Here is a 55,085-nt window from a genome sequence, read left to right as displayed (position 1 = left end):
AGGGACGAGGTGAGCGTGACGACGCCGCAGACCGGCTGGACCATCTCCGTGGACACGGCTCCCATGATGGTGCTGGCCCTGTACATCCGCGACGCCGCCGACCTCGGCCCGTGCGGCCACCCGCAGCTCGCGCCGCTGCTGCCCGGCGTCCGGTACGCCGACCCCCACCAGCTCACCGCTCACGCGGGCGGCGTCGAGGCCCTGCGGGAGGAGTGGGAGCTGTGGTGGCACGGGCTGTGTCTCGGCGGTGAGCACGCCGTCGAGCAGCTGACCCCGCCGTCGTTCGGCGAGTTCGCCGGCAGCCCGGCCCTGCGCCGCTACCTGCAGGCGCACTTCGGGTCGGGCCTGCTGTGGTCCCGCGAGCGGGTCGCCGAGTACCGGCAGGTCACCGACACCCGGGATGCCCTGCACCAGCACAGCATCCTGCGGCGGCTCGTCGAGGAGCGAGAGCTCGACGTGGATCGCTCCGCCCGGCCCTTCCGGCTGCAGATCATCGAGCTGCCGCTCGCCGAGAAGCGCGCGTGGTTCGTCGAGCCGGACCGGCTGCTGATCGGGCACACGCTGCTGACCGACGAGGCGGCGACCCGGGAATTCCTCGAACCGGTGCTGGAACTGCTGGTCTGACGCGGTCCTACGACTGCGCGACCGTGATCCGGACCCGCCGGTTCGACGCGCCCGCGGACGGCTGCCACGTGCCGTGGGCGCGCTCCCAGCGCTGCCCGTCGAACTCGACCGCCGTCACCTGGTGGGCCGACGCCGTCGCGACCGCCCACTGCGCCACCGCCCAACCGTCGGTCCCGGTCCCGTCGATGACGGCCGTCGCCCCCTCGGCGCTGACCTGACGCTGGCCGAACACCGCAGTCGCCGCCTCGATCACGCCGGCGGGGGTCGCGTTGCTGCTCGTCGGCCGGAGAGTGCAGGTGAGGGAGGCGGGGGACTGGCCGGTCAGGGCGCTCGCAAAGCTGCGGGCCACCGGCTCGTGCTGGGCGTACGCCTCGGGGTAGGCGGACAGCTGCACCCGCTGAGCGGCCTCGGTGATCGGCATCGACTGGTAGTCGGGGATGGCCACGAGGTGGTTGTAGAAGGCGTTGGTCGCGTACGCGGGGTCGAGGATCTGCTCGGCGGTGCCCCAGCCCTGCGAGGGCCGCTGCTGGAACAGGCCGATCGAGTCCATGTCCCCGTGCTCGATGTTCTGCAGCTTCGACTCCTGCAGCGCGGTCGCGATGGCGATGGACGCGGCGCGCGGCGGCAGGTTGCGTCGCACCGCGATCGCCGAGATCAGGGCGGCGTTGGCCGCCTGCTCCGGTTGCAGCCGGTAGGTCGAGGAGCCGTTGACGACCGTGCACTCCTCAGTGATCAGCGGGGTGTTGCGGGAGAGCGCGTTGGTCACGGCGACGACCGCCACGACGACGAGGACGACGGCGAGCAGCACGAGGACCGCGCCGCGCCACGCGGCGCGCTGCTTCGTGCGGCGCCCGCGGGCGGTCGAGCCGCGCCCGGTGCGGGTGGCCATGAGCCCCTCAGTTGGCGTGCAGGTCGGCGTTCAGCGTGACGGCGGCACCGCCGATGCGCGGCAGCGCCTGCACCTCGCCCGTGGCCGAGTGGCGGCGGAACAGCAGGCCCGGCACACCGGAGAGCTCGATGGCCTTGACGGCCCGGCCGTCGCCCTCCGCCGCCAGCCGCACGAGGGTGCCCGCGGTGATGTAGAGGCCGGCCTCGACGACGCAGTCGTCGCCGATGCTGATGCCGACGCCCGAGTTGGCGCCCAGCAGCACACGGTCGCCGATGCGCACCCGCTCCTTGCCGCCGCCCGAGAGGGTGCCCATGATCGAGGCGCCGCCGCCGACGTCGGAGTCGCGGCCCACGACGACGCCCGCGGAGATGCGGCCCTCGACCATCGCGTGGCCGAGCGTGCCGGCGTTGTAGTTCACGAAGCCCTCGTGCATCACGGTGGTGCCCTCGGCCAGGTGCGCGCCGAGCCGCACCCGGTCCGCGTCGGCGATCCGCACGCCGTGGGGAAGGACGTAGTCGACCATCCGGGGAAACTTGTCGACCCCGTGGACGGTGACCGGGCCGCGGCGCAGCAGCCGGGCACGGGTCAGCTCGAAGCCGTTGACGCTGCAGGGCCCGTAGTTGGTCCACACGACGTTGGCCAGCTTGCCGAAGATGCCGTCGAGGTTGGCCTGGTTCGGGGCGACCAGCCGGTGGGAGAGCAGGTGCAGCCGCAGGTAGGCGTCGGCGGTGTCGGCCGGCGGCTCCGTCAGATCCACGTCGGTGTGCACGACGACGCGGGTGGTGCCGCGGTCCGCGTCCGCCCCGTCGGCGGCGAGGGCCGCCAGGCCCGCAGTCTCGGCCTTCGGCTCCTGGTCGTTGCGCTCGCCGAGTGCCGGAGCCGGGTACCAGACGTCCAGGACGGTGCCGTCCTCGGTGACCGTGGCCAGGCCGTCACCGTGCGCCTGGCGCTCGGTGAGGGGGCTGTCGATGGATTCGCCGGGCACGGCGGACTCAGGGACGGAGGTCGGGGAGGTCATGGGTCCCAGTGTATCGGCCGGGCACGTCACCGGGCCGGGCATGACGGGCGTGTGCGCTTGAATGGAGAGATGAGCACACCTGCGCTGGACGCCGGACTCGACGTCGCCGAGCTTACCGCCCGCCTGATCGACATCGACAGCGTCTCCGGCAACGAGACACCGCTGGCCGACGCCGTCGAGGCCCTGCTGCGGCCGCTGTCCCACCTCGAGGTGGTGCGCGCCGGCGACGCGCTGATGGCCCGCACCCGCACCGGCGCCGACGAACGCGTCATCCTCGCGGGGCACCTGGACACCGTGCCGCTGCCGGCGACGCCCGGCGCCACCGGCACCGTGCCGTCGAGCCTGCGGGACGGCATGCTGCACGGCCGCGGTGCCACCGACATGAAGGGTGGCGTGGCCGTCCAGCTCGCGCTCGCCGCCGCGGTCACGGCACCCGTGCGCGACGTGACGTGGGTGTTCTACGACCACGAGGAGGTCGAGGCGTCCCTGAGCGGGCTCGGCCGGCTCGTCGAGCAGTACCGCGACTGGTTCGACGCGGACTTCGGCATCCTGCTCGAACCGACCAACGGCACCGTCGAGGGCGGCTGCAACGGCACCGCCCGGTTCGAGGTGCGCCTGCAGGGAACCGCGGCGCACTCGGCCCGCGCCTGGATGGGCCACAACGCCATCCACGACGCCGCGGAGGTGCTCACCCGGCTGCGGGACCACGAACCGGCCACCATCACCGTCGACGGCCTCGACTTCCGGGAGAGCCTGAACGCCGTGCGGATCGCCGGCGGCCGGGCGGGCAACGTCATCCCGGACGAGACGGTGATCGAGATCAACTACCGGTTCGCGCCGGACAAGTCCCTCGACGACGCCGAGGCGATCGTGCGCGACCTGCTGAGCGGGTTCGACGTCGTGCGCACCGACGGCGCCGCGGGCGCCCGGCCGGGGCTCGACCACCCGGCCGCGGCCAGCTTCGTCGCGATGGTCGGCGCGGAGCCGCTGCCGAAGTACGGCTGGACCGACGTCGCGCGGCTGAGCGCCCTCGGCATCCCGGCGATCAACTTCGGTCCCGGCGACGCGCTGCTGGCCCACACCGACGACGAGCGGGTGGACCCGGACGCGATCCGCGCGTGCCACGCCGTCCTGCACCGCTGGCTCACCGAGGGCTGAGCGCAGCGGTGCGCTGAGGCCAGCGGAGCGCTGAGCGCAAAGACCGCGTCAGTCAGTCCTGGACGGCCTTCGCCATCGTCACGCACCACGTGATCGCCCGCTGTTCGGCGTCGGTCAGCGTGCGGGACGCGCGGCGGGCGTCGGCGACGGTCCAGCTCGCGTTGAGCACGACGCGCACGAGGAACCAGTCGCGCACCCGGTCGTGATCCAGCCCGGTCGCGTCCGTGACGAGCTCGAGCCGCTCCCGGATCGCGGCGCGCGGTCCGCGGCGGTGCTGCTGCAGTTCCTGCCACCGGTTCCACACCAGCGGCGCCGGCTCCAGGTGCGGGTCGCCGACCATCGGCTTGGGGTCGATCGCGCGCCACCGGTCCGGCACGGTGCCGTCCGCCGCGTCGTCGAGGGCCAGGACGTTCTCCCAGTGCAGGTCCCCGTGCAGCAGGACGGGCCGACCCGGCGGGTCCGCCGTCAGGTCCCGGCCGAGCGAGAGGGCCTGGGACCGCAGGCTGCGGGGGAGCGGGATGTCGGGTCCGAGCGCCTCCAGGTCGTCCAGCCAGGCGCCGGCGACGTCGGTGAGCGCCGGGAAGGGCGGCCCGGCGGGCCGGTGCAGGCGCCGGTAGAGGTCCGCGAGCACGGTGCCGGCCTCCTCGACCGGCACCGTGGTCAGGTCGCGCACCCGGAGCCGTTCCAGGACGAGGGCACGGCGCCGCGGGTCCGCCCGGATGAGCCGAACGGCGCCGTCACCGTTCCAGCGGGTGAGGGCCTGCGCCTCGTGGAGGGACTCGTCGTCGCCGTCGAAGCTGACCTTCAGGACGGCGTCCCGGCCGTCCGGGGTGCGTACCGGCAGCACGAGGGAGCACCAGCCGTGCATCGCGTCGCCGTCGACGGTCAGGTCCCACTCGTCCAGCAGCGTGGCCGCCAGGCGCGGCAACCGGTCCAGCCACGAGCTCCACGCCGGGCCGAGCAGGCGGCGTTCGGCCAGGCCGTCGGGGACGACGACGGTGCCGTCGTGCGCCGGGGAGTGCTGCGTCATGCTGGCCATTCTCCTAGGCTGGCGACACACTCCCGCCCCCGCGGCGCGGCGTGACGACCAGTGCGCGGGCCCGACCAGGGGCGACGACCGGCGGAAGGGACCAGCGTGGACGATCCGCTCGAGCTCGACGACCTTGCCGCGCTGACCCTGGCCCGACAGTTCCCGGCCGACCCGCTCGAGGCGCCGGCCCTGCTCGAGGCCGTCGGGCCGGTGCAGACCCAGACCGCCCGCTCGGCGTTCCTCGGCCTGGCCGCCCGGTCCCCGCTCGTCACGCATGCGTCGCTGACGGCGGCGTACGAGGCGGGCGACGTCGTGCGCGGCAGCACGCTGCGGGGCACCGTCCACACGTCGACGCCGGCGCAGCACCGGGTGCTCGACGCGGTCACCCGCGTGGGGCAGCGCCGGTTCTGGGAGCGGACCCTGCGGCGTCCGGACGGGTCCGCGCTGCCGGACGGTGCCCTGGACGAGCTGTGGGCGGCGACGGAGACGTTCGCGGCCACCGCGTGGCGCACCCCCGACGAGCTGCACGACCACCTCGCGGCCTGGTTGGACCGGCACGGCGGCGACCCGTCTCGCGTCGCGGACCAGGCGGGACGCTACCTGTCCTTCGGCCACGGCGGCCTGCTGCGGCGGCCGCTCTCCGGCGGCTGGGACCGGCAGGGGGCGCCCGGCTACCGCGCCGCGACGGCCGTGACGGCCCGACCCCTGCCGTCCCAGCATCAGGCACTCGACGAGGCCGTACTCCTGCACCTACGGATCCACGGGCCGGCCACGCGCGAGGACATCGCCTGGTGGTCCGGGGTGACGCTCGGCGCCGTCGACGACGCCGTCGCGCGCGTGGGGGAGCTGCTCGGTGACGGGCTGACCGCGCGGCCCGGTCCGGGCGGGCGCCGGTACCTCGACATCGCCGGCGTGGCCGACGCGGCCGCGCACCCGCCCGCCGTCCGCCTGCTCCCGGAGTTCGACGCTCTCTTCTGCGGCTATGCGCCGCGCGGGAGGGACCGGTTCGTCACCGCCGAGCACCACGCGCTGCTGTGGAGCGCAGCGAACGGCCAGGTGCGTCCTCCGCTGCTCGTGGACGGCCGCATCACCGGCTGGTGGCGGCTGACCGGCAGCGGCCGTCGTCGCTCGCTGGCGGTGTCCTGGTTCGCGCGGACCCGCCGGCCGCGCGTCGGCGAGCTGGCCGAGGCCGTGGCCCGGGTGGAGTCAGCGCTCGACGTCACGGTCGACGCGGTGACCCGCACGCGGGTCTGAGCGGCACCGCTCGACCGGCTATCGTTCGAGGCGGTCTGGCGTCAGGCGGCAGGACCGGCGCTGCGGGCCTCGCGGACCGCGGTCAGGGCGTCCCGCAGCTGGGCGATCCAGTCGCCCTCGTGCTGGCCGACGAGGCGCACCGACCACGCGAGCGCGTCGGACCGCGAGCGGGCGACCCCGGCCTCGACGAGCGTGTCGAGCACCCGCCGCTCCGGCTGCCGCAACCGCGTCATCACCGGGACGGACAGATTCGTGAAGACCGTCCTCGTCTGCCCGCAGGAGGCGCCCCAGGCGACCTTGCGACCGAACCGCCGCTCGGCGTCGTCGGCGATGTGCATCCGCTGCGTCCGGGTGTCCTCGCGGAACCGTTCGATGCGCCCCGCCTCGGCCGACCGCGCCACCTGCTCGTCGTTCTCGTCATCCCCGGACGTCGAGGGCGATGCCAGCGGGAGGACGACGACGATCTCCTCGCGGTCCGCCGTCACCTCCGGCGAGCCCTCGTACCACTGGTCGGGCAGCCGTCCGAGCAGCCACCCCTCGATCTCGTTCATACGATGATTACACGCTTACACCCGGTGGGTGTCAATGGCTTTCTCCGGTGGGACGAGCGAGCAGATCGAACCCTCAGACCGCCGCGCCGTCGCCGGCCGCCACGCGGGTCGGAGCCGCCGCGCCACGCGTCCGGCCGGTCCGGTTCAGCCGCATCTCGAGCAGCTTCGCGACGCCGGAGAGGATGAGGCACATGCCGATGTACAGGACGGCGGCGACGATCGCGGCGGGGATGATCGGGGAGCCGAGCTGACCCTGGCTGCCCAGGTACTTCGCGTAGTACAGGATCTCGTTGTAGGTGACGATGAACCCGAGCGCGGTGTCCTTCATGACGACCACGAGCTGGGAGATGATCACCGGCAGCATCAGCCGCACCGCCTGGGGCAGCAGGATGGTGGACGTCACCTGGCTCTTGCGCAGACCGATCGCGTAGCCGGCCTCCACCTGGCCGCGGGGGATGGCCTGCATGCCCGCGCGGAAGACCTCGGCGAGCACCGAGCCGTTGTAGACGGTCAGGCCGCCCACCACCGCGATGTAGGGGGTCACGCCCTGGACGCCGATGCTCGGCAGCCCGTAATAGACGACGCCCATGAGCAGCAGCACGGGCACGGCCCGGAAGAGCTCGGTGATCCAGCCGACCGGGCGGCTGATCCACGCGCGGTCGGAGAGCCGCCCGATCGCCAGCACGAGGCCGAGGACGATGCTCAGCACCGACGCCGCGGCGAAGGCCTGCAGGGTGTTCAGCGCCGCCGAGAAGAACGCCGACTGCACCTGCGGGTAGGCGAAGGTGCGCCACAGGCGGGCGGAGAACTGTCCGGTCGCGGCGAACCGGTAGACGATGAAGGCGATGACGGCGATCGCGACGAGCAGGCCGACCACGCCGATGACGATGTTGCGGCGCCGGGCCCGCGGGCCGGGCACGTCGTAGAGGACGGAGGTCATCGGGCCAGGCTCCACTTCTTCTCGAACCGGCGCTGGATGCCGGCGAGGATGAGGACGAGGATGACGAAGCCGGCGATGATCCACAGCATCGAGGCCATGGCGGGCTCGCCGCGTTCGGAGAGGCTCGCGCGGATCGCTCCGGCCTCCGCGACGGAGAAGCCGGCGGCCACCGTCGTGTTCTTCAGCAGCGCGATGAAGACGTTCATCATGGGCGGCACGACGGCGCGGACGGCCTGCGGCATGATCACCTGCGTCATCGTCATCCCGAACGGCATGCCGATGGCGCGCGCCGCCTCCGCCTGGCCGATGGGCACGGTGTTGATGCCGGCCCGGATCGCCTCGGCCATGTAGGTGGCCGTGTAGAGCGAGAGGCCGATGACGGCGAGCACGAGATAGCTCTGGGCGCCCGGCAGGTCGAGCCGCGGATAACCGAAGGCGAAGAAGAACAGCACGAGCGTCAACGGGGTGTTGCGCACGGTGTTGACGTAGATGGTCCCCAGTGCCCGCAGCGGGGTGACGGGGGAGACCCGGGCTCCGGCGACGAGCATCCCGATCAGCAGGGAGAAGATCGCGGAGAAGAAGAAGAGGATCAGGGTGTTCTTGAAGCCCTCGACGAACAGGTCGAGGTTGTCGAACAGGGTGCTCACGTGACGGTCGCCCTTTCAGCGGACGGACGGAACGGCGTCGGACGGGCCGACGCGCCGGCGCGGACGGAAGGACCGCCCGCACCGGCGCGGGGCACCGAGCGCCGGGCACGGTCCCGGCAGCGCCGGGACCGTGCCGTGCGACTCAGTAGTTCTCGACGGCGGGCTGCTCGACCGTCTTGCCGGACTTGCCGAGCGTCGCGTCATAGATCTTCGTCCAGGTGCTCTTGCCGTTGGTGAACATCTGGTCGATGAAGGTGCGCAGCGCCTTGTCGCCCTTGGGCAGGCCCACACCGTACTTCTCGGTGGAGAACGGCTTGCCCACGGTCTTGAGGTTGTCCGGGTCCTGTGCGGCGTAGCCCAGCAGGATCGCCTCGTCGGTCGTGACCGCGTCGGCCTGGCCGTTCTTGAGGGCGTCGACGCACTCGGAGTAGGTGCTGAACTCCGTCGTCTTGACCTGCTTGTACTTGTCCTTGATGTTCTGGATCGGCGTCGATCCGGTCGCCGAGCAGGCGGTCTTGCCGTTCATGCCCTCGATACCGGAGATCGTGCTGTCCTTCTTCACCAGCAGGCCCTGCCCGGTGACGAAGTACGGGCCCGCGAAGTCGACCTGCTTCTTGCGCTTGTCGGTGATCGAGTAGGTGCCCACGTACAGGTTGACGTCACCGTTGGCCAGGGCGCTCTCGCGCTGGGCGGACGGGATGGCCTTGAACTCGATCTTGTCCGGGGAGATGCCCAGCGACGACGCCGTCCACCGGGCGATCTCGATGTCGAAACCGGAGCGCTCGCCGGTGATGGCATCCTTGAAACCGAGCTGGGGCTGATCCTCCTTGACGCCGATCACGACCTTGCCCGCGGACTTGATCTTGTCGTAGGTGGGGCTGCCGGTCAGCGCGACGTTGGACGCGACCGGGTAGGAGACGGCGGGGGACGCGGAGTCCCCGCCGGAGGCGCCGGGGCCGGAGCCGCCGCCGCAGGCGCTCAGCGCCAGTGCCGACGCGGCCATCGTGGCCAGCAGGGTTGCCTTGATTCGCATGGTTTTCCTTTCCTCATGGCGGCCGGTGCGGTCCGCCTGCCGGGCATGGCCCCGTGGGTGCCCGGGATGGTGAACGGTGATGATGGTGGTCTGCGGTGCGGTGCGTGTGGTTCTTGCGGGTCGAGCCGAGCTCAGTGGGACAGGATCTTGGAGAGGAAGTCCTGCGCCCGGGGACTCGTCGGATTGGTGAAGAACGTCTCCGGATCGGTGTCCTCGACGATCTCGCCGTCGGACATGAAGACGACCCGGTCACCGGCGGTGCGGGCGAAGCCCATCTCGTGAGTGACGACGATCATCGTCATGCCGGCCTTCGCCAGCTCGACCATCACGTCGAGCACCTCCTTGACCATCTCGGGGTCCAGCGCGGAGGTCGGCTCGTCGAACAGCATGACCTTCGGCTGCATGGCCAGGGCCCGGGCGATGGCGACGCGCTGCTGCTGGCCGCCGGAGAGCTGGGCGGGCAGCTTGTCCGCCTGGGCGCCCACGCCGACGCGCTCCAGCAGCCGGCGTGCCTCCGCCTCGGCCTCCGCCTTCTTCACGCCCTTGACCTTCATGGGGCCGAGGGTGACGTTCTCGAGGATCGTCTTGTGGGCGAAGAGGTTGAAGGACTGGAACACCATGCCGACGTCGGCCCGCAGCGCTGCGAGCTCCTTGCCCTCGGCCGGCAGCGGCTTGCCGTCGATCGCGATGGTGCCGGACTGGATGGTCTCGAGGCGGTTGATCGTGCGGCACAGGGTGGACTTGCCGGACCCCGACGGGCCGATCAGGATGACCACCTGACCTGCGGGGATGTCCAGGTCGATGTGCTTGAGGGCCTGGAAGTCGCCGAAGTACTTGTCGACGCCGGCGACGGAGACGAGCGGCGTCGAGGTACGCGCGCCCGGGTCGGAGGTAGCGGGCCCGGGGTGAGATGACATACCTCGAATGTAGCGGAACATGTGTGACCTGAGACGCACGAGCGCGTCGATCCTGTTGCAATCCGGTGAAATCGCGCGTACAGCGGCCCGCTCTCGCGGTGGCGAGGGCGCGGTGGCTAGCCTGAACGGATGAGTGCTGAGTCCGAGCCCACCGGAGCCGACGACCGCGCCGACGACCGCGCCGACGACCGCGCTGCCAGGCAGGCCCGTCCCCGTCCCCACCGCCGGGGACCGCTCGAGCTGCGCAACGAGCCGGAGCCGCACGGCACCGCCGACGCGCACCTGCTGCAGAGTGCGGACGACGACCGGTTCACCCACCAGGACCCGTGGCGGGTGCTGCGCATCCAGGGGGAGTTCGTCGAGGGGTTCGGGGCGCTCGCCGGGCTCGGGTCGGCCATCAGCATGTTCGGCTCGGCCCGGGTACGCCCCGAGAGCCACGAGTACGCGCTCGCCGAGAAGATCGCCTCGCGCCTGGCCCGCAGCGGCTTCGCCGTCATCACCGGCGGCGGCCCGGGCACCATGGAGGCGGCCAACAAGGGGGCCTGGGAGGGCGGGGGCCGGTCGGTGGGCCTCGGCATCGAGCTGCCGTTCGAGCAGGGCCTGAACGCGTGGGTCGACCTCGGCGTCAACTTCCGCTACTTCTTCGCGCGCAAGACGATGTTCGTCAAGTACGCCCGGGGCTTCGTCGTCCTGCCCGGCGGGTTCGGCACGCTCGACGAGCTGTTCGAGGCGCTCACCCTCGTGCAGACCCGCAAGGTGACCCGTTTCCCGGTGGTGCTCGTGGGCACCGCGTTCTGGGGACCGCTGTGGGAATGGGTGCGCACCACCCTCGTCACCGAGGGCATGATCGCCCCGGAGGACGTGGACCTGGTCAGCCTCGTCGACGACCCCGATGACGCGGTGGCCGCCGTCCTGCGGCACACGGACCCGCACGCGGACGGCGGCGCGGTCAGCGCGTGAGCGCGGACCGCGTAGCACGCATGGAACCCCCGGTCCCGGATCCGTCGACGATGGCCCCGCTGGACAGCGAACGCCGGGTGATCGAGGCGGCGGAGGCGCTGGCCGCGACACTGGACGACGGCGTGGTCCACACGGTGGCCGCGGCGGCGTTGGACGTCTCCGGCCGCATCCACGCGGGCGTCAACGTGTACCACTTCACCGGTGGGCCCTGTGCCGAGCTCGTCGTCCTCGGGGTCGCCGCGGCTGCCGGCGCCGGCCCGCTCACGACGATCGCCGCTTCCGGAGACGGGGGGAGGAGCCTGCTCGCCCCGTGCGGACGATGTCGTCAGGTGCTGCTCGATCTGCACCCGGACATCGTCGTCGCCCTCCCCGCCGAGGGCGGGCCGCGCGTGGCGCCCCTGCATGCCCTGCTGCCGCACGCCTACCGGCAACCCGAGGCCGACCCGCCCCGGCTGCTGCGCTTCCACTCCCGCTACCGCGACGCCGTCCTGGCCGGGCGGAAGACCACGACGGTGCGCTGGCGCGATCCCGTGGCCGTGGGGCCGGTCCATCTCGTCTTCGAGGACGAGGCGAAGCCGCAACCGCGCACGGGTGTCGTCACCCGGGTGCGCCGGGCGAGCCTGCCGGAACTGGCGAGACAGACCCCCGGCGATCTCGTCGCAGACCTGCGCCGCCACTATCCGGCACTACCGGACGACGCCGACGTCGACGTCGTCCACTTCGCCGTCGACCCGCCTGACGGGATACAGGCGTGACCGCCGCCGTGGACGTCGTCATCGCCGAGGAACGGCCCGACCCGGACGAGCTGCTCCGGCTCTACGCCGCCGTCGGGTGGACGGCCTATACCGCGGACCCGGCGACGCTCGTGGCCGCCGTCGCCGGATCCTCGTGCGTCCTCTCGGCGCGGGACCCCGACACGGGCGAGCTGATCGGCCTGGTCCGCACCGTCTCGGACGGCCACACGATCGTCTACGTGCAGGACCTGCTCGTGGCCCCCGACCACCAGCGCACCGGCGTCGGGGCAGCCCTGCTCGACGCCGTGCTCGACCGCAGCCGGCGCATCCGCCAGGTGGTCCTGACCACCGACGACGAACCGGGCCGGCGCGCCTTCTACGAGAGCCGCGGCTTCACGGAGGCCCACGAGGTGGCGCCCGCGCCGCTCCGCTCCTTCGTGCGGATCCGCCGGCCCGACGACGGCGCAGGGGCCGCCACGACCTGACGCCGCCGCCCGGCACAGCGGGGTCTGGCACCATGGGCAGGGTGACCCTGCTCCTCGTCGTCCTCGCCCTGCTGGTGCTCGGCGCCGTCGCGCTCGTCGCCGTCGGCCGGGTGCCCGGTGCGGCCGCTCGCCGCGGCGCCACGCTACTCGGCCTGGACGACCCCGAGGGGGAGACACTCGCGACCCCGGTGGCCACCGCACCGCCCGTCCTGCTGGACACCACGGTGCCCGACGAGCGGCTCGCCGAGCAGGTCGACGGGGTCCGTTTCGCCCTCGGGCTGCGCGGCTACCGGATGGACCAGGTCGACGAGGTGCTCGACGTGCTCCGCGACGCCCTCGTCGTGCGGGACCAGCGGATCGCCGACCTCGAGCGCACGCTCGCCGCCGGCGGACAGGACCGCGGCCGGGCGTGAGCACCTCCGAACGCGACCGTCCCCGACCCGCCGCTGAGGCAATGGCAGGCGAGGCAACGACAGTCGAGGCAATGACAGGCGAGGCAACGACCGTCCCCCGCGACGACTGGCCGCCTGCACCGGAGAGCACGCGATCCGCGCGTTCCAGCCCGGGACGCGTCACGGTGCTCGCGACGCGGGCGACCGTCGCCGTCGCCGGCCGGTGGCCCTGGTGGCTGCAGGTCGGCGTCGTCTACGTCCTGTCCCGGCTGGTGACCGCCGCCGTCTTCCTCGCCGTCGCCCGGCAGCAGGGGGAGAACCCGTGGGCCCCGGCCCAGCCGAGCTACGGGCAGTTCATCAACTTCTGGGACAGCGCCTGGTACCAGCGGATCTTCGACACGGGCTACCCGTCGACCATCCCGCGCAACGCCGACGGCACCGCGCAGGAGAACCCCTGGGCCTTCTACGCGCTGTTCCCGTTCCTGGTCCGCGGCCTGAGCTCGGTGACCGGACTGGGCTGGACGACGCTCGCCCCGGCGGTCGCCGTCATCGCCGGGCTCGGCGCCGTCCTGGTCGTCCACCGCCTGTTCCGGCTCGTGGCCGGCCCGAGGGACAGCCTCGCGGCCGTGACCCTGATCTGCCTCTTCCCGGTCTCGGCGGTCCTGCAGATCCCCTACGCCGAGTCGCTGCACCTGCTCCTGCTCGCCGCCGGCCTGTACCTGCTCGCCCGGCACCGCTACCTCGCGGCCGCACCCGTCGTACTCGCCATGGGCCTGACGCGGCCGGCCGGGCTGCCGTTCGCCCTGCTGGTGGCCGTGCATCTGCTGCTGCGATGGCGTTCTGCGGGCTTCCCGTGGGGTGAACGGGTGCGTGGCATCGTCCTGCTCGCGGTCGCGATCGTGGCCGGCTGGGCGTGGCCGGTGATCGCCTGGCTCGTGACGGGGGAGGCGGCCGCCTACACCGACACCGAGACGGTCTGGCGCGGCGGTGGCGGCCTCGTCCTCTTCGCTCCGTGGTTCGACACCGGGCAGTGGCTCTTCGGGCCGGTGTTCGGCCCCGTCGTCGTGGTGCTCGTCGGCCTCGCCGTCGTCCTCGCGCTGCTCAGTCGGCCCGTGCGCCGGCTCGGCACGGACCTGCAGGGCTGGTGCCTCGCGTACGCGGTGTACCTCGCCGCGGTCCTGCACCCGCAGACCAGCACGTTCCGGCTGCTGCTGCCGCTGTTCCCGCTCGCGCTCGCGGCCGTGTTCGTCTCCCGGTCGCGGGCCTACCGGATCACGCTCGCGGTCGGGTTCCTCGCGCTGCAGATCGTCTGGGTGGCCTGGCTGTGGCGGTTCGCCACCCTGCCGGGCGGCGGCGACTACCCGCCGTGACCAGCGACGGAGCGGACCGACGACGGCCGCTGCCGGAGAACGTGATTCGGACCACGGCGTCGATGCTGGAATAATGGAGCCAGTCAACCCGTGACGGCGCACACGCCCGCGGGACGTTGACCGCCCCGCCGGCTCGCGCCGGCTCATCCGAGGGAGAGGACAGTACCCGCATGGCGGCCATGAAACCGAGAACCGGTGACGGTCCGATGGAGGTTACCAAGGAAGGCCGCAGCTTGATCATGCGGGTTCCGCTGGAAGGCGGCGGCCGGCTCGTGGTGGAGCTGAACGCCGACGAGGCCTCGGCGCTGAAGGAATGCCTGGTCGGCGTCACCGAACAGGTCAGCTGACCCCTGTCGTCACCGCAGAGAACGCCCGGCGATCCTCGCCGGGCGTTCTGTGCGTCTGGGGCGACGGTGAAGCGGAGCCGTGCGCGACGGACGGCGTCAGCGGCGCACCGCGAGCAACAGCCCGTCGCCCGTGGGCAGCAGGGCCGTCTGCAGGCGCTCGTCCTCACGCAGGCTGCGCTCGATACGGCGCATCACCGTGGTGATCTCGTCCCGCGCGGCCGGGTTGGCCACCTTGTCGTGGTTCAGCGCATTGTTGACGATGAGCAGGCCCGCGGGCTTGAGCAGCCGGGTCGCCTGCTCGACGTAGGTCGGCGCGGAGGGCTTGTCCGCGTCGATGAACACGAGGTCGTACGCGCCGTCGGTCAGCCGCGGCAGCACCTGGGAGGCGCGGCCGGAGATGGTCCGGGTGCGGTTGGACGCGACGCCGGCGTCGGCGAAGGACTCGCGTGCGGCCTTGAGGTGGTCGACGTCGACGTCGATGGTGGTCAGCACCGCGGTGGACGGCAGGCCCGCGAGCAGGGCGACACCGGAGACGCCCGCACCCGTGCCGACCTCGACGACGGTCTGGGCCTTGGACGTGGCGGCGAGGACGGTCAGCGCGGCGGCGACACCGGTCGAGACCGCCGGCACCCCGAGCTCGTGCGATCGTTCGCGGGCCCGCAGGAGCACCTCGTCCTCGGTGGGCAGCTGTTCCGCGTAGGACCAGCTGGCCGACTTCTCCGCACTCATGCGCTCACTCTCTGGCCGTCCGCATCCCGCGCGGGCGCGCGGGTCCGCTTCAGCTTAGGGCATCGGCCGTGACGCCCCGGGGGCGGCCGCCGGGGACCCGATCATCGGGTGGATGCCCAGTCAACATCCAGCCTGATCCGGCACCATGGTGGGCGACAGCGGGGCGGTGGAGCGTCCCGGACGAGTGTGGAACGGGGTGCGCATCCATCATGACGACGTCGTCGGTGCCCGCGACCGGGACCCTCCTCGCGGCCCCGGCCGGCGATCAGCCCGGGACGGACGCGACGGCCGCCGTCGTGCCGGCGTGGGACGACCTCGTCCGTGAGCACAGCCCTCGGGTGTACCGCCTCGCCTACCGCCTGACCGGCAACCGGCAGGACGCGGAGGACCTCGTCCAGGAGACGTTCATCCGGGTGTTCCGCTCCCTCGCGACGTTTCAGCCCGGGTCGCTGACCGGCTGGATGCACCGCATCACCACCAACCTCTTCCTCGACTCCGCCCGACGTCGCTCGCGGACGCGGACGGAGACGCTCGGCGACGACGGCGCCGACCGGCTGCCGTCCTCCGAGCCCGGACCCGAGCGCAGCTTCGAGTTCAGCCACCTGGACCTGGACGTGCAGGCCGCGCTCGACCAGCTCAGCCCCTCGTTCCGCGCGGCCGTCGTGCTCAGCGACCTCGAGGGCTACTCCTATGACGAGGTCGCCGACGCCCTGGGACTGAAACTCGGCACCGTCCGCTCGCGCATCCACCGCGGCCGGGCGAAGCTGCGGGTGGCGCTCGCGCACCGGGATCCCGCCCGCCGCCAGCCGGCGCTCCCACCCATGCGTCTCTCCCGGATCGCCGGGGTCGGCTCGGCCTGATGAAGCTTCTGCGCACCCTCGTCCTGTTCGGGGCCCTCGCCGTCGTCGTCGTGGTGTCAGCGGCGTGGTATCTCGGCGGTCAGCGGGCACCGGGCGCCGCCGCCCGCGGAGCCGAGTCCGAGCTCACCGCCAACCTCTCCAACGGCGGCACCCGCAGCCTCAGCAGCGCCGACGTCGACGACCTGCGCGCCGCCGGCTGGACCTGTCCCGACCTGAACACGATGGGGTACTGGATCGAGGCGGCCGAGCTGACCCGGCGCGGCGGCTCCCCGGCGGTCGTCGCCGACCTGCGCAGCACCGCCCACGCGGTCACCGTCGTCGAACAGCACCCCGGACGGAGCGGCGCCGCGATGATCGACGGCGCGACCGGGCGGCCGATCTCGGCGAAGGCCTACCGGCAGGTCAGCCGGAACGGCACGATGCTGTGGGTGGCGCGGTCCGACGCCGCTCCGGCGTCGAACGTCGTCTTCCGGGTCGCGGACGCGGTCTACTCGGTGCGGTCGAACACGTCGACGACCGACGCCGTCAAGGTGGCCTCCGTGATCGCCGCGGCGGACAAGGCGCAGGTCGACCGCACCGCCCCGGTCGTCGACGGGAGCGTCCTGGACCGCGTGGTGCGGGGCCTCGGCCGGATGGCCGGCCAGCCGTGACTCGTCTCGCGCCGCGTCACCGCGCCGCGAACCGATAGGGTGTGAGCCGTGCTGGGTATCAATGGCTCCGAGTTCATCGTGCTCGCCGTCCTCGCCATCCTGCTGCTCGGTCCCGAACGGATCCCGGAGTACGCCTCCCAGCTGGCGCGGCTGACCCGGGAGGTCAAGCGCATCGCGACGGGCGCCCGGCAGCAGCTCAAGGACGAACTCGGCGACGACTTCGAGGACGTCGACTGGCGCAAGCTCGACCCCCGGCAGTACGACCCGCGGCGCATCGTCCGGGAGGCCCTGTTCGAGGACGAGCCGACGGGCACGGGCGGAACACCTCGTCCCGCCCCCGCTACGGCGGTGCAGACGGCGGTGCCGAGCGTCGCGACGACCCAGCCCGGCCTGGCCCCCGGCCAGCGTGCCCCCTGGGACATCGACGCCACCTGAGGCTCGTTGAGCCGGCCGGTTCTACCTCACGCTGAGGGGCAGGGGACGGCCCGGCAGGTGCCGTCCGCGGCCCCGCAGCTCGTCGGCGATCCGCCGCAGCTCGACCGCCGCCGGTGAGCCCGGCTCGGCCAGCGCGACGGGCGTGCCTGCGTCCCCGGCCCGGCGCAGCGCCGGATCCAGCGGCACCGTGCCCAGCAGGGGCACGGCGTCGTCACTGCCGTCCTCGGCCAGCGCGGCGCTGAGCCGCTCCGCCAGGGTGGCCCCGCCGCCGGTGCCGAAGAGGTCCAGCACGGTGCCGTCGGGCAGCGTCATCGGCCCCATGTTCTCGATCACGCCCGCCACCGTCTGCCCCGTCTGGCGGGCGAGCAGCCCCGCCCGCTCGGCCACGTCGGCGGCCGCCGACTGCGGGGTCGTGACCAGCAGCAGCTGCGCGGTCGGCAACAGCTGCGCGACCGAGATGGCCATGTCCCCGGTGCCGGGCGGCAGGTCCAGCAGCAGCACGTCCAGGTCGCCGAAGTACACGTCAGTGAGGAACTGCTCGAGCGCCCGGTGCAGCATCGGCCCCCGCCACGCGACCGCCTGGTTGCCCTCGACGAACATGCCGATCGAGATGATCTTCACGTCATGGGCGACGGGCGGCAGGATCATCTCGTCGACCCGGGTGGGGGAGCGGTGCACGCCCATCAGGGACGGCACCGAGAAGCCGTGCACGTCGGCGTCGATGATCCCGACGCGCAGCCCGTCCGCGGCCAGGGCGGCCGCCAGGTTGACGGTGATCGAGGACTTGCCGACCCCGCCCTTGCCGCTGGCCACCGCGTACACGCGCGTCAGGGAGGCGGCGTCGAACGGGTTCGCCCGGCCGCCGGAGCGCAGGTCGTCCTTGAGTCGTTGCCGCTGGTCCGGGCTCATCACGCCGGTCACGACCTCGACGGCGTCCACCCCCGGCAGCCCCCCGACCGCGCCCCGCACGTCGTCCTCGATGGTCGAACGCAGCGGGCATCCGGCGATGGTCAGCAGCACGCGCACGGTCAGCCGACCGGCCCGCAGGTCGATGTCCTCGACCATGCCGAGGTCGGTGATGGGGCGCCGAAGTTCGGGATCCTGCACCCGGCCGAGCGCCGCCCGCACGTCCCGCAGGACGTCGTCCGGGGAGGGGCTCACTTGCGTCCGACCGCCTTCTCGCGGGGGCGCCGCTGCTCGCTGCCGTGCTCGTCGTCCTCGGCCTGCAGGTCCTCGAGCAGGGACCGCAGCTCGGAGCGGATGAAGTCACGGGTGGCGACGTCACGCAGCGCGATGCGCACCGAGGCGAGTTCCCGGTTGAGGTACTCGGTGTCCGAGAGGTTGCGGGCCGCCTGCTGGCGGTCCTGTTCCAGGGCCACCCGGTCCCGGTCGTCCTGCCGGTTCTGCGCGAGCAGCAGCAGGGGCGCGGCGTACGAGGCCTGCAGGGACAGGATCAGGGTGAGCAGCGTGTAGTTCAGGCTCCGCGGGTCGAACTGCAGGGGCTCCGGGGCGAAGGTGTTCCAGCCGAGCCAGAGCACGACGAACACGGTCATGTACAGCAGGAACACGGGCGTGCCCATGAACCGGGCGAAGTTCTCCGTCCAGGATCCGAAGGCGTCCGGATTCGGGCTGAAGCGCGGCAGCAGACGCGCCCGGGCCTCCTGGGGGGTGTCCAGGCCCGAGCCCTTGAGGCGGTAGTTGTCAGCCAAGGCGGCCTCCGATCCGGGTCGAGCCGACCGTGGGTGCACGCGACGGGACCGGAGGGTCGTCGTGGCTGCGCCAGTCCTGCGGCAGCAGCGCATCGAGGACGTCGTCGACGGTGACGGCGCCGACCAGCCGGCCGGCGTCGTTGACCACGGGCAGCGAGTTGAGGTTGTAGCTGGCCAGCGTCCGGGAGACCTCGACGATCGAGGTGTGGTCCGTGACCGGCTCCAGGTTCTTGTCCACCAGGTTGCCCAGCGCCTCGGGCGGCGGGTAGCGCAGCAGCTGCTGGATGTGCACGACGCCGAGGAAGCGGCCCGTGGGGGTCTCCAGCGGCGGGCGCGTCACGAAGACGGCCGAGGCCAGCGCCGGGGAGATGTCCTCGCGGCGCACGTGGGCCAGCGCCTCCGCGACGGTGGCCTCGGGCGGCAGGATGACGGGGATCGGGGTCATCATCGACCCGGCGGTGCCCTCCTCGTACTGCAGGAGGCGGCGCACGTCCTCGGCGTCCTCGGGCTCCATCCGCTGGAGCAGCTCCTCCTTCTGCTCCTCGGGCAGCTCGGAGAGCAGGTCCGCGGCGTCGTCGGGCTCCATCTCGTTGAGCACGTTGGCGGCACGGTCGGTCTCCAGTGCCGAGAGGATCTGCACCTGGTCGTCGTCCGGCAGCTCCTGGAGCACGTCGGCGAGGCGCTCGTCCTGCAGTTCGGCGGCGATCTCGAGCATCCGCTTGTCGTTCATCTCGTGCATCATGTCCGCCAGGTCGGCGTCCTTGAGGTCCTCGTGCGCGGCGAGGAACTGGACCGCGCCCTGGGGCTCGCGCTGGTCCTCGAAGTACGCGTCGGACCAGTCGATCGTCAGGGCGGCCCCGCGCCGCAGCGGCCGGAGCCGGGAGGCGCTGTGCCCGCGGCGGACGAACATCTGCGAGCAGTACCAGTCGCCGTTGCGCTGGCGTTCGATGCTGATGTCCTCGATGGTGGCGACGCCGCTGCCGTCCGTGAGGGTGACCTTCCGGTCGAACAGCTCCGCGGCGATGCGGATCTCGGCGCCGCGCTGCTGGAACCGGCGGAAGTTGACCAGGCCGGTGATGAGGATCTGCCCGTTGTCGATGGACGTCACGCGGGTCATGGCGACGAACACGCGTTTCTTCGCGAGCACCTCGACGATGATGCCGACCACCTGCGGGGGGCGGTTGGCGCTGCGGTGCACGACGACGACGTCGCGCAGGCGTCCGAGACGCTCGCCGAGCGGCTCGAACACGTCCATGCCGAGCAGGCGCGCGACAAAGACCAGGGCAGGAGAATTCGTCACCCGTTCAGGGTACGTGAGCAAGCCTCACGGGCCCTGACCGGCCGCGTCGCCCCGCCGGTTGTGACGCGCGGTCCGGCCGGTTCGCAGCGAGGTCATGGCGATCGATCAGCAGATCGGGAGACAATGGCCGCATGTCCAACATGTTCAGTGGAGCGAATGCATCCCTCCGGAGCCGGACACTGCCCGACGGTGAGACCGTCGGACGCTACGGTTCCTACCTGGATGCCCAGAAGGCCGTCGACTACCTGGCCGATCACGACTTCCCGGTACAGCACGTGAGCATCGTCGGCAACGACCTCAAGAGCGTCGAGGTGGTCACGGGCAAGCTGAGCTACCCGCGCGTCGCGCTCTCCGGCGCCGCGAGCGGTGCCATGTTCGGCCTCTTCATCGGCTTCATCTTCTCCCTGTTCGGGGGCAACGGCGGGCTCGCCGCTCTCATCCCGTCCGTGCTCATCGGCGCGGTGTTCTGGATGATCATCGGCGTCATCAGCTACGCGATGCAGGGCGGCAAGCGGGACTTCTCCTCGACCAGCCAGGTCATCGCGTCCTCGTTCGACGTCGTGGTGGACCGGGAGGTCTCCGGGCAGGCCCGCAGCCAGCTGCAGAACCTGCAGGTGGGCCAGCTCCCGGAGCAGCGCCAGGGCCAGCAGTACGGGGGCCAGCAGTACGGGGGCCAGCAGCAGGGCGGCCAGCAGTTCGGCGGCCAGCAGCAGCGCCCGCCCTACGGTCCGCCGCAGTACGGGCCCCCGCAGGGCGGTCCTCAGGGCGGCCAGGGCCGGCCGCCGCAGGCCGCCCCGTACGGCCAGCGACCCCCGCAGGGCGCCCCGCAGGCCGGGCCGTGGGCACCGCCGCAGCCGGGTCAGCCGCCGGCCGGCCGTCCGGCTCCCGGCCAGCAGGGCGGCCCACAGCAGGGCGGCCCCCGTCAGCCGGGCCGGCCCCAGCAGGGTCAGTCTCCGCAGGGCGGCCCCTACACCGGTGCGGCGTACCAGCCCCAGGGCGGCCGCCCGCCGGCACGCGGCGACCAGCCGTTCGACGGGCAGCGTCAGGACGCCGTCCCCTCCCGCGACGCGGCCTCCGACGACGGACGGTCGACCCCGCGGGGCCAGTTCCCCGACCTGCCGGACGGCCGGCCCCAGTACGGCGTGCGCGTCGACGAGGGCCAGCGCCCGGCACCGGGTCGCGCCGCCGGCGCGTCGGCCACCGGGGCGACCGCCGCCGGTGGGCGTAGTGATCACCGTGACAACCCTCTGGAGGACCGCGTGAACGATTCCGAGAACACCCGCGCCGACGACAACGACGACGCACGCCTCGCCGAGCGGCCCGCGCCGCGCCCCGGTGCCGCCGCCGACGACGCCCGGCCCGCCGAGACGTCGTCGCGCCCGATCGACACCGAGACCGGTGCCGTCACCGAGGGCGAGTCGGAGGAGCCGGCCGTCAACAGCGACCCGCTGACCCGTGACCCGCTGACTCATGACCCGGAGCAGCGCGACCGCTGAGAGGCGTCAGCACCTCGCACACAGCACCGTGCCCCGGCCCGTCGACGACGGACCGGGGCACGGTGCTTTCCGGGCGAAGCCTCAGGCGCGGTCGCGGATGCCCGCCATCCAGGCCTCGACGTCGTCCGCGGTGCGCGGCAGCGCGGCGGAGAGGTTCTCGTTGCCGTCCGCGGTGATCAGCACGTCGTCCTCGATCCGGACGCCGATGCCGCGGTACTCCTCGGGCACGGCCAGGTCCTCGGCCTTGAAGTAGAGGCCGGGCTCGATGGTGAAGACCATGCCCTCGGTGATGACGCCGTCGAGGTAGAGCTCCCGCTTGGCCTGCGCGCAGTCGTGCACGTCCAGGCCCAGGTGGTGGCTCGTGCCGTGCGGCATCCAGCGGCGGTGGTGCTGGCCCTCGGGGCTGAGCGCGACCTCGACGCTGACGGGCAGCAGCCCCCACTCGTCGAGTTTCGCGGCGAGCACCTCCATCGCGGCGGCATGGACGTCGCGGAACCGGGTGCCGGGCCGGGCGACGGCGAACGCGGCGTCCGCGGCCTCGCGCACCGCCTCGTACACGCGGCGCTGCACCGCGGTGTAGGTGCCGTTGGTGGGCAGGGTGCGGGTGACGTCGGCGGTGTAGAGGGACTCGTCCTCGACGCCGGCGTCCAGGAGCAGCATCTCGCCGTCGCGCACGGTGCCGTTGTTGCGGATCCAGTGCAGCACGGTCGCGTTGTTGCCGCCGGCGGCGATCGTCTCGTAACCCAGGTCGTTGCCGTCCTGGCGGGCGCGCGCGAAGAACGCACCCTCGACGACGCGCTCCCCGCGGCGGTGGGCGACGGCGCGCGGCAGGGCCGCCACGACGTCCTCGAAGCCGCGCACGGTGGCGGCGACGGCATCGCGGAGCCGCTCGACCTCGTGGTCGTCCTTGACCAGTCGCAGCTCGGACAGGGCCTCGGTCAGCAGGCCGTCGAGGGCGTCCGCGTCGGGCAGGTCCACGCCGGTGTTGATGCGGGCGGTGTCGACGAGGGCGTCGACGTCCATGTCGACCTCCCGGACCAGCCGCACGCCGGTGCCGCCGATCGCGGTGACCCCGATGCCCTTGGTGATCGCGACCTCCAGGTCGGAGAGGTCCGCGGTGCGCAGGTCCAGCCGGGCGTTCAGGTCCGCCAGCGTCGGCCGGGGGCCGATCCAGAACTCGCCGTAGCGGGCGTTGGCGTAGAAGTCCTCGGTGTCGCGGCCGGCGAGCGGACGGAAGTACAGGGTGGCCTCGTGGTTGCCGCCGTCGTCGCCGGCGCCCTCCTCGACCGGCTCCATCACAAGGACGGCGTCGGGCTCGTGATCGACGCCGAGGCCCGTCAGGTGCGCGAAGGCGGAGTGCGGACGGAACCGGTAGTCGGTGTCGTTGGAGCGGACCTTCAGCGGGCCGGCGGGCAGCACGAGGCGCTCGCCGGGGAACTGGGCGGAGATCCGACGGCGACGCTGCGCCGCGAACGGGGCGACGGCGTCGCGCTCGGGCACGGTCGTGTCGGCGGGCGCCCACTGGCCGGCCATGAACTCCTTGAACGCGTGGGACTCGGGCCGCTGGGAGCGGTTGTTGACGCGGTCCTCGAGGGGCTGGGCCGCGCTCGCCGTTTCGGCGGTCGGGGCGTCGGCGGACACGGACGGGTCGGGCTGCTGCTGGGATTCCATCACCGTGCCATTGTCTCACCGGGGCAGGGCCCTCGAGCGGTTCCGTGAGGGGGCGGACACCGTCGGTGGCAGGATGGGTCGATGACCATCGACCTGCACACCCACTCGTCGCACTCGGACGGGACGGGGTCGCCCGCGATGGTCGCGGAGCAGGCCGCCGAGGTCGGGCTGACGGCGTTCGCCCTGACCGATCACGACACGACGGCGGGCTGGCAGGCCGGCGGGGACGCGGCCGTCGCGCGCGGCGTCGCCTTCGTGCCCGGCATGGAGATCACGTGCCAGACGTCCCAGCGGATCAGCGTGCACCTGCTCAGCTACCTGCACGACCCCGAGGACGCCGAGCTGCTCGCCACGGTCGAGGCCAGCCGCGCGTCACGGCTCACGCGGGCGGAGCGCATGGTCGACCTGCTCGCCGAGGACTACCCGATCGACTGGCCCACCGTGCAGCGCTTCGTCGCGCCGGGCTCGACGGTGGGACGCCCGCACATCGCGGACGCCCTCGTCGACGCCGGCGTCGTGCAGACCCGCTCGGAGGCGTTCGACCGGATGCTGCACCCCCGCGCCGGGTACTACGTCGGCCACCACGCGCCGGACCCGGCGGCCATGGTGGAGCTCGTGCGGCGGGCCGGCGGGGTACCGGTGTTCGCGCACCCGCTGGCGAGCGAGCGGGGCCGCGTGGTGGCCGAGGACGTCTTCGACGCGATGGTCGACGCCGGGCTGGCGGGCCTGGAGGTCGACCACCGGGACAACCCGTCGGTGAGCCGGCGGTGGCTGCGGGCGTACGCGGATCGGCACGGACTGCTCGTCACCGGATCCAGCGACTACCACGGGGACGGCAAGCCGAACCGGCTCGGCGAGCACACGACGGTCCCCGCGGTGCTCGCCGCGATCGAGGAGCAGGCGACGTCGGGCACGACCGTCCGGCGCCCGTGACCGTCGACCCGTCGGACGAGTCGCGATCGGCGTCAGGCCGGCGTGAGGTACTCGGCGGTCTCGCCGAAACGGCGGCGCATCGTCTCCACGGCCTGCGGGTTCTCGTCGACGCAGACGAAGCGGCGGTCCAGGGCCCGCGCGGCGGCCCCGAGGGTGCCGGAGCCGGCGAAGAAGTCGAGCACCCGGTCCCCGGGCGCGGACGACGCGGCGACCATCCGGCGCAGCAGGCCGACCGGCTTCTGGGTCGGGTAGCCGGTCTTCTCGCGGCCGGTGGGGGAGACGATGGTGTGCCACCAGACGTCGGTGGGCAGCTTGCCGCGCGCGACCTTCTCCGGCGTCACGAGGCCCGGAGCCATGTAGGGCTCCCGGTCCACCTCGGCGGCGTCGAACCAGTAGCGCTTCGGGTCCTTGACGTACACGAGGATCGTGTCGTGCTTGGCGGGCCAGCGCCGGGTGCTGCGGCCCCCGAAGTCGTAGGCCCAGATGATCTCGTTGAGGAAGCACTCGCGGCCGAACAGCGCGTCGAGCAGCACCTTCGCGTAGTGCACCTCGCGGTAGTCCAAGTGCAGGTAGAAGGTGCCGTCGTCGGTCAGCAGCCGCCACGCCTGCAGCAGGCGCGGCTCGAGGAACTCCCAGTAGTCGGAGAACGTGTCGGCGTAACTGCTCAGGTCGCCCTTGAGCGTCGCGTAGGACCCGCCACGGAAGCCGCGACGGTCACCCGCCCCCTCGAGGGAACGGGTGACCGTCAGCGTCTGGTGTGCTCGCAACCGGCCCGTGTTGAACGGCGGGTCGATGTAGATCATCCGGAACGAGGCGTCCGGCAGGGTCGGCAGGTATGCGGCGTTGTCCGCCTGCACGACGAGGTCACCGACCGGAGGCCAGGCCGGTGGCCGGGTGGTCACCTCAGTCGGCGGCGGGCGACGGCGAGGAGGACGGGGTGCCCTGCACGACCTCGCCGTTGCGGCGACGGGTGCGGTTGCGCCGACGCGGGGACCGGGTACGCTCGCCGGCCGGCTGCTCGCCGCCCTCGGAGGAACGCTCGGTGCGCTCGGGGGACCGCTCGGCCCGGTCGGCCGCCCGCGAGCCGCGCTCGCCGTCGCGCCCGGAGCTTGAGCCACCGGAGCGGGACCGACCACCGTCGCGCCCACCGGAGCGGGAACGACCACCGTCGCGGCCAGAACCACCGGGGCCACCGGAACGGCCGCGGTCGCCGCGGTCGGACGAGCTGTTGCGCTTGCCCGTCTCGCCGAGATCCTCGACCTCCTCGGCATCCAGGCCCGCGTGCGTGCGCTTGCTGCGCGGCAGGCGGCCCTTGGTGCCGGCGGGGATGTTCAGGTCGGTGTAGAGGTGCTCCGAGGAGGAATAGGTCTCGACCGGCTCGGGCACGTCCAGGCCGAGGGCCCGGTTGATCAGACCCCAGCGCGGCATGTCCTCCCAGTCGACGAACGTGACGGCGGTTCCCTTGTTGCCGGCGCGGCCGGTGCGGCCCACGCGGTGCAGGTAGGTCTTCTCGTCCTCGGGGCACTGGAGGTTGATCACGTGGGTCACGTCGGTGACGTCGATGCCACGGGCGGCGACGTCGGTGGCGACGAGGACGTCGACCTTGTCGTTGCGGAAGGCGCGCAGCGCCTGCTCGCGGGCGCCCTGACCGAGGTCGCCGTGGATCGCGCCGGCCGCGAAGCCGCGGTGCTGGAGCTCGTCGGAGAGCTTCGCGGCGGAGCGCTTGGTCTTCGTGAAGATGATCGTGCGGCCACGGCCCTCGGACTGGAGGATGCGGGCGACGACCTCGTCCTTGTCCAGAGAGTGCGCCCGGTAGATGACCTGGCGGATGTCGGCCTTGGTGACGCCCTCGTCGGGGTCGGCGGCGCGGATGTGGGTCGGCCGGCTCATGTAGCGGCGGGCCATCGCGACGACGGGGCCGGGCATGGTCGCGGAGAACAACAGGGTCTGCCGGACCTCGGGCAGCTCCGCCATGAGGCGCTCGACGTCGGGCAGGAAGCCGAGGTCCAGCATCTCGTCGGCCTCGTCGAGGACGGCGATCTTGACGTTCTTGAGCACGAGGTGGCGCTGCCGGAGCAGGTCGATGAGGCGGCCCGGGGTGCCGACGACGACGTCGACGCCCTTCTGCAGGGCCTCGATCTGCGGCTCGTAGGCGCGGCCGCCGTAGATGACGGTGACGCGGGCGTGCCGCTTCCTCGCCGCGGTGGTCAGGTCACCGGCCACCTGGACGGCGAGCTCGCGGGTCGGGACGACGACGAGGGCCTGCGGGGCGCCCGGGGCGGGCAGGTCCGCGTAGCCGGGGTCCTCGGGGCCGACGACTCGCTGAAGCACGGGGATGCCGAAGCCCAGCGTCTTGCCGGTACCGGTCTTGGCCTGGCCGATGATGTCGTGGCCGCCGAGGGCGACCGGAAGGGTCATCGCCTGGATGGGGAAGGGGTGGATGATCCCGGCGTCGGCGAGGGACTCGACGATGTCGGGGCGGACGGCGAAGTCCGCGAAGGTCTCGGGGCGCGCGCTGCGCGCTTCCTCGGTGCTGACGACGGTCTCCTCGGGGGCGAGGGACTCGGTTCCGGTGTCGTCCGTCAGGACGACGTCGTGCGCGTAGGTCTCGGTCACTTCGGTGGCGTTCCTTGATCTGTCCGCGGACGACTCGCCGGTCCTGGGCCGTGGTCGGCCCAGCGGCATGCGTCCGCACTCGTGGTGGAAGCCGATCGCGGGGGATTCGCCGGCGAACGGGTTCGCCGGTTGCCCTCACGGCCGTCGGCGGCGTACTGCCGCCGTGCGGGGCCGTGGTTCCGGGCGGTCTGTCTGCGGTACCGCGCCGGGCCGGACGGAGACCTGAGGTCACGAGGTCGACGGCGGTGGGCGGTACCGGTCGTGATGTGTGCTGACGACCGGGCATCCGTGAATACCCCGCTATTCTAGCGCGTCGGGCGGATTCCCGGTGCGACGCCGGTCACGGGCGGGGTGGCGGAACCGCCGGCGGGTGCGCTCAGGCCAGTTCGAAGGTGACGCTGCGGCGGGTGATGTCGGCCGCGGTGAGCCGGGCGCGGACGGTCGAACCCGTCGTCATCGTTCCGATGCAGCGGGCGCTGACGACCGGGTCGAGCACCTGGATGGTGCCGGCCGGCTGCTTACCGTTGCCGTTGCTCCCCGTCGGGGTCGCGTGGCCGTTGCCCTTCCCGTTGTTCCCCTTCGAGGAGCCGTTGCCGGTGCCGTCCTCGGTGCCGACCACGACGACGGCGTCGAACACCTGCCCGACGTGGGCGGCGAGCACCGCGGCCTCGACGGCGTCGAGGGCGGACCGGTCGAGCTCGCCGGCGCGCCGGTCCGAGTCCCGCATGAGCTCGGGCAGGTCCGGCAGCGCACGGCGGACGTCGTCGGGCACCGGGCGTCCCTCGACGATCGCGAGGCAGGTGGGCAGGACGAACCGGTCGACGAGGCGACGCAGGGGCGCGGTCGTGTGGGCGTAGGGCGCGGCGACGGCGGACTGCTCGGGGTCGGCGGGCGGGGCGCCGTCGAAGGCGGTGTACCCGGCACCGCGGAACAAGGAGGTCGCCGCGTGCAGGAGGGCGAGGTCGGCGGGACGGTCGGGGTGGAGGCTGCGCAGGAACTCGCCGTAGGTGTCCTCGGCCGGCCACGGGTGGCCCAGGGCCCGGGCCTGCTCGCGGTAGCGCTCGATCGAGCCGGGGTCCGGGGCGGGCATGGTCCGCAGGACGCCGAGCCCGCCGTCGAGCATGATGCGGGCCGCGCCCATGCCGGTGAGCAGGGAGATCTGGGCGTTGGCGTCCTCGATGGGGCGCGCCGGCCGGTTCTGCAGGGCGTAGCCGCCGTCCGAGCGGACGATCTGCTGCTCGGGCAGGTTGAGGCTGGCACCGCCGCGCAACCGCTCCTGCTCGACCCGGAGCAGGCCGACCTCCCGCAGCAGCACGAGCACGTCGTCGGCGGTGCCGTCGTCGAGCGCCCGCTGGACGGTGTCGTAGTCGAGACGGGCGCGGCTGCGCACGGACGCGCGGGTCAGCTCGGTGCGGGTGACGGAGCCGTCGGCGTCGAGGTGGTGGGTGAAGAGATAGGCGCCACGGATCCGGTCCGGGAGCAGGGAGGCGGCGTCCTCGCTGATGGCGGCCGGGTGCAGGGGGATGCGGCCGTCGGGCGCGTAGAGGGTCTGGCCGCGGCGGCGGGTGGCGTCGTCGAGTGCACCCCCGAGGGGGACGAAGGCCGGCAGGTCGGCGATCGCGTAACGCACGACGTAGCCGCCGGCGGCGCGCTCGATGTGCAGGGCCTGGTCGAGGTCGAGGCTGCCGGGCGGGTCGATCGTGATGAACGGGACGCCCGTGGCGTCGACGTTGGGCAGCCGGTAGTCCCGGATGACGGCGTCGGTCTCGGCGAGGACCTCGGGGGAGAACTCGGCGGGCACACCCGTGGCGTCACGCAGGGCCGCGAGGGATTCGCCCAGCTCCTGCTGGGCGTCCTCGGGGCGGATCCAGGGGATTCCGTGCGCCACGGCCGCGGCCTAGGTGAGGGCCGCGGTGGGGGTGACGGGGCGCGTCACAGGAGAGCGCCGAAGCCGACCCGGCGCTGCTCCTCGGTGCCGACCTCGACGTACGCGAGCACCGCGCTCGGGACGATGATCTGGCGTCCCTTCGTGTCGGCCAGCGACAGGACGGTGCCCTTGGCGAGGCTGTCCGCGACGGCGGCGGTCACCGCCTCGGCGGTCTGGTCGGACTCGAACACGATCTCCCGGCCCACATTCTGGATGCCGATCTTGATCTCCACGCCGGGGTCTCCTCACGCTCACGAACGGTGGTCGCCGCGCCCGGGCCGTGCTCCGATGACCGGTGCGCCCGGGCGGGCACATCGGAATCAGTCTAGGGGTGCGTCTCGTCGCCGGTCGGGTCGTCCGCTCTGCGCTGAAAGCCGCCGATGCCGCGCCAGGCCAGCCGGGAGATCAGGTCCACCGCGGTGGCCTGGTCGATGCCGCCGGTCTGCACCCAGTAGCGGGCGCTGACCTGGGCGAGGCCGGTGAGGGTGCGGCCGAGCATGACGGCCTGGTCCAGGGGCAGGTCGGTGTCCTCGACGATGACGCGGCCGACCGCGTCGGCGTACGCCCGCTGGAACTCCTCGAGGCGCGCGGCGACGGCGGTGTCGTTGAGCAGGTCCGACTCGAAGACCAGCCGGTGGGCCTGGTCGTCGCGGGCCACGAACTCGTAGTAGGCGGCGATGCTGTTGCGGACGCGCTCGCGGTTGGTCTCGGCGGTGGTGAGGGCGCGCTTGAGCTGGGTGGTGAGGCGGGCAAGATGCTCGTCGAGCAGGGCCAGGTAGAGCTCGTGCTTGCCGGGGAAGTGCTGGTAGAGCACGGGCTTGCTGACATGGGCGGAGACGGCGATCTCGTCCATCGCGGCGGCGTGGTAGCCGTTGGTGACGAAGACGTGGTGGGCCGCGGCGAGCAGCTGGCGGCGGCGTTCCTCGCGGGGAAGGCGGGCGCTGCGCCCGGAGGATGCGGGGGTGTTCGATGCCATGGGGTCCGCACGCTCCTCTCCCGTGACGACGGCCGACGGATCGGCGTCGTCGGGAGGTCGGCGCCGTTCGGGTCCGGTCAGCTTACCGCCGGGTAGCGTTCAGGCACACCTCGACGGCCGGGGCGTGGGCGCGCGTCAGGAGCGCGGTGACGGTTTCGGCGTCGTCAGGGGCGGAACGGGCAGCTCGGCCCGTCGACCGACGCGTCCAGGTCGACGAGGGCGGGCATCGCGGACGCCGTCGTCGGGGTGGCCGTGACGGGCTCGGCGTCGTCGGTGCCGGTGGCCTGCCGGGGCAGTTCCACGGGGTGCACGGCCGGCATGGAAGCGGCGGCCTCGGCGCGCTTGGCGGCGCGGGCGACCGGTTCGATGCCGTAGACGGCGCGGAGGCCCTCGATGTAGGTGTCCTGCTCGCCGCGGGCGGCCATCTCCTTGGCCCGCACCGTGGGCACGTGCAGGAGGGACTTGACCATGCGGCGCATCGCGAACTCGACCTCGTCGGCGGCGGCGGTGCAGCCGTGCTGGGCGCGCACGCGCTCGAGCTCGGTCTCGAGGACGGCCATGGTGTGTTGGCGGAGGGCGATGATGGCGCCGTCGACGTCGCGGGCAGCCTGCTTCGCGTGGAAGTCCTCGGCGGCGCGGGAGACGATGTCCATGGCCTGCAGGACCGGCAGGGTCGCCTCGCTCGGGGCGGCCATGCGCACCGATTCGAGGGTGATCAGCTCGACGCCCGGCAGGTCGGCGACCTCGGGCTCGAAGTCGCGGGACAGGGCCAGGTCGACGACGGTCACCTGGCGGCCGTCCGGCAGGGCGGAGGAGAGCTGCTCGGGGGTGACCCGACGGCGGGAGCCGCTGCAGCCGACGATGACGTCGGCGTCGGCGATGGCGTCGCGCAGGCCGGCGGCGTCGACGGCGGTGCCGCCGCGCTTGGCGACGAAGGCGGCGGCGCGGCCGGAGCCGGAGTAGACGCGGATGTCGGTGCAGTCGCGCTCGCGCAGGGAGGCGACGGTGGCACCCGCGTAGGCGCCGGTGCCGATGACGAGGGCGGTGGAGCCGGCGAGTGGGGCGCTGGCGATGTCGGCGGCCAGATCGAGGGCCACGGAGACGATGGAACGGCCGCGGGCGCCCAGGGTCGTCGAGGAGCCGACGTCCTTGCCGGTGCGGGCGGCGGTCTCGAAGAGGCGGATCAAGGAGCCGGTGGCGTGGTGGTGTGCCTGGGCCGACCCGAGGGCACGACGGGCCTGGCCGGCGATCTCGCGCTCGCCGATCACGGCGGAGTCGAGGCCGGCGACGACCGCGAAGAGATGCTCGGCCACGGTGCGCCCGCTGAGCATGCGGAAGGCGGCGCGGGCGGTGTCGGTGCCGACCTGAGCGTCCTGGGTGACCGACTCGACGACGGCGTTGCGCACGACGTCCAGGTCGGCCTCCTGGTCCACGTCGAGATAGAGCTCGAAGCGGTTGCAGGTGGCCAGGGAGACGATGCCGTGAATGTCGGGATCCTTGAGCAGTCGTTCCGGTAGGCCGACATGACCCTCGCTCAACCGAGCGATGGTCTCGAGATCCTGATCCGCGTGTGACGCGACCAATGAGAGAAGAGGCACAACCCCTCCATGGTAGCGGCTCGACCCTCGGACATGCGGCGGAGGTGATGGGAATGACATCGGTGGGAGCTGGCGAGTGCGGCAGAGGTCGGGGTGATGATGCGGTCGCGCGCGCGGACGCGGCGGAACGGTGGACGGGACGCGGCTGCGGGTTGGTGGACCACGTCGAACTCAGAACGGAGGTGACTCCGGCGTGGTGACCAGGTGGCGACCGGCCGGGGACGTCCAGACGAGGCGGTCGATACCCGAGCGCTCGAGTGAGACCTCCTCATCCGTACCCGACGGCGCCGATGCGACGTCGGCCGCCACCGTCCAGGCGGAATGGTGCTTGAGCACGTGGTGTCGCCGGCACAGGTGGACCAGGTTGTCGGGATCGCTCGGTCCGCCGTCCGCCCAGGCGACGACGTGATCGATGTCGCAGCCCTCGGCGGCTCGGCGGCACCCCGGGAAGCGGCAGGTCCTGTCCCGCACCGCCAGGGCACGGCGCACCCGGTCGGGGATCCGGTACAGCTGCCCATCCGTGAGGACGATCGGAATGACGCGCGGGTCGGCGCCCGGTGACACGGGTGGCGGTGACGTCGATGCGGCCGGCGCAGTCCGCGGGGCTGTGCCGCCCTGGTCCGTCGTCGAGTCGAAGGCCGCGAGCAGACCCGGGGCGGACGGCGGTCGGGAGGGCGGGGCAGGGCGTGGGATTGGAGGCGGACCAGAGGTCGGCGGCAGGCCGGGCGTCCGCAGAGAAGTCGAGGGCATCCCTTGGGCGGTCCATGGAGGGGCACCATTCGGTGGTTGCGAGTCGTCCGGGTGGTCCGGCTTCCCGGGTGGGGCCGGCCGACCTGCCCGTGTGGGTGGCGCGCTCGCCTCGGCGGTGACGCCCAGCAGGAAACAGCTCGCTGCGGCCGCGAGTTTGCGGGCGTCGGCGGCGCCGATCGGTCCGAACGCGCCGAGAGCGCCGGGTTCGTCACCGCCGAGCAGGGTGGCCGCCGGCATCGTGAGCAGCACGCGCGAAGCCGGCGCAGCGGCAGCGGGTGGCCCGGACCGACTCGCGCCAACGGGATCGGCGTCGGACAACAGGTCCGCCAGCACGTCGGCGCGCAGCTGGCCGAGCGTGGAGCCCGTCGAGGCTGACCCGCAGCCCCGGCCATCGCCGTCGCAGTCGCCGTCGCCAACGGTCGGCTGATCAACCGGCTGCTCAGGCCGATCGACCGAGTGCTGTGTCGCCGGTTCGGTCTGCTGCGCAGCGCGGGCCAGTGCGCTCAGTCGTGCATCGATGCCCACGGCGACGGCGGCCGGTAACAGTGCGGTCAGCCGGGCCATGCCGTCCCGGTCCGGAGCGATCCGCACGTACCGCTCCGCCAGCGCTGCCGCGTGCCTGTCGTGAAAGGACGTCGGGTGGCACCGTTCGCGCAGCCGCCGCGCCCGCGCTTTCAACGACTCCGGGCGGCACCCCGCCGCCGCGTGGCTCAGCAGGACCGTCTCCGTCGTCTCGATCGCGAGGTCGAGCGCCGCGAGCTGCTCGGGATCGGACGCGGCCGCACGAGCATCGGTGTACTCGGTGGCCTCGGCCGCGATGAGGCTCGCGGCGGTGCCGGTGATGACGCCTGCTCTCAGGGCGGCATCGGTGGCGGGAAGGTGATCGGCGAGCACGTCGGCCCGGCTCACCAGCCGGTACGCCGCGCTCTCACCCACGTGCAGGGCACCGGCGATCTCCGCCACCGCGCTGCGTTCCCCGACGGCGAGGCGCTCGGCACGCGACAGCCCGGGGCCGTCCTCGACGAGCGGGTGGGCGTCGACCCAGCGTTCGTGGTCGACGGCGGCGAGCGACATGGTGGCGCGAACGACCCGGTGCTTCGTCCAGGTCAGCCAGGATTCGAGCCGTCGCACGTCCTCCAGTGCGGCGACGGCGTCCTCGACGGTGTGGAGGCTCTGGGGCTCGCTCAGTGCGGCGACAGCGGAGAGGGCGGCGAAGGAGGCGACGGTTGGCCGATCGGCACAGGGTGAGTCGGCGTCAGCGGCGCCCCCTCGACGTGAGCGGGCAGCACCCATCGGGAGGGGCAGCAGCTCGCCCTGCGCCGGATCCCGTGGTGCTTCCATGACCCCACTACACCAGCCACCACCCACAGAACTCGCGGGAGTGGGCTCCCTGTGGAAAACCGGTATCGAGCGCGTGAGGGCACCCCGGTTCGCTCCTGGACCGGCCCGGCAGGCACAATCGAGAACCATGAGCACCGCAGCCGTTCCCGCCCTGCCCGCCGAGCACCCGCTGATGGACGGCCGGACCGCCCACAGCCCCCTGCTCCGGGCCCTGCGCGGTGAGCGGACCGGGTCCCGCGCCGTCTGGTTCATGCGCCAGGCCGGCCGCTCCCTGCCCGAGTACCGCACCGCGCGCGAGGGCATCGGCATGCTCGAGTCCTGCCTGCGCCCCGACCTCGCCTCCGAGATCACGCTGCAGCCGGTCCGCCGCCACCAGGTGGACGCCGCCATCTTCTTCTCCGACATCGTCGTGCCCCTGCGCCTGGCCGGCGTCGACGTCGACATCGTCCCCGGCCGTGGCCCGGTGCTCGGCTCCCCGGTGCGCACCCCCGACGACGTCGCCGCCCTCCCCTCGCTCGACGACGTCGACTTCACCGCCATCCGCGAGGCCGTCGCCCTGACCGTCTCCCAGCTCGGCACCACCCCCCTGATCGGTTTCGCCGGTGCCCCCTTCACCCTCGCCGCCTACATGGTCGAGGGCGGCCCCTCCCGCGACCACCTCGGCCCCCGTACCCTCATGCACGCCGACCCGGAGACCTGGCGCGCCCTGACCACCTGGGCCGCCGACCTCTCCGGCGCCTTCCTGCGCGCCCAGATCGAGGCCGGTGCCTCCGCCTGCCAGCTCTTCGACTCCTGGGCCGGCTCCCTGTCCGCCGCCGACTACGAGGCCCACGCCGCCCCCGCCTCCGCCCGCGCCTTCGGCCACGTCGCCGACCTGCCCGTGCCCCGCATCCACTTCGGCACCGGCACCAGCGAGCTCCTGCCCGCGATGCACGCCGCAGGGGCCACCGCCGTCGGCGTCGACTACCGCCTGCCGCTCGACGAGGCCTCCCGCCGGCTCGGCGGTGGCGTGCCCCTGCAGGGCAACATCGACCCCGCCCTGCTCGCCGCGCCCTGGGAGGTGCTCGAGGAGCACGTGCGCGACGTGTTGCGCCGCGGCGACTCCGCCCCCGGCCACGTCGTCAACCTCGGCCACGGCGTCCCCCCGGAGACCGACCCGACCGTCCTGACCCGGATCGTCGAGCTGGTTCACGAGGTGCCCCAGTGACGACGCCGACGGAGTCGGAGAAGGAGCCGGAGGAGGGCCAGAACGAGGTCGAGCGTGCCGACGTCGTCGTCATCGGCGCCGGTATCGCGGGCCTGATCGTCGCCGACCGCGCCGCCGCGGCCGGTCTGCACGTGCTCGTGCTCGACGCCGCCGACGTGCCCGGGGGGTGCGTGGCCCGGCACGAGGTGGGCGGTCTCGCGCTGGACGCCGGCGCCGAGTCCTACGCGACCCGCAGCACCGCCGTCGCCGACCTGGCCCGCGACCTGGGCCTGGGGGACGAACTCGTCACCCCGGATCCGGCCGGCGCCTGGGTCGCCCACCGGGACGGCACCTGGCCGCTGCCGCGGGCCGGCCTCCTCGGCATCCCCACCGACCTCGACGACCCCTCCCTGCACGCCGCGCTCGGCCCCGACGCCCTGGCCCGCGCCCGCCGCGACGCCACCGATCCCGTGCCCGCCGAGCTCACCCCGGGCGCCCCGACCCCGCCGAGCCTCGGCACCGTGGTCCGCACCCGGATGGGGGAGCAGGTCCTCGACCGGCTGGTCCGGCCCATCGTCTCCGGCGTGCACGCCGCCGATCCCGACGCCCTCGACGCCCAGGCCGTCGCCCCCGGACTGCTCGCCGCGCTCGAGGAGACCGGGTCGCTCGCCGCCGGCGTCGCGCGGCTGCGCAGCACCGCGAAGGCCGGCTCCGCGGTCGGTTCCGTGCGCGGCGGCATGCACCGTCTCGTCGACGCGCTCGCCGACCGCATCCAGGCCGCCGGCGGCACGATCCACACCGGCCGTGCCGTGACCGGGCTCCATCGCACCGACGACACGTGGCTCTTGACGACGGAGCAGGTGACGACGGAGCAGGTGACGACGGCGGACGGCCCGCACGGCCCGATCCTCGCCGACCACGTCGTCCTCGCCGCCGGAGCGGGCACGGCGGTCCCGCTGCTCACCGGCCTCTTCCCGTCGCTGGCGGACCTGCCGGCCCCCACTGGCGCGCCTGTCACCCTCGCGACCCTCGTCGTCCGCAGCACCGCCCTGGACACGCATCCCCGCGGCACCGGCGTGCTCGTCGGCGAGGACGTGCCCGGCGTCGAGGCCAAGGCCCTCACCCACGCCACCGCCAAGTGGGAGTGGCTCGCGGACGCCGCTGCTGAGACCGCCGGACCCGGCGTCCACGTCGTGCGGCTCTCCTACGGACGCCCCGGCGAGGACGCCTCCCGCTACGCCGACGACGCCCACGTACTCGAGACGGCCCGGCGTGACGCCGCGACCCTGCTCGGGGTGGAGCTCGGCGGGCCGGACAGCGAGGTGCTCGACGGCGACGTCGTGCGCTGGCCGGGCGCCCTGCCCGCCGCCGGTCCCGGCCACGCCGGCCGGGTCGCACGGATCCGGACGGCCGCGTCATCGGTGCGTCCCGCCGGCAACGGCAAGCACGACACCGGGCCGTCCGCCTTCGCCGTCGTCGGCGGGTGGCTCGCCGGCAACGGTCTCGCGGCGGTCGTCGCGGACAGCCGCGCCCAGGCCGCCCAACTTTTCGACAATATGTAGAAAAGCACGTCGGTCCGGTTAGCGTCAGCCGATCGATCGGGGCAGACTGGGAACCATGACCACTGCCCCCGACCTGCAGACCTCTGCGCCCGGCCTGTCCACGGGCGATCCGTACACGCTCTGGGCGGTCTTCGCCCGCACCGCGTCGCCGTCGCCGGCCGCCCCCGCAGGCGAGCTGGCCGCGCTGACCGGCACCCTTGCCGAGCAGGGCGTGACCGTGCGCGGCTTCTACGACGTCTCGGCGATGCGCGCCGACGCCGACGTGATGGTCTGGCTGCACGCCCAGCAGCCCGAGGACCTGCAGGAAGCCATCCGGACGCTGCGCCGGACCGAGACCCTGGCCGCGACCCGGCTCGTGTTCTCGTCGATGGGCGTGCACCGGGAGGCGGAGTTCTCCAAGGAGCACTCGCCGTCCTACTTCCGCGGCGTGCCCGCCGGGCAGTGGATGTGCGTCTACCCGTTCGTGCGCTCCTACGACTGGTACCTGCTCGACCCGGCCGAGCGCGGCACGATGCTCCGCGACCACGGCCTGGCCGGCCGCGAGTATCCGCAGGTCATCGCCAACACGGTGCAGTGCTTCGCGATGAACGACTGGGAGTGGATGCTCGGCCTTGAAGCGCCGGAGCTGACCGACCTCGTCGACCTGATGCGGCACCTGCGCAACACCGACGCGCGGCTGCACGTGCGCGAGGAGATCCCCTTCTACACCGGCCGCCGGATCGAACCCGCCGAGGTCGCGGGAGTCCTGCGATGACCAGCCCCGCGCTCGACGCCGAGCACGCTCCCGAGCAGCCGCCCGCCACCTACGACGCCGTCGTCCTCGCCTCCTTCGGCGGCCCCGAGGGGCAGGACGACGTCATCCCGTTCCTGCGCAACGTCACGCGCGGTCGCGGCATCCCCGACGAGCGGCTCGAGGAGGTCTCGCACCACTACCGGCACTTCGGCGGCGTGAGCCCGATCAACGCCCTCAACCGCGACCTGCACGCGGCCCTGACCGCGGAGCTCGCCGCCCGCGGCGTCAACCTGCCGTTGCTGTGGGGCAACCGCAACTGGGAGCCGTACATCGGCGACGTGCTCGAGCAGGCCCACGCCGACGGGCACCAGCGCCTGCTCGCGATCACCACGAGCGCCTACTCGAGCTACTCGTCCTGCCGGCAGTACCGCGAGGACTTCGGCAAGGCGCTGCTCGAGCGGAACCTCGTCGGCAAGCTGCGGGTCGACAAGATCCGCCAGTACTTCGACCACCCCGGCTTCATCGCCCCCTTCGTGGAGGGCGTCACCGAGGGCCTCGCCCAGGTGCGGGCCCAGCTCGCCGAGAGCGGCCGCGAGGGCCGGATCCACGTGCTGTTCTGCACCCACTCCATCCCCAGCTCCGACGCCGCCGCGTCCGGGCCGCGGGACCGCGAGTTCGAGGAGGGCGCGGCCTACGTCGCCCAGCACCTGGCGAACGCGCGGATCATCATGGAGCGGGCTGCCACCGGCGCGCCGGAGGGATCCGAGGACGTCGACTGGTCGCTCGTCTACCAGTCCCGGTCCGGGCCCCCGTCGGTGCCGTGGCTCGAGCCCGACGTCAACGACGCGCTCGTCGAGCTGCCCGCCCAGGGTGTGGCCGGCGTCCTGCTCGTGCCCCTCGGCTTCGTCAGCGACCACATGGAGGTCGTCTGGGACCTGGACACCGAGGCCCTCGAGACCTGCCGTGACCTCGGCCTGGCCGCGGTGCGCACCCCGACTCCCGGGACGCACGCCGCGTTCATCACGGGCATGGCCGACCTGATCGCCGAGCGGCTCGACGGCGGGCCTCGCCCGGCGGAGACCGAGCTGGGCCCCTGGTTCGACGTGTGCCGGCCGGACTGCTGCGCCAACCTGCGGCGCGCGGTGCCGACCGTCGCCGGGTCCGACGCGTGCGACCTCTCGGTCAACCCGGCGGGGCCGCCGGCCGACGCCGCCCCGGGTGCGGCCGCGGGAGGCGCCTCCCGTGGGTGAACCCCTCGTCTCCACGGGTGCCCGGCTCCGGCTGGGCACCCGCGGGAGTGACCTCGCGGTCACGCAGTCCGGCATGGTCGCCGACGCGCTCGCCGAGCTCGGCGGGTTCGACGTCGAGCTGGTGAGGGTCCGCACCGAGGGGGACGTCAACCGCGCGCCGCTCGCGCAGATCGGCGGCACTGGCGTCTTCGTCACGGCGCTGCGGGACGCCCTGTTGCGCTCGGACTGCGACGTCGCCGTGCACTCGCTCAAGGACCTGCCCTCCGCGCCCGCGGACGGCCTGACCATCGCCGCCGTGCCCACCCGCGCCGAGGTGCGGGACGTGCTGTGCGCCCGCGACGGCCTCACCCTGGACACCCTGCCGACGGGTGCCCGCGTCGGCACCGGGTCGCCCCGCCGGGCCGCCCAGCTGCGCGCCACCCGTCCGGACCTGACCGTCGTGGATCTGCGCGGCAACGTGCCCACGCGCCTGGGCAAGGTCACGAGCGGGGAGCTCGACGCCGTCGTGCTCGCCGGTGCCGGGCTGTCCCGGCTCGGCCTGCTCGACGCCGTCACCGACTACCTCGACCCGTCCGTGATGCTGCCCGCGCCCGGGCAGGGGGCGCTCGCCGTCGAGGTGCGCACCGAGGACCTGGTGCCCGGCGGCGAGCTCGCCGCCGCGATGGCCGCGCTCGACGACGTCACCGCCCGCGCCGCCGTCACCGCCGAGCGGGCCCTGCTCGCCCGGCTCGAGGCCGGCTGCTCCGCCCCCGTGGGCGCCTTCGCGCGGCACACGGACGGCGCGCTGCACCTCGACGCGGTGGTCGGCTCGCCCGACGGCACCCGCCTGCTGCGGCGCTCGGCCAGCACGAGGACGGCCGGACCGACCCTCGACGAGACCGGTGCCCTGACCGCCGAGGCCGTGACCGCGGCCCGCGACCTGGGCACCCGGCTCGCCGAGACGCTGCTCGACGCCGGCGCCGCGGACCTGATGCCCGCCGACGTCCCGGCGACGGCTGGGACCGCTGCCGCCGGCGTGGTCCGGGCCGCGACCGGCGAGGAGCGCATGGACTCCGACGGCGCGTGAGCCCCTACCCGTCGCCGACCTCCGACCGGCCCCTCGCGGGCCGGACGATCGCGCTGACCCGCGGCCCCGCCCGCGCCGGTGCCCTCGGCGCGGTGCTCCGCGAGGCGGGCGCCACGGTGCTCACCGTGCCGGTCGTCGACTTCGCGTGGCCGGCCGACCTCGGCCCGCTCGATGACGCCCTGACGGCCCTGCGCGACGGGCGGTTCGGCTGGCTCGCCGTCACGAGCGCCACGACCGTCACCGCCCTGACCCGCCGTGCCGCCGCCCTCGGCACCGGGCTGCCGATCCTGCTGGCCGTAGCCGGCGACCGGGTGCGGATCGCCGCCGTCGGTGCCGGAACCGCTGCCGCCCTCGAGCGCGCCGGCGTCGCCGTCGATCTGGTGCCGGCCACCGGTTCCGGGGCACAGGCCCTGCTCGAGGCCTGGCCGGACGCCTCGCCTGAGCAGACCCCGGTCCTGCTGCCCCACTCGGACCTGGCCGCCGGCGCCCTCGCGGACGGGCTCACCGCCCGCGGCTGGCCGGTGACCGCCGTGACCGCGTACCGCACCGTCGACCACCCGGCAGCGCCCGGCGAGGCGATCGAACCGGAGAACCGATGGTCGGAAGCCGCGGGAGAGCGGCTCACCGTCGCCGCCGCGCAGGAGCGCCGGCCCGACGCCGTCGTCGTCACCTCCCCGTCCACGCTGCGCCGGTGGCTCGCCGCCGGGGATCCCTGCCCGATCGTCGCCATCGGCCTCACGACGGCCGCCGCCGCGGCCGAGGCCGGCCGTCCCGCCGCCGCGACCGCGGCCACCGCCGACCCCGCCGCGGTCCGCGACGCCGTCGTGACCGCCGTGACCAGGCCCGTCGTGAGCAACCCGACCGGTTCGCCCAGCGCGAGATCGGCCGACCGCGACGCAGCCCCGCCGACACCCGAGAGAAGATGGAAAGCATGAGCTTCCCCCAGCACCGCCCCCGCCGCCTGCGCGCCACCCCCGCCCTGCGGCACCTGACCGCGGAGGTGCGCGTGCACCCCGCCGACCTGGTGCTGCCCATGTTCGTGCGCGAGGGACTGACCGAGCCGCAGCCGATCAGCGCGATGCCCGGCGTCATGCACCACAGCATCGACAGTCTCAAGGCCGCGGTGCACGAGGCCGCGGACGCCGGCGTCGGCGGCATCATGCTCTTCGGGGTGCCCACCACGCAGGACGCCGTCGGCAGCGGCGCCGTCAGCCCCGACGGCATCCTCAACGTCGCCCTCGCCGAGCTGAACGCCGAGTTCGGCGACGACGTCGTGCTCATGAGCGATCTGTGCCTGGACGAGTTCACCGATCACGGGCACTGCGGCGTCCTCGCCGAGAACGGGACCGTGGACAACGACGCGACCCTGGAGATCTACGGGCGGATGGGCGTCGCCCAGGCGCAGGCCGGGGCGCGCGTCGTCGCGCCGTCGGGCATGATGGACGGCCAGGTCGGCCACATCCGGGCGGCGCTGGACGAGGCCGGCTTCACCGACACGTCGATCCTCGCCTACTCGGCGAAGTACGCCAGCGCGTTCTACGGGCCGTTCCGGGAGGCCGTCCAGTCGTCCCTGCAGGGCGACCGCCGCACCTACCAGATGGACGCCGCCAACCGGCGTGAGGCCATCCTCGAGACCCAGCTGGACATCGACGAGGGCGCCGACATGGTGATGGTCAAGCCCGCGATGAGCTACCTCGACATCCTCCGGGACGTCGCCGAGATGAGCACCGTGCCCGTCGCGGCCTACCAGATCTCGGGGGAGTACTCGATGATCGAGGCGGCCGCCGCGAACGGGTGGATCAACCGCGAGGCCGCCATCGACGAGTCCGTGCTCGGCATCAAGCGCGCGGGCGCCGACCTGATCCTGACCTACTGGGCGACCGAGGTCGCCCGCCGACTGAAGGGCTGAGACCGATGACCACGTCCGCCGATCTGTTCGCCACCGCCCAGCGCCTCATGCCGGGCGGGGTCAACTCGCCCGTGCGCGCCTTCGGGTCCGTGGGCGGCGTCCCGCCGTTCATGGTCTCGGGGGAGGGCCCGTGGCTGCGCGACGCCGACGGCAACCGGTACGTCGACCTCGTGTGCTCGTGGGGCCCGCTGCTGCTCGGCCACGCCCACCCCGGTGTGCTCGAGGCGGTCCACGCCGCCGTCGACCGCGGCCTCTCCTTCGGCGCCTCGACCCCGGCCGAGGCGCAGCTGGCCGAGCTCGTGCAGCAGCGGGTGCCCGCCGTGGAGCGGATCCGGATGGTCTCCACCGGCACCGAGGCGACGATGACGGCGATCCGCCTGGCCCGCGGATTCACCGGCCGCGACCTCGTGGTCAAGTTCGCCGGCTGCTACCACGGGCACGAGGACGCCCTGCTGGTCGCCGCCGGCTCCGGCGTCGCCACCCTGAGCCTGCCCGGCTCGGCCGGCGTGCCCGCCGGGACCGTCGCCGACACCGTCGTGCTGCCCTACAACGACCTCGCCGCCGTCGAGCAGCTCTTCGCCGAGAAGGGTGACCGGATCGCCGCGATCATCACCGAGGCCGCGCCCGCGAACATGGGCGTCGTCGAGCCCGGCGACGGGTTCAACGCGGGCCTGCGCCGCATCACTGCCGACCATGGTGCCCTGCTGATCATGGACGAGGTGCTCACCGGATTCCGCGTGCACCCCGCCGGCTACTGGGGACTCAGTACTTTCAACGACGCCGGCACCCTCGACGACGCCGGCACCGCCGCGTGGGCGCCGGACCTGTTCACCTTCGGCAAGGTGATCGGCGGCGGCCTGCCCACCGCGGCGCTCGGCGGTCGTGCCGACGTCATGGAGTACCTCGCCCCGCTCGGTCCCGTCTACCAGGCGGGCACCCTGTCCGGGAACCCCGTGGCGATGGCCGCCGGCGTCGCGACGCTGCAGTACGCCGACGGCGTCGTCTACGACACGATCGACGGCCTCTCCCGGCAGCTGCAGGCCGAACTGCGCTCGGCCCTGGACGCCGCGGGCGTGGACCACACGATCCAGCACGCGGGCAACCTGTTCAGCGTCGCCTTCGGCACCTCGGGCACCGGGGTGCACGACTACGCGCAGGCCCAGGCGCAGGAGTCGTTCCGGTTCGCCCCGTTCTTCCACGCGATGCTCGACGCCGGGGTGTACCTGCCGCCATCGGTGTTCGAGGCCTGGTTCCTCTCCGCCGCGCACGACGACGAGGCGATGGAGCGCGTGATCGCGGCGCTGCCCGCGGCCGCGCAGGCCGCCGCCGCGGCGACCCCGCCCGCCTGAGGAGTCGACGACGCCGAGAGCACCACGCCAGAAGCACGGCGCCGTATGCACGGCGCGCCCATGTCAGCGCCACAACGGGTTGCACGGGGCGCGGGCCTGTCATCGGGACCGATACGGGTAGCGCCGCACGAGGCGGCCCCCGGAAAGGAGATCTGCAGATGAGCATCGGTGGCGGCGTCGTCCTCTTCGTGATCGGCGCGATCCTCGCCTTCGCGGTCAACATCCAGGTGGCATGGCTCGATCTGACGATGGCCGGCTACATCCTGATGGCCGCCGGCGTCGTGGTGTTCCTCGTCGGCATCCTCCTGCTGTTCCGGCGTCGGTCGGTCGCCTCGACGACGCGCTCGGCGGTCGACCCGGTCAGCGGTGACCGCGTCACCCGCCGGACCAGTTCGCTGGACGACCCCGAGTACTGAGCCGGCCCCCGTAGGGCGAACGGGCAGACCCCAGGGACCCGATGGCGGCATCTCCACGATGCCGCCGTCGGGTCCCTTCGTCTGTCCGATGGGTCGTCAGGGCGCCAGGAGTGCGTCCAGGACCCGCAGCGTCTGCGCGACGGGGCCCGACGCGTCCACGCGGTGGACGCCGGGCTCGGCACGGCGGGCGGCCAGGGAGGCGAGCAGGGCGGCGGCGTCCCCAGGATTGACGAAGCGGTCGTTCTCGACTTGCTCGGCCCGGGTCGGGCGACGGCGCCGCCGGCCGAGCCGCTGTGCCACCGTCGCCTCGTCGACGGTCAGCACCACCTCGAGAAAGCGGGCGTCGGCGTCCCGGGCGACGCGCTCGAGGACGATCACGAAGTCCTGACGGGCCAGGTACTGGTCGACGACGACGTCCTGTCCGCGGTCCAGCAGCTCGGCGACCCGTGAGGCCGCGGTGTCCCGCGCCGCCAGACCCGAACGGATAGGCTCGGCCGGCCACGTCGGCAGGGCGTGCTTCACCTCGTCGACGCTGACGGCGACCCACCCGGGCCGGGAGCGGACCAGGGCGTCGGCGACCGTCGACTTCCCGACGCCCGGAGGCCCGTTGAGCAGGAGGAGGGTCGGCACGCGGGGGAGTCTATCGAGCGGGTGGTGGTGCAGGACGACTCCCCAGATCCGTCCGGCATACTGACCCCCATGACGGACCAGGACTACAAGCAGCGCGGTGAATGGCTCCCGGGGCAGGACGACCTCGAGGCGTGGCTGGCGGGGCACGCCGAGCGGACGGCTCAGCGAGATCCGGGCACCCCGTGGCATCCGTCCGTCCGGCGTTTCCACGACCTCGTCACGTCCGATCCGGTCCTGCGGATGTACGCCACGCGGATGATCGAGCAGGTGCCCTCGTTCAAGCCGTACCGGAACCGGCACCTGACGAGCTTCGAGCAGATGCTCTCCCTCATCGACGCGGTGCTGACGACGGCGCCGGAGTTCAGTGAGGGATCGATGATCACGACCCCGATGGCCGGCATCCTCGACTGGACGATGGGCACCCCCGCGGGCTTCGCCTTCTACCGGGACCCGCGCGTCAACGCCGGCCTGAAGGACATCCTCGACGCCTGGTGCTCGTTCCTCGACAGCGAGAAGTCGCTCTACGTGCTCAACGACTCGCCGACCGGGTGGAAGAGCGAAGAGGCCCGGCGCGCCGTCGGCATGGACGACTTCGTCCACGACCCCGCCGACCCGCACTGGGGCTTCACGTCCTGGAACGACTTCTTCACACGGCACTTCCGCGAGGAGGCCCGCCCGGTGGACGGGCCCGACGACGACCGGATCATCGTCAGCGCCTGCGAGTCCACGCCCTACAAGCTCAGCACCGACGTGCAGCGCCGCGACGAGTTCTGGGTCAAGAGCCAGCCCTACTCACTTGAGGACCTGCTGGCGAACGACCCGGCCGTCGACCAGTTCGTCGGCGGCACTGTCTACCAGGCCTTCCTCAGCGCCCTGAACTATCACCGGTGGCACAGCCCGGTGTCCGGCACGGTGGTTCGCGCCTTCGTCGAATCGGGCACCTACTTCTCCGAGGCCGACTCGGAGGGCTCGGACGCGGTCGAGCCGACCGTCTCCCAGGGCTACCTCGCCCACGTCGCCAGTCGCGCCGTCATCCTGATCGAGTCGGACAACCCCGCGATCGGCCTCGTCGCCGTCGTCCCGGTCGGCATGATCGAGGTGTCCACCTGCACCATCGGCGAGGACATCGTTCCCGGCCACCATGTCGACAAGGGTGACGAGCTCGGCTACTTCCAGTTCGGCGGCTCCACCGAGTGCGTCATCTTCCGTCCCGGCGTGATCGAGTCCTTCGCACTGGCGGCGGTGCCGCAGCACGGCGCCGGTCCCGTCAAGGTGCGCTCGCACCTGGCGACGGCGGTGCGGACCGCCGACTGACGGTACCGCTCCGGCACGGGGCTTCCGGTCAGTTCAGCGCGGCGCCGGCCTTCCGGAGGGTGTCCAGGGCCCGGAGGACGTGCGGGGCGAGTCCGGACTGCTCGGTCGATTCCACCCAGTCGGCGTAGCCGAGCTTGAAGGCGAGCACGCCCAGTTCGGCCGCCATCGGCCGTCGACTGGATCTGCCCGTCGCATCGGTGCCCGAGGAGACGTTCGGCCCGCTCGGGGCGATCTTCGCCATGGACCAGCCCGCCAGCAGCGCCCATACCCGGGAGGCGTTCGGCTGGACGCCGACCCACCCGAATCTGCTGCAGAACCTCGAGAACCTGCGCTGAACCCGTCCGCTCCCCGGTGGTGGGACGGGTGTTCCGTCCCACCACCGCGGCGGATCGGTCAGTGCGCCAACTGCGCGATCAGCCGCGTCGCCGTGGCCTTCGCCTGGTCGTACCGGGTGGGGTAGGCCGAGCGCTGGACGCTCTGGGCCACCTGACCGGCGGTCCAGCTCGGGTGCCGGCGTGCGTTGGGGATGGCCTGGTCGAGGAACCTGTTCGTGGCCCAGGTGACGTTCGTCCGCTGCGCGTAGGTGCCCCACGCGGACGTCTGCTGGAATACGCCCACGGAACTGCCCGTCCCGCACTTGAGGTTGTTCGCGTGGCTCTCCACCCAGGCGGTCTCGAACATGGCCAGCCGCACGCGGTAGGTGATGCCCCGCTTGTCACCGACCGCCTTGAGTGTGCGGAGCACGGACTGGTTGGCGGTGCTCGGCACGAAGCAGCGTGCCGAGGAGGCCGTGGCCGGCGCCTCGGCCGCGGCGGACGCGGTCGTGGCGCCTCCGCCGGCGAGCAGGCCGAGGGCGATCGCGGCGGCGGCACCGGAGCGCAGCAGATTCTTCATGTTGTTTCTCCCCTGGAATGGTGACGACCTCTGGTCGTCGAGATGAACATTTCGGGCATGACGCATCACCGGCGGAAGAATGCACACGAGTGACGAGGCGATCGGCTCGGACAATGGTCGAGGTGAATGTAGGCGGAATGATTCGGCGACGGCTAGACCTACTGGCCGGTAACGTGCGATCGCCAGTGGAGGAGCACGTCAGCACGGCTGATCCGAGCCGTCCGCCCCCGGAATTCCGGGCTTTCTCCACCCCGCGACTGCATGAAGTTGCAATTCGACCGCTGCTGTTGCCCAGTGCGTTTCCGCGCGCCACAATCGAGCCGTGATCCTGATCGGATCGTCGAGTGATCCGATCGGCGGAAGGCATTGTCCGCGTCAGTGATCCGCGGGGGAATTCTGCACAAGGTTCGCACCACACCAACGGGCAGGAGTGAGTCATGCGCGCACACCACAGGAAGATCGTCACCTCCGTCGGGGCCGGTGTCCTCGCCGCCGGCCTCGGGCTGAGCGGGCTGTCCCCGGCCTCGGCCACCACCGCCAGCACGTCCACCACGTCGTCCACCGCCTCGACGGCGACCGCCACGGCCACCATCTCGCGGTCCACGATCATCTCCCGGGCCAGGACCTGGGTGACCGCCCACGTGCCCTACAACCAGCAGGGCTACCACCGGGATCCGCAGGGCAAGCTGTACCGCGAGGACTGCTCGGGCTACGTCTCGATGGCGTGGCACCTGCGCACGAGCTACGTGACGTCGACGCTGCCGCAGGTCTCCCACCGCATCACCAAGACCCAGCTGCGGCCCGGCGACGTCATGCTCAAGACGAGCGGGCACGTCGTCATCTTCAACGGCTGGGCGAACACGGCGCACACGAAGTACAACGCCATGGAGGAGAGCCGGCCCGGGGTGGGCACGGTCGCCCGCGTGACGCCCTACCCCTACTGGTCCGGCCAGGGCACCTTCGTTCCGTACCGGCTGAACGGGCTCTGAGACACGACCGCGGAGGCCTCGGACAGCGGTGTCCCGGGGCCTCCGGCGCGTCCCTCGTAGGCTGCACCTGTGCGCGTGGACCTGACGGAGCTGATCGACCCCGGTCTGGAGCCGCTCGTCGCGCCGACCCGTGCCTTCTACGCGCGGCGTACCGCGGGACGCGGCCCGGCTGACCTCGCCGAGCTGCGCCGGGCCCGGGCAGCCGCGCCGGTCCCGGTCGTGGTCGACCCTCCGCCGGAGGTCGTGACGGTCGGTACGGACGGCCATCGCGTGCCCGTGCGCATCCACCGGCCCCGCTCCGCGCCGCCCGCGGGCGTGCTCCTCGAGATCCATGGGGGCGGTTTCTTCCTCGGCTCCGCCGCGGCGAGCGACCGGGCCGCCCGCCGGCTCGTGGATACCCTCGGCGTCGCCGTCGTCAGTGTCGACTACCGGCTCGCCCCCGAGCATCCGTGGCCGGCGGCGCCCGACGATGTCGAGGCCGCGGCGCTCTGGCTGGCCGAGCACGCGGCTGCCCGCTTCGGTACCTCCCGCCTGGCGATCACCGGCTTCTCCGCCGGCGCCACCCTCGCGATGACGACGCTCGTCCGGCTGCGGGACCGTGGCGTCGACGCCGTCGACGGGGCCGTGCTTCAGTTCGGCACGTGGGATCTCGCAACCGCCACGCCGGCCGGTCGGCTGATCGCGGACGAGTACTTCCTCCCCGCCTACGCGGGCGACGCGGTCGACCGCACCGATCCGGACCTGTCCCCGCTCTTCGCCGACCTGCGCGGCCTGCCGCCGGTGCTGATGATCGTGGGGGCCGACGACGTCCTGCTCGAGGACAACCTCGCGATGGCGGCCCGGCTCTCGGCCGCCGGGGTCGCCGTCGATCTGCGCGTCTACCCCGCGGCTCCGCACGGTTTCACCGGGCACGCGACGCCGATGGCTCAGGCGGCGCTCGGCCAAATCGACGCGTGGCTGGGAGAGCGGGTGGGCGTTCCGGGGCCGGTGCGAGGCGTGACGAAGAGCACGCCTCCGGAGTGACATCGCGTGACGTGCATCGTCGTTCGCGGCCCTGGGCGGCCCTTACGCTGGAGTGATGTCGTCGGCCGGTTCAGCGCCGCGCCGACCTCGCGGGTCGCCGGTCGACCCCTGCCGTCCCGCCTCCGCGGGACCGCCGAGCGCACGCGCCGTCGTGCCATCACCACCGTCGGCGGGGTGTGAACCCGTCCCGCCGCTCGCACCGAGGAGACACCCGTGGCCCTGCCCCGTCGTCTGAAGTCCATCACCACGGCGATGACCGCCGTCGTCCTGGCCGTGAGCCTGAGCGCCTGCGCGGGCGGCGCGTCCCAGAGCGCCAGCACCGGCGCCAACGCCCTGGCCGGCAGCGACCAGAAGAACACCGACAAGTACACGACGGCGAACGTCACCCCGCTCGCGAAGATCGACAAGTCGAAGCTGAACCTCATCTCCGACGGCACGCTGCGCGTCGGCACGCTCTCTGACGCGCCGCCGAACATCTTCATCAAGAACGGCGTCTTCACCGGCTACGACAACGAGCTGCTCAAGGCCATCGGCGCCAAGCTGGGCCTGAAGGTCGAGTTCGCGTCCACCGACTTCTCCGCCCTGCTCTCCCAGGTCGCGACCAAGCAGTTCGACGTCGGGTCCTCCTCGATCTCCACCACGGACAAGCGGCGCCAGAACGTCGGCTTCACCAACGGCTACGACTTCGGCTACATGGCCGTCGTCGTCAAGAACGGCGCCACGGTGCAGAAGTTCGCCGACCTGAAGTCCGACACCCGGATCGGCGTCGTGCAGGGCACCGTGCAGGACGACTACGTGACCAACACCCTCGGCCTGCAGCCCGTGCGCTTCAACGACTACAACACCGTGTACGCCAACCTGCGCAACGGGCAGATCGACGCCTGGGTGGCCCCCTCGCAGCAGGCGGAGGGTCAGGTGAAGGACGGCGACGGCACCAAGATCGCCGAGAGCGTCGTCAACACCCAGAACTTCACCGCCTACGCGGTCAACAAGGACAACAAGGCGCTCATCGACGCGCTGAACTCCGGGCTCGACGGGGTCATCGCCGACGGTACCTGGTCCAAGCTGACCAAGGAGTGGTACCCCAAGCGGGAGACCCCGAAGACGTGGAAGCCCGGCAGCAAGGCCGTCACCGTCAAGTAGCACCCCACCCCGCTCATCCACGGCGCGGTCGCACTCTCGTGCGGCCGCGCCGTGTGCGGGTTCCCGACTTCCCAGCCACACCGACAGGGGGAGACCCATGGACGCCTGGTCGCAGCTGATCGACACCTTCTTCAACGGGCAAGCGATGGCCCAGGTCATTCCCGACCTGCTGACCGTCGGGCTACCCAACACGCTGATCCTCTCCGTCTCGTCGGGCATCATCGGCAGCCTGCTCGGCATGGTCCTCGCGGTGATGGGCATCTCCCGCAACCCGGTTCCCCGCTGGCTCGCCCGCATCTACACCGACGTCTTCCGAGGGCTGCCCGCCGTCATCATCATCCTGTTGATCGGCATCGGGCTCGGGCCGATCGTGCGTCAGGTGACCGGCAGCACCAACCCCTACCCGCTGGGCATCCTCGCCCTCTCGCTGCTCGCCGCCGCGTACATCGGCGAGATCTTCCGTTCCGGCATCCAGAGCGTGGACCGCGGCCAGATGGAGGCCTCGCGGGCCCTGGGCTTCTCGTACGGCGCGACGATGCGCCTCGTGATCATCCCGCAGGGCGTCCGCCGGGTGCTGCCCGCGCTGGTCAACCAGTTCATCTCCCTCATCAAGGACTCGTCCCTGATCTTCTTCCTCGGCCTGCTCGCGAGCCAGCGGGAGATCTTCCGGGTCGGCAACGACGCCACGGCCAACTCCGGCAACCTCTCGCCGCTGGTGGCCGCGGGCCTGCTCTACCTCGTCCTCACGATCCCGCTGACCCACCTCGTCAACGTCATCGACCACCGGCTCCGTGAGGGACGGCGCGAGAAGACCGCGAGCGAGACCGCCGACGCCGCCGTCACCAGCGATGCCACCGGCGCCGCCGGTGTGACCCCAGGAGGACAGCCGTGACCACCCCCGCATCCGAGCACGACGGCGCCACCCGCGCCGGCCATCTGCGTGCCACCGGCATCCACCTGTCGTTCGGCGACAACCACGTGCTGCGCGGCGTCGATCTGGACGCGCCCGCCGGCACCACGACCGCCGTCATCGGGCCCTCCGGGTCCGGCAAGTCCACCCTGCTGCGCGTGCTGAACCGGCTGATCGAGCCGGACCGGGGCGACCTCAGCCTGGACGGTGAGTCGGTCCTGGGCACCAACCCGGACGCCTACCGGCAGCGGATCGGCATGGTCTTCCAGCAGTTCAACCTGTTCCCGCACATGACCGTGGGCGACAACGTCGCCCTGGCCCTGCGCAAGCTGCGCGGTATGGACAAGGATCGGGCGCGGGACGTCGCCCGCGACCAGCTCGACCGCGTGGGCCTCGCGCACCGGGTGGGTGCCCGTCCGTCGGCCCTCTCGGGCGGCCAGCAGCAGCGCGTGGCGATCGCCCGGGCCCTGGCCATGGAGCCGGAGCTCATGCTCTTCGACGAGGCGACCTCCGCCCTCGACCCGGAGCTCGTCAAGGGCGTCCTGGCCCTGATGAGCGACCTCGCGTCCTCGGGCATGACGATGGTCGTCGTCACCCACGAGATGGGCTTCGCCCGCTCCGTCGCCGACGCCGTGACGTTCATGGACGCCGGCGCCGTGGTCGAGACGGGCACGCCGCAGCAGCTGTTCGGCGAGCCGCGCACGGACCGGTTGCGCCAGTTCCTCTCCGACGTGCTCTGACCCTTCGTTCTCGTTCGGCCTCCCTCCTCGCCTCAGCCGACCGGCCAGGGGTGCGGGCCCGGCAGGTCCGCCTCTGCCCAGCCCTCGCGCCGCAGGTGGGCGGCTCGTCGCTCGGCGCGGTGCTGCAGCCAGGAGACCTGCAGGTCGTGCAGCCAGCGGGCCGGCATCTGCAGTTCGGGCCAGCGCCCGGCCATCGCCTCGGCCAGGACGAGGGTCGCTGCCGCGTCCGCGGCTGACGTGTGGGCGTGCACCAACGGCACCTCGAACTCCTCGCACAGGGCGACCAGCGTGCGCTTCCGGCCCGGCTCGAGCCGCCGTTCCAGCTCCCGGTGGATCTGGAACGGGTCGAGGACGGGCATCGGCCGTGGCGGGTCCGGCAGCGACCAGCGGCGGCACTCCTGCAGCAGCACGGTGAAGTCGTAGGAGGCATTGAACGCCAGGACCGGGATCCGCGCGTCGAACAGTTCCCGCAGGGAGGCGCTCACCTCGGCGACGACGGCGGGCGCCGGACGCCCCTCGGCCCGCGCCCGCTCGGTCCTGATGCCGTGGATCGCGCTGGCGGCCTCGGGGATCTCGACGCCGGGGTCCGCGAGCCACTCGTGCCGGCCGATGAACCGGCCGTTCCCGTCCGCGACCACGACGGACGCCGAGACGATCCGGGCCGTCGCGGGATCGCGGCCGGTGGTCTCGAGGTCGAAGGCCGCGCGGGGGAGCAGGTGCCAGCTGCGCATGGTCCTCACGGTACCGGCGGCCACCGACAGTACCCGCCGCGGCAGCCGTCGGGCGGTGGTCCGTCGCGCGCCGCCGCCGGCTGTCGGACTGGTGGCTGCCGGTTCGTGGCGGCTCGGTGACGTCCGGTGCCGGTTCCGTCGGTGGCCGGTGATGTGATGGACCCATGACCGAGGCCACGACCGGCGGCACCGACCGCACCGACCGCACGGATCCCTCCGGGGACGCCACTGATGGTGCGACGAGCGGTGCGACCGGCGGGGCGTCCCGCGGTCCCTCCTCCTCGGGCGGATGGATGCTGTGGGCCGCGATCGGGATGACCGTGCTGCTGTGGGCGTCGGCGTTCGTCGGCATCCGCGCCGCGGCGCACGACTTCGCCCCCGGGCCGCTGACGCTGGGCCGGGTGGCCGTCGGCTCGGTCGCCCTCGCCGGCATCCATCTGACCGTCCAGTTCCGCCGATCGCGTCGCCGGCGCGGTGCAGGAGCGGGCGGAACGATGCCGGCGGCCCCGTCACGCGCGCGGCCGTCCGGACGCGTGCTCGCCGCCGTCGTCGTCTGGGGCGTGGCCTGGTTCGGGATCTACAACATCGCGCTCAACGCCGCCGAGCAGCACGTCGACGCCGGAACCGCGTCACTGATCGTCAACCTCGCGCCGATGATCGTTGCCGTGCTCGCGGGCCTGTTCCTCGGGGAGGGTTTCCCCCGGCGTCTGATCGCGGGGATGCTGGTGGCGCTGTGCGGGGTGGCCGTCATCACCGTCTCGACGTCCACGGGCCGGTTCGACCTGCTCGGCGTCGTCCTCGGTCTGGTCGCGGCGGTCGTCTACGGCAGCTCGGCCACCCTGCAGAAGAGCCTGCTGCGCCGCATCGACGCCTCCACCATGACCGTGCTCGGCTGCGTCGCCGGCACCCTCGCCTGCCTGCCCTTCGCACCCGAGCTCGTACGCGCCCTGGCGGTCGCCCCGACATCCTCGGTGCTCGCCGTCGTCTACCTCGGCGTCTTCCCCACGGCCATCGCCTTCACGACGTGGGGCTATGCGCTCTCCCGGGCCAGCGCGGGCCGGACGGCCGCCTCGACCTACGCCGTGCCGCCCGTCGTGGTGCTGCTCTCCTGGCTGGTGCTGCAGGAGACGCCGCCGGCCGCCGCCCTGCTCGGCGGTGCGCTCGCCCTGACGGGTGTGGCGGTGGCGACGTGGAAGCGGCGGGGCCGGACCGGGCGGCGCTGGCGCCTGCGTTGGTGGGGCGCCTGACGGACCGCGCGGGTTCCGCCCGCTCGCGCCTCAGGGCGCCGTCGTCAGCGTCCCGGCCCAGTCCGCCACGGTCGTGACCTCCGCCTGCCGCGGGAAGACCTTCTCCAGCAGCACGCGGTGCACCTCGGCCTCGCGGTCCGCGCACGCGTCGGAGAGCACCACGAGTCGATAGTCCAGGTCCGCCGCCTGCCGCAGCGTCGAGAGCACGACGCCGCTGGTGCTGATGCCCGCCAGCACGAGGGTGTCCGCCCGGGCGGCGCGCAGCACCACGGCCAGGTCGCTGCCCGTGAACGCGCTGATCCGTCGCTTGACGACGACGGGTTCGTCCTCCCGCGGCCCGAGCGCGGCATGGATCGCCGTGGCGGGGTGATCCATCGTCATGGCGTCCCCGGCGCTGCCGACCAGGCCGGCGAACGACGACGACGCGGACACCTCCGGATAGCCCGGTCGGAAGGCGACGCGCACCCAGACGACCGGGATCGACGCCGCACGGGCGGCCTCGACGGCCTTCCGGGCGCCGGCGAGGACGGCGTCGTCGCCGAGGCGCTCGACGATGCCGTGCTGGAAGTCCATGGCGAGCAGAACGGGGCGGGGATCGGTCATGTCGGCTCCTGCGGATCGAAGGTCGGCGCAGCGCAATAATCAGGTGACACTGATCAGTGTAGGCTGACGATCATGACGGGCACGACCACCGACCATCCCGCTTCGGCGTCCCGGGCCGCCGTCGCGGTCCGCGCCACCGTGAGCCGGGTGCGCCGCCGCATCATGGCGGTCACCGACGGGGCCGACCTGACGCCGAGCCAGGCCTCGGCCCTCATGCGCATCGCCCGCAACGAGGCCGCCACCGCGAGCGGCCTCGCGGCCGCCGAGAAGGTGACGCCGCAGTCCATCGCGGTGACCATCGCCGCCCTCGACCGCGACGGGTACATCGTGCGCACCCCGGACCCGCGCGACGGCCGGCGGCAACTGCTCGAGGCGACCGAGAAGGGCCGCAACCGCGTCGAGGGCGCGCTCGACGCCGGGCGGGCGTGGCTGGAGACCGCCCTCGCCGACCGCTTCAGCGAGACCGAGCGCCAGTCGATCATCGCCGCCATGGGCCTGCTCGAACGGCTGCTCGACTGATGAGCATGACCGCACGCCACCCCGCTCCCACCGACCGGTTCGACCGGCGGCTGCTCGCGCCGATGATGCTCGGCTCGATCCTCAACCCCGTCAACTCGTCGATCATCGCCGTCGCCCTCGTGCCGATCGGCGTCGGTCTGGGCGCGCCCGCGGCCGAGACGGCCTGGCTGATCTCCGCCCTCTACCTCGCGACCGCCATCGGGCAGCCGCTCGTCGGCCGGCTCGTGGACCTCTACGGCGCGCGCCGCCTGTTCCTGGCCGGTGCCGTGCTGACGATCGTCGCCGGCGTCGTCGGCACCCTCGCGCCCTCCATCTGGGTGCTCGTCGCCGCCCGCGTCGTGCTCGGCCTCGGCACGTGCGCCGGCTACCCCGCGGCGATGGCGCTGATCCGGGGCGAGGCGGACCGCACGGGCATGGCGAGCCCGAGCGGCGTCCTGGCCGCCCTCTCGGTCGCGACCCAGACCATCGCCGTCGTCGGGCCGTCCCTCGGGGGGCTGCTGATCGGCATCGGCGGCTGGCGCAGCACGCTCGTGGTCAACGTCGTGCTCGGCCTGGCGAGCCTCGTCCTCGGCTGGCTGTTCGTGCCGGCCACGCCTCCGGGGCGGCAGGCCGCGGGCCAGATGCGGGACGGGACCGCCCGGCTCGACACCGTCGGCGTCGGGCTGTTCGCCGCCCTGCTGCTCGGCATGCTCGTGTTCCTCATGGACCCGACCCCGGCCCGGCTCTGGCTGCCGGCCCTCGCTGTCGTCGCCGGCGTCGCCTTCACCCGCTGGGAGCTGCGCCGGCCCGAGCCGTTCATCGACGTCCGCGTGTTCGCGGGCAACGTGCCGCTGCTGCTGACCTACGCCCGGTCGCTCGTCGCGTCCACCGTCTCCTACTGCTTCCTCTACGGGTTCACCCAGTGGCTCGAGCAGGGGCGCGGCTTCAGCCCGTCGGGCACCGGTCTGCTGCTGTTGCCCACCTTCGCCGTCGGCATCGTCGCGACCGTGGTCGCCGGCCGCCGGGGGACGGTGCGCGTCAAGCTGGTCGTCGGTGCCGTCGCGCAACTGCTGGCCGCCGGGATGATCCTCCTGCTCGGCGACGGCGCCCCCGTCTGGCTGCTGCTCGGGGTCGTCGTGATGCTCGGCCTGCCGCAGGGACTGGTCAACCTGTCCAACCAGACCGCTCTCTACCACCAGGCCCGGCGCGACAAGGTCGGCGTCTCGGCCGGGCTGCTGCGCACCTTCATGTACCTCGGCGCCATGGTCGCCTCCTCCACGGCGGGCCTGGTCTTCGGCCGGCAGGCGACGACCACCGGGCTGCACGGGCTCGGCCTCGTGATGCTCGTGGCCGCCGCCGTCTTCCTCGTGCTCGCCGTCGCCGACCGCGGGCTGGCCGCGATCGACGCCGGCGAGCGTGAGGCGGCGCGGCGCTGACTCGGCGAACTGCTGTGTCGTCGGCGCGGTGGCATCCGCGCCTAGGTGTTGTGGGTCATGACGTTGCCGACGGTGGGGTGGGGGTGAGGAAACGGGCTCCTGGTCGGCACGATGGG

At 72.8% G+C, this 55,085-nt stretch carries 58 protein-coding genes; 33 read left to right on the top strand and 25 right to left on the bottom strand.

What is annotated here, in order from left to right:
* The first annotated feature begins 15 nt into the window (after positions 1 to 15).
* Entirely contained in the window at positions 16 to 624 is a 609-nt protein-coding gene (locus V6N00_RS00290) for a hypothetical protein (protein WP_334230099.1), read from the top strand.
* Between the two features lie 7 nt (positions 625 to 631).
* On the opposite strand, the gene V6N00_RS00285 is transcribed toward V6N00_RS00290, so the two are convergent.
* Together V6N00_RS00285 and dapD are read right to left on the bottom strand one after the other, a co-directional pair.
* Positions 632 to 1,513 (bottom strand): hypothetical protein, encoded by an 882-nt coding sequence (locus tag V6N00_RS00285; protein WP_334230098.1) that lies wholly within the window; start codon positions 1,511 to 1,513, stop codon positions 632 to 634.
* A 7-nt stretch (positions 1,514 to 1,520) separates the two neighbouring features.
* Entirely contained in the window at positions 1,521 to 2,531 is a 1,011-nt protein-coding gene (gene dapD, locus V6N00_RS00280) for a 2,3,4,5-tetrahydropyridine-2,6-dicarboxylate N-succinyltransferase (protein WP_334230097.1), read from the bottom strand.
* Between the two features lie 69 nt (positions 2,532 to 2,600).
* On the opposite strand from dapD, the gene dapE reads away from it, so the two are divergent.
* Positions 2,601 to 3,689 carry a succinyl-diaminopimelate desuccinylase gene (gene dapE, locus V6N00_RS00275; RefSeq protein WP_334230096.1) on the top strand — a complete coding sequence of 363 codons (1,089 nt, stop codon included), beginning with the start codon at positions 2,601 to 2,603 and terminating at the stop codon, positions 3,687 to 3,689.
* Positions 3,690 to 3,741: 52 nt separating this feature from the next.
* Here dapE and V6N00_RS00270 read toward each other — a convergent pair whose 3' ends face one another.
* Positions 3,742 to 4,719: an aminoglycoside phosphotransferase family protein gene (locus tag V6N00_RS00270; protein ID WP_334230095.1), complete on the bottom strand. Its 978-nt coding sequence runs from the start codon at positions 4,717 to 4,719 to the stop codon at positions 3,742 to 3,744.
* 105 nt (positions 4,720 to 4,824) lie between these two features.
* Here V6N00_RS00270 and V6N00_RS00265 point away from each other — a divergent pair, with 105 nt between their 5' ends.
* Positions 4,825 to 5,973, top strand: a complete 1,149-nt coding sequence (locus V6N00_RS00265; protein ID WP_334230094.1) for a DNA glycosylase AlkZ-like family protein — start codon at positions 4,825 to 4,827, stop codon at positions 5,971 to 5,973.
* A 41-nt stretch (positions 5,974 to 6,014) separates the two neighbouring features.
* Here the strand turns inward: V6N00_RS00265 and V6N00_RS00260 are convergent, their stop codons facing one another.
* The 5 genes from V6N00_RS00260 to V6N00_RS00240 form a co-directional block, all read right to left on the bottom strand.
* On the bottom strand, positions 6,015 to 6,524 hold the full coding sequence (locus V6N00_RS00260; protein WP_334230093.1) for a hypothetical protein: 510 nt from the start codon (positions 6,522 to 6,524) through the stop codon (positions 6,015 to 6,017).
* 73 nt (positions 6,525 to 6,597) lie between these two features.
* Complete coding sequence (locus tag V6N00_RS00255) at positions 6,598 to 7,464, bottom strand: amino acid ABC transporter permease (protein ID WP_334230092.1); 867 nt, start codon at positions 7,462 to 7,464, stop codon at positions 6,598 to 6,600.
* Complete coding sequence (locus tag V6N00_RS00250) at positions 7,461 to 8,111, bottom strand: amino acid ABC transporter permease (protein WP_334230091.1); 651 nt, start codon at positions 8,109 to 8,111, stop codon at positions 7,461 to 7,463. Before V6N00_RS00250 ends, V6N00_RS00255 begins: the two co-directional genes overlap by 4 nt.
* A gap of 142 nt (positions 8,112 to 8,253) precedes the next feature.
* Entirely contained in the window at positions 8,254 to 9,144 is an 891-nt protein-coding gene (locus tag V6N00_RS00245; protein ID WP_334230090.1) for a glutamate ABC transporter substrate-binding protein, read from the bottom strand.
* A 131-nt stretch (positions 9,145 to 9,275) separates the two neighbouring features.
* Positions 9,276 to 10,061 (bottom strand): amino acid ABC transporter ATP-binding protein, encoded by a 786-nt coding sequence (locus V6N00_RS00240; protein ID WP_334230089.1) that lies wholly within the window; start codon positions 10,059 to 10,061, stop codon positions 9,276 to 9,278.
* Positions 10,062 to 10,190: 129 nt separating this feature from the next.
* On the opposite strand from V6N00_RS00240, the gene V6N00_RS00235 reads away from it, so the two are divergent.
* From V6N00_RS00235 to V6N00_RS00210, 6 genes are all read left to right on the top strand, one after another.
* Positions 10,191 to 11,021, top strand: coding sequence for an LOG family protein (locus V6N00_RS00235; protein WP_334230088.1), 831 nt, complete (start codon positions 10,191 to 10,193; stop codon positions 11,019 to 11,021).
* A 20-nt stretch (positions 11,022 to 11,041) separates the two neighbouring features.
* Positions 11,042 to 11,776: a hypothetical protein gene (locus tag V6N00_RS00230; RefSeq protein ID WP_334230087.1), complete on the top strand. Its 735-nt coding sequence runs from the start codon at positions 11,042 to 11,044 to the stop codon at positions 11,774 to 11,776.
* Positions 11,773 to 12,240 (top strand): GNAT family N-acetyltransferase, encoded by a 468-nt coding sequence (locus tag V6N00_RS00225; RefSeq protein WP_334230086.1) that lies wholly within the window; start codon positions 11,773 to 11,775, stop codon positions 12,238 to 12,240. The genes V6N00_RS00230 and V6N00_RS00225 overlap by 4 nt, the downstream gene beginning before the upstream one ends.
* Positions 12,241 to 12,272: 32 nt before the next feature.
* Complete coding sequence (locus tag V6N00_RS00220; RefSeq protein ID WP_334230085.1) at positions 12,273 to 12,653, top strand: DivIVA domain-containing protein; 381 nt, start codon at positions 12,273 to 12,275, stop codon at positions 12,651 to 12,653.
* Between the two features lie 71 nt (positions 12,654 to 12,724).
* The gene (locus V6N00_RS00215; protein ID WP_334230084.1) at positions 12,725 to 14,002 is read left to right on the top strand and encodes a hypothetical protein; all 1,278 of its coding nucleotides are present in this window, start codon (positions 12,725 to 12,727) and stop codon (positions 14,000 to 14,002) included.
* A 170-nt stretch (positions 14,003 to 14,172) separates the two neighbouring features.
* On the top strand, positions 14,173 to 14,349 hold the full coding sequence (locus tag V6N00_RS00210; RefSeq protein ID WP_188669188.1) for a DUF3117 domain-containing protein: 177 nt from the start codon (positions 14,173 to 14,175) through the stop codon (positions 14,347 to 14,349).
* 96 nt (positions 14,350 to 14,445) lie between these two features.
* Here the strand turns inward: V6N00_RS00210 and V6N00_RS00205 are convergent, their stop codons facing one another.
* Entirely contained in the window at positions 14,446 to 15,078 is a 633-nt protein-coding gene (locus V6N00_RS00205; RefSeq protein ID WP_334230083.1) for an O-methyltransferase, read from the bottom strand.
* Positions 15,079 to 15,287: 209 nt separating this feature from the next.
* Between V6N00_RS00205 and sigE the strand changes: the two genes are divergently transcribed.
* The 3 genes from sigE to V6N00_RS00190 are packed head-to-tail and all read left to right on the top strand — an operon-like array spanning position 15,288 to position 17,023.
* Entirely contained in the window at positions 15,288 to 15,938 is a 651-nt protein-coding gene (gene sigE, locus V6N00_RS00200; RefSeq protein WP_334230082.1) for an RNA polymerase sigma factor SigE, read from the top strand.
* Entirely contained in the window at positions 15,938 to 16,588 is a 651-nt protein-coding gene (locus V6N00_RS00195) for a hypothetical protein (RefSeq protein WP_334230081.1), read from the top strand. Before sigE ends, V6N00_RS00195 begins: the two co-directional genes overlap by 1 nt.
* A 48-nt stretch (positions 16,589 to 16,636) precedes the next feature.
* Positions 16,637 to 17,023: a twin-arginine translocase TatA/TatE family subunit gene (locus V6N00_RS00190; protein ID WP_334230080.1), complete on the top strand. Its 387-nt coding sequence runs from the start codon at positions 16,637 to 16,639 to the stop codon at positions 17,021 to 17,023.
* Between the two features lie 21 nt (positions 17,024 to 17,044).
* Here the strand turns inward: V6N00_RS00190 and V6N00_RS00185 are convergent, their stop codons facing one another.
* From V6N00_RS00185 to V6N00_RS00175, 3 genes are read right to left on the bottom strand one after another with little or no spacing between them, the layout of a single operon-like run.
* Positions 17,045 to 18,184 (bottom strand): P-loop NTPase, encoded by a 1,140-nt coding sequence (locus V6N00_RS00185; protein ID WP_334230079.1) that lies wholly within the window; start codon positions 18,182 to 18,184, stop codon positions 17,045 to 17,047.
* Complete coding sequence (locus V6N00_RS00180) at positions 18,181 to 18,732, bottom strand: DUF1003 domain-containing protein (RefSeq protein WP_334230078.1); 552 nt, start codon at positions 18,730 to 18,732, stop codon at positions 18,181 to 18,183. Before V6N00_RS00180 ends, V6N00_RS00185 begins: the two co-directional genes overlap by 4 nt.
* On the bottom strand, positions 18,725 to 20,032 hold the full coding sequence (locus V6N00_RS00175) for a magnesium transporter MgtE N-terminal domain-containing protein (RefSeq protein ID WP_334230077.1): 1,308 nt from the start codon (positions 20,030 to 20,032) through the stop codon (positions 18,725 to 18,727). Before V6N00_RS00175 ends, V6N00_RS00180 begins: the two co-directional genes overlap by 8 nt.
* Positions 20,033 to 20,163: 131 nt before the next feature.
* On the opposite strand from V6N00_RS00175, the gene V6N00_RS00170 reads away from it, so the two are divergent.
* Positions 20,164 to 21,528: a YflT domain-containing protein gene (locus tag V6N00_RS00170; protein ID WP_334230076.1), complete on the top strand. Its 1,365-nt coding sequence runs from the start codon at positions 20,164 to 20,166 to the stop codon at positions 21,526 to 21,528.
* Positions 21,529 to 21,609: 81 nt separating this feature from the next.
* Here the strand turns inward: V6N00_RS00170 and V6N00_RS00165 are convergent, their stop codons facing one another.
* Positions 21,610 to 23,199 carry an aminopeptidase P family protein gene (locus V6N00_RS00165; protein ID WP_334230713.1) on the bottom strand — a complete coding sequence of 530 codons (1,590 nt, stop codon included), beginning with the start codon at positions 23,197 to 23,199 and terminating at the stop codon, positions 21,610 to 21,612.
* An 81-nt stretch (positions 23,200 to 23,280) separates the two neighbouring features.
* On the opposite strand from V6N00_RS00165, the gene V6N00_RS00160 reads away from it, so the two are divergent.
* Positions 23,281 to 24,132: a PHP domain-containing protein gene (locus V6N00_RS00160; protein ID WP_334230075.1), complete on the top strand. Its 852-nt coding sequence runs from the start codon at positions 23,281 to 23,283 to the stop codon at positions 24,130 to 24,132.
* A 32-nt stretch (positions 24,133 to 24,164) separates the two neighbouring features.
* Here V6N00_RS00160 and V6N00_RS00155 read toward each other — a convergent pair whose 3' ends face one another.
* From V6N00_RS00155 to V6N00_RS00125, 7 genes are all read right to left on the bottom strand, one after another.
* Complete coding sequence (locus tag V6N00_RS00155) at positions 24,165 to 25,034, bottom strand: DNA-methyltransferase (protein ID WP_334230074.1); 870 nt, start codon at positions 25,032 to 25,034, stop codon at positions 24,165 to 24,167.
* Between the two features lies 1 nt (position 25,035).
* Positions 25,036 to 26,748, bottom strand: coding sequence for a DEAD/DEAH box helicase (locus tag V6N00_RS00150; RefSeq protein WP_334230073.1), 1,713 nt, complete (start codon positions 26,746 to 26,748; stop codon positions 25,036 to 25,038).
* Between the two features lie 376 nt (positions 26,749 to 27,124).
* A complete protein-coding gene (locus tag V6N00_RS00145; protein ID WP_334230072.1) occupies positions 27,125 to 28,636 on the bottom strand; it encodes an RNB domain-containing ribonuclease in 1,512 nt (503 codons plus the stop codon).
* Positions 28,637 to 28,680: 44 nt separating this feature from the next.
* Complete coding sequence (locus V6N00_RS00140) at positions 28,681 to 28,908, bottom strand: DUF3107 domain-containing protein (RefSeq protein ID WP_334230071.1); 228 nt, start codon at positions 28,906 to 28,908, stop codon at positions 28,681 to 28,683.
* Between the two features lie 92 nt (positions 28,909 to 29,000).
* Positions 29,001 to 29,651 carry a TetR/AcrR family transcriptional regulator gene (locus tag V6N00_RS00135; protein ID WP_334230070.1) on the bottom strand — a complete coding sequence of 217 codons (651 nt, stop codon included), beginning with the start codon at positions 29,649 to 29,651 and terminating at the stop codon, positions 29,001 to 29,003.
* A 164-nt stretch (positions 29,652 to 29,815) separates the two neighbouring features.
* The gene (locus V6N00_RS00130) at positions 29,816 to 31,249 is read right to left on the bottom strand and encodes a glutamyl-tRNA reductase (RefSeq protein ID WP_416384996.1); all 1,434 of its coding nucleotides are present in this window, start codon (positions 31,247 to 31,249) and stop codon (positions 29,816 to 29,818) included.
* A 171-nt stretch (positions 31,250 to 31,420) separates the two neighbouring features.
* Positions 31,421 to 33,340 carry an HNH endonuclease signature motif containing protein gene (locus tag V6N00_RS00125; protein WP_334230068.1) on the bottom strand — a complete coding sequence of 640 codons (1,920 nt, stop codon included), beginning with the start codon at positions 33,338 to 33,340 and terminating at the stop codon, positions 31,421 to 31,423.
* Between the two features lie 127 nt (positions 33,341 to 33,467).
* On the opposite strand from V6N00_RS00125, the gene hemE reads away from it, so the two are divergent.
* From hemE to V6N00_RS00080, 9 genes are all read left to right on the top strand, one after another.
* Complete coding sequence (hemE, locus tag V6N00_RS00120) at positions 33,468 to 34,547, top strand: uroporphyrinogen decarboxylase (protein ID WP_334230067.1); 1,080 nt, start codon at positions 33,468 to 33,470, stop codon at positions 34,545 to 34,547.
* A complete protein-coding gene (locus V6N00_RS00115; protein WP_334230066.1) occupies positions 34,544 to 36,088 on the top strand; it encodes a protoporphyrinogen/coproporphyrinogen oxidase in 1,545 nt (514 codons plus the stop codon). Before hemE ends, V6N00_RS00115 begins: the two co-directional genes overlap by 4 nt.
* Before the next feature lie 55 nt (positions 36,089 to 36,143).
* The gene (gene hemQ / locus V6N00_RS00110; RefSeq protein ID WP_334230065.1) at positions 36,144 to 36,842 is read left to right on the top strand and encodes a hydrogen peroxide-dependent heme synthase; all 699 of its coding nucleotides are present in this window, start codon (positions 36,144 to 36,146) and stop codon (positions 36,840 to 36,842) included.
* Positions 36,839 to 38,071: a ferrochelatase gene (locus tag V6N00_RS00105; RefSeq protein WP_334230064.1), complete on the top strand. Its 1,233-nt coding sequence runs from the start codon at positions 36,839 to 36,841 to the stop codon at positions 38,069 to 38,071. The genes hemQ and V6N00_RS00105 overlap by 4 nt, the downstream gene beginning before the upstream one ends.
* The gene (hemC, locus tag V6N00_RS00100; RefSeq protein WP_334230063.1) at positions 38,064 to 39,137 is read left to right on the top strand and encodes a hydroxymethylbilane synthase; all 1,074 of its coding nucleotides are present in this window, start codon (positions 38,064 to 38,066) and stop codon (positions 39,135 to 39,137) included. The genes V6N00_RS00105 and hemC overlap by 8 nt, the downstream gene beginning before the upstream one ends.
* A complete protein-coding gene (locus V6N00_RS00095; protein WP_334230062.1) occupies positions 39,134 to 40,072 on the top strand; it encodes a uroporphyrinogen-III synthase in 939 nt (312 codons plus the stop codon). Before hemC ends, V6N00_RS00095 begins: the two co-directional genes overlap by 4 nt.
* The gene (hemB, locus tag V6N00_RS00090; protein WP_334230061.1) at positions 40,069 to 41,046 is read left to right on the top strand and encodes a porphobilinogen synthase; all 978 of its coding nucleotides are present in this window, start codon (positions 40,069 to 40,071) and stop codon (positions 41,044 to 41,046) included. The genes V6N00_RS00095 and hemB overlap by 4 nt, the downstream gene beginning before the upstream one ends.
* A gap of 5 nt (positions 41,047 to 41,051) precedes the next feature.
* A complete protein-coding gene (gene hemL, locus V6N00_RS00085) occupies positions 41,052 to 42,395 on the top strand; it encodes a glutamate-1-semialdehyde 2,1-aminomutase (protein WP_334230060.1) in 1,344 nt (447 codons plus the stop codon).
* Positions 42,396 to 42,553: 158 nt separating this feature from the next.
* Positions 42,554 to 42,811: a DUF6458 family protein gene (locus tag V6N00_RS00080; RefSeq protein WP_334230059.1), complete on the top strand. Its 258-nt coding sequence runs from the start codon at positions 42,554 to 42,556 to the stop codon at positions 42,809 to 42,811.
* Positions 42,812 to 42,907: 96 nt separating this feature from the next.
* Here V6N00_RS00080 and V6N00_RS00075 read toward each other — a convergent pair whose 3' ends face one another.
* Positions 42,908 to 43,441, bottom strand: a complete 534-nt coding sequence (locus tag V6N00_RS00075) for an AAA family ATPase (protein ID WP_334230058.1) — start codon at positions 43,439 to 43,441, stop codon at positions 42,908 to 42,910.
* Between the two features lie 69 nt (positions 43,442 to 43,510).
* On the opposite strand from V6N00_RS00075, the gene V6N00_RS00070 reads away from it, so the two are divergent.
* Positions 43,511 to 44,755 carry a phosphatidylserine decarboxylase family protein gene (locus V6N00_RS00070; protein WP_334230057.1) on the top strand — a complete coding sequence of 415 codons (1,245 nt, stop codon included), beginning with the start codon at positions 43,511 to 43,513 and terminating at the stop codon, positions 44,753 to 44,755.
* Between the two features lie 28 nt (positions 44,756 to 44,783).
* Here the strand turns inward: V6N00_RS00070 and V6N00_RS00065 are convergent, their stop codons facing one another.
* Positions 44,784 to 44,921 (bottom strand): hypothetical protein, encoded by a 138-nt coding sequence (locus tag V6N00_RS00065; RefSeq protein ID WP_334230056.1) that lies wholly within the window; start codon positions 44,919 to 44,921, stop codon positions 44,784 to 44,786.
* A gap of 31 nt (positions 44,922 to 44,952) precedes the next feature.
* Between V6N00_RS00065 and V6N00_RS00060 the strand changes: the two genes are divergently transcribed.
* Complete coding sequence (locus tag V6N00_RS00060; RefSeq protein ID WP_334230055.1) at positions 44,953 to 45,090, top strand: hypothetical protein; 138 nt, start codon at positions 44,953 to 44,955, stop codon at positions 45,088 to 45,090.
* 58 nt (positions 45,091 to 45,148) lie between these two features.
* Here the strand turns inward: V6N00_RS00060 and V6N00_RS00055 are convergent, their stop codons facing one another.
* Positions 45,149 to 45,649, bottom strand: coding sequence for a hypothetical protein (locus V6N00_RS00055; RefSeq protein ID WP_334230054.1), 501 nt, complete (start codon positions 45,647 to 45,649; stop codon positions 45,149 to 45,151).
* A gap of 437 nt (positions 45,650 to 46,086) precedes the next feature.
* Between V6N00_RS00055 and V6N00_RS00050 the strand changes: the two genes are divergently transcribed.
* From V6N00_RS00050 to V6N00_RS00030, 5 genes are all read left to right on the top strand, one after another.
* On the top strand, positions 46,087 to 46,638 hold the full coding sequence (locus V6N00_RS00050) for an NlpC/P60 family protein (protein WP_334230053.1): 552 nt from the start codon (positions 46,087 to 46,089) through the stop codon (positions 46,636 to 46,638).
* Between the two features lie 69 nt (positions 46,639 to 46,707).
* Entirely contained in the window at positions 46,708 to 47,661 is a 954-nt protein-coding gene (locus V6N00_RS00045; protein ID WP_334230052.1) for an alpha/beta hydrolase, read from the top strand.
* Between the two features lie 252 nt (positions 47,662 to 47,913).
* Positions 47,914 to 48,804, top strand: a complete 891-nt coding sequence (locus V6N00_RS00040) for an ABC transporter substrate-binding protein (RefSeq protein ID WP_334230712.1) — start codon at positions 47,914 to 47,916, stop codon at positions 48,802 to 48,804.
* Positions 48,805 to 48,901: 97 nt separating this feature from the next.
* Positions 48,902 to 49,696, top strand: coding sequence for an amino acid ABC transporter permease (locus V6N00_RS00035; RefSeq protein WP_334230051.1), 795 nt, complete (start codon positions 48,902 to 48,904; stop codon positions 49,694 to 49,696).
* Complete coding sequence (locus V6N00_RS00030) at positions 49,693 to 50,454, top strand: amino acid ABC transporter ATP-binding protein (RefSeq protein WP_416384995.1); 762 nt, start codon at positions 49,693 to 49,695, stop codon at positions 50,452 to 50,454. Before V6N00_RS00035 ends, V6N00_RS00030 begins: the two co-directional genes overlap by 4 nt.
* 32 nt (positions 50,455 to 50,486) lie before the next feature.
* Here the strand turns inward: V6N00_RS00030 and V6N00_RS00025 are convergent, their stop codons facing one another.
* Positions 50,487 to 51,185, bottom strand: coding sequence for an exonuclease domain-containing protein (locus V6N00_RS00025; protein WP_334230050.1), 699 nt, complete (start codon positions 51,183 to 51,185; stop codon positions 50,487 to 50,489).
* A gap of 164 nt (positions 51,186 to 51,349) precedes the next feature.
* On the opposite strand from V6N00_RS00025, the gene V6N00_RS00020 reads away from it, so the two are divergent.
* A complete protein-coding gene (locus tag V6N00_RS00020) occupies positions 51,350 to 52,432 on the top strand; it encodes a DMT family transporter (RefSeq protein WP_334230049.1) in 1,083 nt (360 codons plus the stop codon).
* 30 nt (positions 52,433 to 52,462) lie between these two features.
* Here the strand turns inward: V6N00_RS00020 and V6N00_RS00015 are convergent, their stop codons facing one another.
* The gene (locus V6N00_RS00015) at positions 52,463 to 53,035 is read right to left on the bottom strand and encodes a cysteine hydrolase family protein (RefSeq protein WP_334230048.1); all 573 of its coding nucleotides are present in this window, start codon (positions 53,033 to 53,035) and stop codon (positions 52,463 to 52,465) included.
* A gap of 72 nt (positions 53,036 to 53,107) precedes the next feature.
* On the opposite strand from V6N00_RS00015, the gene V6N00_RS00010 reads away from it, so the two are divergent.
* Positions 53,108 to 53,554, top strand: coding sequence for a MarR family winged helix-turn-helix transcriptional regulator (locus V6N00_RS00010; RefSeq protein WP_334230047.1), 447 nt, complete (start codon positions 53,108 to 53,110; stop codon positions 53,552 to 53,554).
* Between the two features lie 5 nt (positions 53,555 to 53,559).
* Positions 53,560 to 54,969, top strand: a complete 1,410-nt coding sequence (locus tag V6N00_RS00005) for an MFS transporter (RefSeq protein WP_334230046.1) — start codon at positions 53,560 to 53,562, stop codon at positions 54,967 to 54,969.
* Positions 54,970 to 55,085 lie beyond the last annotated feature (116 nt).

This window comes from Tersicoccus mangrovi (assembly GCF_036881825.1).
GTDB classification, from domain to species: Bacteria; Actinomycetota; Actinomycetes; order Actinomycetales; family Micrococcaceae; genus Tersicoccus; species Tersicoccus mangrovi.
Note: the sequence above shows the minus strand (reverse complement) of the source record. Positions and strands in the feature narration are given on the sequence as shown.

What these genes read in the sequence shown, in the direction of transcription:
- V6N00_RS00035 (WP_334230051.1), top strand. Translation starts at nt 48,902, where the DNA reads ATGGACGCCTGGTCGCAGCTGATCGACACCTTCTTCAACGGGCAAGCG.
- hemE (WP_334230067.1), top strand. Translation starts at nt 33,468, where the DNA reads ATGAGCACCGCAGCCGTTCCCGCCCTGCCCGCCGAGCACCCGCTGATG.
- V6N00_RS00055 (WP_334230054.1), bottom strand. Translation starts at nt 45,649, where the DNA reads ATGAAGAATCTGCTGCGCTCCGGTGCCGCCGCCGCGATCGCCCTCGGC.
- V6N00_RS00050 (WP_334230053.1), top strand. Translation starts at nt 46,087, where the DNA reads ATGCGCGCACACCACAGGAAGATCGTCACCTCCGTCGGGGCCGGTGTC.
- V6N00_RS00105 (WP_334230064.1), top strand. Translation starts at nt 36,839, where the DNA reads ATGACCAGCCCCGCGCTCGACGCCGAGCACGCTCCCGAGCAGCCGCCC.
- V6N00_RS00170 (WP_334230076.1), top strand. Translation starts at nt 20,164, where the DNA reads ATGTCCAACATGTTCAGTGGAGCGAATGCATCCCTCCGGAGCCGGACA.
- V6N00_RS00160 (WP_334230075.1), top strand. Translation starts at nt 23,281, where the DNA reads ATGACCATCGACCTGCACACCCACTCGTCGCACTCGGACGGGACGGGG.
- V6N00_RS00010 (WP_334230047.1), top strand. Translation starts at nt 53,108, where the DNA reads ATGACGGGCACGACCACCGACCATCCCGCTTCGGCGTCCCGGGCCGCC.
- V6N00_RS00065 (WP_334230056.1), bottom strand. Translation starts at nt 44,921, where the DNA reads ATGGCGGCCGAACTGGGCGTGCTCGCCTTCAAGCTCGGCTACGCCGAC.
- V6N00_RS00235 (WP_334230088.1), top strand. Translation starts at nt 10,191, where the DNA reads ATGAGTGCTGAGTCCGAGCCCACCGGAGCCGACGACCGCGCCGACGAC.
- V6N00_RS00070 (WP_334230057.1), top strand. Translation starts at nt 43,511, where the DNA reads ATGACGGACCAGGACTACAAGCAGCGCGGTGAATGGCTCCCGGGGCAG.
- dapD (WP_334230097.1), bottom strand. Translation starts at nt 2,531, where the DNA reads ATGACCTCCCCGACCTCCGTCCCTGAGTCCGCCGTGCCCGGCGAATCC.
- V6N00_RS00255 (WP_334230092.1), bottom strand. Translation starts at nt 7,464, where the DNA reads ATGACCTCCGTCCTCTACGACGTGCCCGGCCCGCGGGCCCGGCGCCGC.
- V6N00_RS00285 (WP_334230098.1), bottom strand. Translation starts at nt 1,513, where the DNA reads ATGGCCACCCGCACCGGGCGCGGCTCGACCGCCCGCGGGCGCCGCACG.
- V6N00_RS00005 (WP_334230046.1), top strand. Translation starts at nt 53,560, where the DNA reads ATGACCGCACGCCACCCCGCTCCCACCGACCGGTTCGACCGGCGGCTG.
- V6N00_RS00205 (WP_334230083.1), bottom strand. Translation starts at nt 15,078, where the DNA reads ATGAGTGCGGAGAAGTCGGCCAGCTGGTCCTACGCGGAACAGCTGCCC.
- V6N00_RS00040 (WP_334230712.1), top strand. Translation starts at nt 47,914, where the DNA reads ATGACCGCCGTCGTCCTGGCCGTGAGCCTGAGCGCCTGCGCGGGCGGC.
- V6N00_RS00125 (WP_334230068.1), bottom strand. Translation starts at nt 33,340, where the DNA reads ATGGAAGCACCACGGGATCCGGCGCAGGGCGAGCTGCTGCCCCTCCCG.
- dapE (WP_334230096.1), top strand. Translation starts at nt 2,601, where the DNA reads ATGAGCACACCTGCGCTGGACGCCGGACTCGACGTCGCCGAGCTTACC.
- V6N00_RS00260 (WP_334230093.1), bottom strand. Translation starts at nt 6,524, where the DNA reads ATGAACGAGATCGAGGGGTGGCTGCTCGGACGGCTGCCCGACCAGTGG.
- V6N00_RS00015 (WP_334230048.1), bottom strand. Translation starts at nt 53,035, where the DNA reads ATGACCGATCCCCGCCCCGTTCTGCTCGCCATGGACTTCCAGCACGGC.
- V6N00_RS00080 (WP_334230059.1), top strand. Translation starts at nt 42,554, where the DNA reads ATGAGCATCGGTGGCGGCGTCGTCCTCTTCGTGATCGGCGCGATCCTC.
- V6N00_RS00135 (WP_334230070.1), bottom strand. Translation starts at nt 29,651, where the DNA reads ATGGCATCGAACACCCCCGCATCCTCCGGGCGCAGCGCCCGCCTTCCC.
- V6N00_RS00230 (WP_334230087.1), top strand. Translation starts at nt 11,042, where the DNA reads ATGGAACCCCCGGTCCCGGATCCGTCGACGATGGCCCCGCTGGACAGC.
- V6N00_RS00215 (WP_334230084.1), top strand. Translation starts at nt 12,725, where the DNA reads ATGACAGGCGAGGCAACGACCGTCCCCCGCGACGACTGGCCGCCTGCA.
- V6N00_RS00165 (WP_334230713.1), bottom strand. Translation starts at nt 23,199, where the DNA reads ATGGAATCCCAGCAGCAGCCCGACCCGTCCGTGTCCGCCGACGCCCCG.
- V6N00_RS00020 (WP_334230049.1), top strand. Translation starts at nt 51,350, where the DNA reads ATGACCGAGGCCACGACCGGCGGCACCGACCGCACCGACCGCACGGAT.
- V6N00_RS00245 (WP_334230090.1), bottom strand. Translation starts at nt 9,144, where the DNA reads ATGCGAATCAAGGCAACCCTGCTGGCCACGATGGCCGCGTCGGCACTG.
- V6N00_RS00025 (WP_334230050.1), bottom strand. Translation starts at nt 51,185, where the DNA reads ATGCGCAGCTGGCACCTGCTCCCCCGCGCGGCCTTCGACCTCGAGACC.
- V6N00_RS00240 (WP_334230089.1), bottom strand. Translation starts at nt 10,061, where the DNA reads ATGTCATCTCACCCCGGGCCCGCTACCTCCGACCCGGGCGCGCGTACC.
- V6N00_RS00270 (WP_334230095.1), bottom strand. Translation starts at nt 4,719, where the DNA reads ATGACGCAGCACTCCCCGGCGCACGACGGCACCGTCGTCGTCCCCGAC.
- V6N00_RS00195 (WP_334230081.1), top strand. Translation starts at nt 15,938, where the DNA reads ATGAAGCTTCTGCGCACCCTCGTCCTGTTCGGGGCCCTCGCCGTCGTC.
- sigE (WP_334230082.1), top strand. Translation starts at nt 15,288, where the DNA reads ATGACGACGTCGTCGGTGCCCGCGACCGGGACCCTCCTCGCGGCCCCG.
- V6N00_RS00210 (WP_188669188.1), top strand. Translation starts at nt 14,173, where the DNA reads ATGGCGGCCATGAAACCGAGAACCGGTGACGGTCCGATGGAGGTTACC.
- hemB (WP_334230061.1), top strand. Translation starts at nt 40,069, where the DNA reads ATGAGCTTCCCCCAGCACCGCCCCCGCCGCCTGCGCGCCACCCCCGCC.
- V6N00_RS00220 (WP_334230085.1), top strand. Translation starts at nt 12,273, where the DNA reads ATGGGCAGGGTGACCCTGCTCCTCGTCGTCCTCGCCCTGCTGGTGCTC.
- hemL (WP_334230060.1), top strand. Translation starts at nt 41,052, where the DNA reads ATGACCACGTCCGCCGATCTGTTCGCCACCGCCCAGCGCCTCATGCCG.
- hemQ (WP_334230065.1), top strand. Translation starts at nt 36,144, where the DNA reads ATGACCACTGCCCCCGACCTGCAGACCTCTGCGCCCGGCCTGTCCACG.